We start from the raw sequence: 56,148 nt of genomic DNA, 5'->3' as shown, positions 1-56,148 counted from the left end.
GGCACATAGGCGTGGCCGTCCCACACCGCCACCTCGGCCCGCGCGGGCAGCGTGTGCCCGGCGTCCACCGTGAAGGAGGCCGCCACCCGGTCGAAGGTCCGGGTGCGCCCGGCGTCGACGGACACCCAGTCCGTCGCACGGGCTCCGCTGAAGGCGGGCAGCAGCGCGGTGGCCGATTTCGTGAAGGCGTTGGACCAGCCGGTGGCCGGATCCCCGTCCAGCATCGCGGCGGGCGGGGTGTCCTCGCGGCCGGAGTAACTGGCGTCCGCACAAGGGTAGTTCGGCGGCTCGGGATAGTCGGGCCGGAAGTCGGCCGCCGGGGTGCGGGCCGCCTCGCGCGCCGCCGTCGCATGCACGCTCACCGTGCCCGTGCGCAGGCCGCCCACGCGCGCGGTGACCTTCAGCTCCCCGGGCTTCGTGCCGGAGCGGACGATGGCGAGGGCCTTGCCGTGGAACGCGGTGCGGGTGCTCGCCTGGTAGCGCTCGGCGCTCTCCTCGCGGCCGTTGTCGACCCCGGCCAGCGAGCCGCCGCCGACGTCGAAGGTGATGAGGTGCTCGGCGTCCGGCACCACCACCCCGTGCGCGTCGACGATGTCGGCGGTGACGAAGACCAGTGAACGGCCGTCGGCGGCCAGGGAGTTGCGGTCGGCGGTGAGGCGTACGGCGTGCGGGTCCCCGGCGGTGTGCAGCACGTCGGTGGCGACCACCTTGCCGTCCCGCCGGGCCACCGCCTTCAACTCACCGGGCTGATACGGCACTTTCCACGTCAGGTGCAGCTTGCCCGCGCTGCCGTTGGGGCTGGTGTAACTGCCCGGGTAGGGGCCGTCGGTGAAGGTCCTGTCGTCGCCGGTGGCCTCGGTGGTCTCCAGGTAGGTGCGCCCGTCGGTGGTCTTCTTGACGTCGAACTCCCTTGTGCCGAGGGACCTTCCGTTGAGGAACAGCTCGACGGAGGGCACGTTGGCGTACGCCCAGACCTCGACCGTGTCGCCCTCCTCGTGGTTCCAGGTCATCGGGAGCAGATGGACCATCGGCTCGGTCGTCCACTGGCTCTTGAAGAGGTGGTACATGTCCTTGGGGAAGCCGGCCGTGTCCACCGCGCCGAAGAAGGACGCCTTGACCGGGAAGGCGTCGTACGGCGTCGGCTCGCCGATGTAGTCGATGCCGGACCACAGGAACTGTCCCGCGAACCACGTGCGGTCCCGGTCCTTCTTGTGGCCGTACTCGCCGCTCATCGTCCAGGAGGCGAGGTTGTTGTCGTAGGAGGACGTCTCGCGCCGGCCCGGGGTGTGGTTCTCGCCGGTGTTGAGGTGCTCGGGCTCCTGGTAGGCGCCCCGGGTCGAGGTCTCCGAGGAGGACTCGGACTCGAAGAGGAACAGGTGCGGGTACTTCGCGTGCAGGGCGTCGACCGACTTCGCGGTGTTGTAGTTGAGGCCGAGGCCGTCGAGCCTGGCGAGCATCAGGTCGGCCGGGGAACCGGTGGCGGGCACGCCGTGGTACTTGTCGGAGCCGATCACCACCGGGCGGGTGCCGTCGGCGGCCTTGATCGCGCCGATGATCCGGTCGGCCATGGCGAGCCCGGCCGTGGAGGTGGAGTCGGGGATCTCGTTGCCGATGGACCACAGCACCACGGCGGGCGAGTTGCGGGCGGCGAGCACCATCTCGGTGGCGTCCTTCTCGCACCACTCGTCGAAGAACCGGCCGTAGTCGTACGTCGTCTTGCCGGTGCGCCAGCAGTCGAAGGCCTCGACCATCATCACGATGCCCAGCTCCTCGCAGGCCTGGATCATCTGCGGCGAGGGCGGGTTGTGGGAGGTGCGGAAGGCGTTGACGCCCATCGACTTCATGATCCGCATCTGTCTGCGGACCGCGTCGAGGCTGATCGCCGCGCCGAGGGCGCCCTGGTCGTGGTGGAGGTCGACGCCCTTGATCTTGGTGGGGGTGCCGTTGAGGGAGAAGCCCTCGTCGGGGTCGAAGCGGTAGCTGCGGATACCGAAGGGCGTGCGGTAGGTGTCGGTGGTACGGCCGCCGACACGCAGCTCGGTGTGCAGGGTGTAGCGGTGGCCGGGGGTGTCGGCGTCCCACAACCGCGGTTCGGGGACGGTCAGTTCATGGGTCTCAGTGGCCTGCTCGGAGACGGCGACGGTGGTGGCGGCACGGGCGACCGTACGGCCGTCGGGTCCGGTGATCCGGGACAGGACCTGGACGTCCGTGCCAGTGCCGGACTCGTTCACGACGGTCGTCGCCACCCGGACCAGGGCGCTGCCGGCCGAGACCTCGGGCGTCGTCACATACGTGCCCCAACGGGCCACGTGCACCGGCTCGGTGATCACGAGACGGGCCTCGCGGTAGATGCCGCTGCCGGAGTACCAGCGGCTGCTCGGCAGCCGGTTCTGCACCTTGACCGCGAGGACGTTGGGTGTGCTGCCGTCGGTGTGCACGAGACCGGTGAGGTCGAGGGCGAAGCCGGTGTAGCCGTAGGGATGGCGGCCGGCCTCGGTGCCGTTGCAGTAGACGTGGGAGTCCATGTAGACGCCGTCGAACTCCACCGAGATCCGCTTGCCGGCGTACGCGGGCGGAAGGGTGAAGGCGAGCCGGTACCAGCCGAGGCCGCCCGGCAGGAAGCCGGTGCCGCTGGTGGTGCCGTGGTCGGTGGTGGGGGTCTGCTCGATGCTCCAGTCGTGCGGGACGGCGAGGTCGCGCCAGTCCGAGTCGTCGTAACCGGGGTCGGCGGCCCGTTCGTAGGCCCCGGTCGGGTCGGTGATGCCGCCCGGGTTGACCAGCGCGAAGCGCCAGCCGTCCCGCAGCGGCACGGTGTGGCGGCCGCCGACGCCCGGCGACGCCTCGGCGGCGAGGGCGGCCGGAGCCGCCGTGGTGCCCAGCAGTACTCCGGCCGCGGGTGTTGCCGTGGCTGCGACCAGTATCGATCGGCGAGTGACCGTCAAGGCGGCTCTCCCTCATCAGGGCCCAAAAGTACTCACAACTGATCGTGAACAAACAGATTCTGACGGTCGGCCGCACACGATCGTCAAGGGTCCGGAACCCGATGTCCGTCCCCGGTCACACATCGGCCGGATCTTCCCCTTGACCGTGTTCGACGGACCGGCCGACCGGCCGGGGGCCCTGGCCCACAGACGTGCGCGAAGCACTACGCTGGAAACAGAAGTGGTGCCACCTGTTCACTGTGAGTGCGCGCTGGGAGCGGCGACGATGAGCCGGGTCTATCCGTTCGACGATGCGATGACGGCCCGGGCCGTCATCGACGACGACGGAACGCTGGTGGAGTGGAACGAGGGCGCCCGGCGCCTGCTCGGTCACCCGGCCGAGGCCGTCCTGGGCCTGCCCGCCGCCCGGCTGCTCGGCGGGGACGGCGCCCCGGCCGTCCCCCGGGGCCCGCGCTGGGACGGAACGGTCGGACTGCGTCACCGGAACGGCCGTACGGTCCCGGTCTGGCTGCTCGCCCACCGCCGGCCGCCCCGCGACGGACACCGCGGCGACTGGCTCGTGGTCACCCCGCTGACCGGCGCGGAGCCGCCCGCCGATGACGACCCGCTCGCCGCGGCGGGCCTGATCCAGTCGCCGTGCGCGGTCGCCGTGTACGACGACACGCTCCGGCTGCGCCGCATGAACGACGTCATGGCCGAGCTTGTCGGCCTGCCGGAGAAGCGGGTCCGGGGCCTCAGGCTCGCCGAGATCGGCGGCAAGCAGCAGAGCGAGGACCTGGAGCAGGGCATGCTCCAGGTGCTGACCAGCGGCGAGTCGCTGGACGTGCAGACCTACATGCGCACCGGCGGCGAGCAGCGCGCGCACGCCTGGCTCGCCCGGATGGCCCCGGTCAAGGATCGCGAGGGCCGGGTGCGGGGGGTGTGCCTGGCCGCGCACGACATCACGGAGAACTACCTGGCCCGGCAGCGGCTGCAACTGGTGAACGAGGCGAGCGTGCGCATCGGCAGCACCCTCGACGTCGTCCGCACGGCCCAGGAGCTGGCGGACGTGTGCGTGCCCGCCCTCGCCGACTTCGTCACCATCGACCTGCTGGACCCCGACGAGCACGGCGGCGAGCCCCCGGCCCGCATCACGGCGCCGGTGCGGCTGCGCCGGATCGCCCACAGCTCGGTGCACCCCGAGGTGCCGGAAGCGGTGATCAGCCCCGGTCAGGCCGAGGAGTACCCGGCCGGCTCGCCGCAGGCCGACTCGCTGACCGCGGGCCACACGATCGTCGCCTCGGTGGCCGAGGGCGACATCTACGAGTGGATGACCTGGCACACCGGGCGCGCTCGGAAGGTGCGGGAGTTCGGCATGCACTCCTCGATGTCGGTGCCGATCCAGGCGCGCGGGCTGACCCTCGGGGTCGCGGTCCTCACCCGGTGCCGGCGCCCGGAGGGGTTCACCGCGGACGACGTGCTGCTGGCCGAGGAGATCACCGCCCGCGCCGCCGTCTGCGTCGACAACGCACGCCGCTACTCCCGCGAGCGGGAGACCGCCCTCGCGCTCCAGCGCAGCCTGCTCCCCCGCATCCTGCCGGCCACGGCCGCGCTGGAGGCCCGCTCCCGCTATCTGCCGGCCGCGCGGGCCGGGGTCGGCGGTGACTGGTTCGACGTCATCCCGCTGTCCGGGACGCGGGTCGCGATGGTCGTCGGAGATGTCGTCGGGCACGGCGTCGAGGCCTCGGCCACCATGGGCCGGCTGCGGACGGCCGTACGCACCCTCGCCGACATCGACCTGGCCCCGGACGAACTGCTCACCCACCTGGACGACCTGGTGGTGCGGCTGTCGGAGGAGTCCGGTGTCGACAGCCCCGGCGAGGTCGGCGCGACCTGTTTGTACGCCGTCTACGACCCGGTGTCGCGGCGGTGCACCGTGGCCCGCGCCGGGCATCCGCCGCCCGTGCTCCTGCTGCCGGGCGGAGTGCCGCGGGCCCTGGAGCTGCCCGCCGGTCCCCCGCTGGGTCTGGGCGGGCTGCCCTTCGAGTCCACCGAGGTGGAACTGCCCGAGGGCACCGTCCTCGCGCTGTACACGGACGGGCTGGTGTGGTCCCGGGAGCGGGACCCGGAGACGAGTCGGGAGATGCTGTACGAGGCGCTCGGGGCGTACGCGGACTCCCTGGACGACACCTGCGACCACGTCCTGGACACCCTGCTGCCGCCGGGTGGCTCCGCCGACGACGTGGCGCTGCTGCTCGCCCGCACCCGGGGCCTGCCCCCCTCGCAGGTGGCGACCTGGGACGTCCCGGCCGATCCGGCACTCGTCGCGCCGATCCGCAAGCAGGTCGTGGAGCAGTTGGACACCTGGGGGCTCAGCGAGGCGTCGTTCACGACGGAGCTGGTGGTCAGCGAGCTGGTCACCAACGCCATCCGGTACGGCGCCCGCCCCATCCGCCTGCGCCTGATCCACGACGCCGCCACCCTGATCTGCGAGGTCTCCGACACCAGCCACACCGCCCCGCACCTGCGCCGGGCCAAGACCTTCGACGAGGGCGGCCGCGGCCTGCTGCTGGTCGCCCAGCTCACCCAGCGCTGGGGCAGCCGCCACACCCCGGAGGGCAAGACGATCTGGGCGGTACTGCCACTGTTCGAGGAGGACCACTAGGCCCTGGTCCGGCCGGTGCCGTCCGGCAGACCTGCAGGCCGTGCCCCGCTGGGGGGTACAGCGGCGCCGGGGGTGTGCCGGTGCCGTGGAACGACGGGCCGTACGCAACCGGTCCTGGCGGCGACCGGCGGTGGGTATGCGAGCGGCCGGGCCGAGCCAGGGGGCGTGTCGGCCGCCGCGCCCCGCCGGGAATACAGCCGCGCCAGAGCTGTGCGGTGCCATGGCACGACGGGCCCGTAACGCCTGCGAGCCACGCCCCCGCCAGGGCGGTACGGCCCGCCGAACGTCTGCCGGTGTGCCATGGGACGACGGGTCCGGGAGACCTGCGAGCCACGCCCCCGCCAGGGCGGTACGGCCGCGCCAGGTGCTTGCCGGTGCCATGCGACGGCGGGCCGTACGCAACCGGTCCTGGCAGCGGCGGGGGCGTGCCGGCGACGCGGGGCAGCACGTGCACGGCGGAGTCGGCAGGACACCTGGGGCCCTCGGGATCATCCGCCCGGACACCGGCGGCGGTGTGCGAACCCGGCTCCCGTTCCGCGGACCCTCCAGGCGGGCGAGCCCTTTCCCGGTCACGCATCGGGGATGGCACCCGCCCCTGCCTCACCACTCGGGATCACCGCCGAGGCCCCCCTCAGCCCGGACACAGAACGCCTCAGCCGCCGGCCAGCCACGGTCGTACCTGTTTGCGGGCCTCGTGCAGGCGGGACTTGAGGGTGCCGAGGGGGATGCCGACGCGTTCGGCGACCTCGGCGTAGTCCAGCTGGCAGATGTCGCGGTAGACCAGCGGCGCGACCAGATGGGGGTGGGTGCGCTCCAGGCGGTCCAGGGCCTCCAGCAGGTCCACCCGGGAGCCGGCGATGACGCTGGTGGTGCGCGGGTCGACAGCGTACGCGGGCTCGATCGTGGCGGGCTGCTCGGCGGCGCGCCGCTTCAGCTCGCGGTACTTCTGCCGGCAGCAGTTGGCGACCACGGTGTACAGCCAGGTGCCGAAGCGGCTGCGGCCCTCGAAGGCGGTGATGTACCGGGCGACCTGGAGCAGCACGTCCTGCGCGGCCTCCTCGGCGTCCTCCCGGCAGGGCAGGAAACGCCCGCAGCGCCGCACGACCTCCGGCCGGATCTCCGCCAGCAACCGGTCCAACGCGGCACTGTCGCCCGTGGCGGCCCGCCGGGCGAGGTCTTCCATCGGCGCCTGGTCCTGCACGGACGGGCCCCCCTTCGAGTCGATCTCAGGCCAGGCATGATAGTCGTATGCAATCCCCAGGGCGGATCGGCCGCCACCGCCTCGAACGCCCGCTGGGCAGCGGCGCCTTCGCCACGGTGTGGCTCGCCCACGACGAAGAGCTGCAGGCCCCGGTCGCGGTGAAGGTCCTCGCCGACAACTGGACCCACCGGCTCGACATCAGGGAGCGCTTCCTGTCCGAGGCGCGGCTGCTGCGCCGGGCCGGCTCCAGCCGGATCGTTCAGGTCTACGACATCGGCCAACTCCCCGACGGCAGGCCGTACTTCGTGATGGAGTACGCCGACGGCGGCACCCTCGCCGACCTGCTGGCCGGCGGCCCGCTGCCGGTGCGCGACGCGCTGGCGCTGACCGCGGAGGCCGCGCGCGGTGCCGCCGCGCTGCACGAGGCGGGCATCGTGCACCGGGACATCAAGCCGACCAACGTGCTGCTGCACACCGCCCCGGACGGCACCCGGCGGGTGCTGCTGGCCGATCTGGGCCTGGCCAAGAGCCTCGCGCAGGCCTCGGTGCTGACGCTGGCCGCGGGCTCGGCGGGCTATCAGCCGCCGGAGCAGGCCGAGCCCGGCGAGGGCATCGACGAGCGGGCCGACGTCTACAGCCTGGGCGCGGTCGGCTACGAGCTGCTCACCGGGACCGTGCCCGGCGCCCCGGGCAGGGTCGTACCGCCGCGGCGGCTGCGGCCGGACCTCGGCGAGGACGTGGAGCGGGCGCTGCTGCGGGCGCTGGAGCCGGACCGGGCGCGCCGCTGGCCCGGTGCGCAGGCGTTCGCGCGGGAGCTGGACCGGCTGGCGACGGGTCAGGCGGTCCAGGCGGCACCGCCCGCCGCCCGGCGGCTGGACGGGGTGCGCGGGCGACTGAACATCGTGACGATGTCGCTGGCCGCGGTCCTCGCCGCCGCGGCGGCCGCCGTCGCCGTCACCGTCGTCCTGCACCGCGGCGGTTCCCCGGACGGGACCCGGGTGACGGACGCGACCGGACGAGTGGTCGTACAGGTACCCCCGGGCTGGAGCCATGAGCTGCGCGACTCCGGCTGGGACCCGAGTGCCCTGGGGCTGGCCAAGGGACACGAGCCGGGGCTGGTGGTGGCCGACGACCTGACCCGGTGGCCCGATCTGGGCAAGCCGGTGAACGGCGTCTTCGCCGGGGTGAGCGAGCACGGCGACGTCACGGCGAAGGTGAGGGCACTCGCCCACTCCGGCTGCCACTACTCCGGCAGCCGTACCTTCACCGACGCCGAGTGGCACGGCCTGGTGCGGGCGTGGAGCGGCTGCCCGGACGGCGGCTCGGTCACGGAGTCCGCACTGGTTCCGGCGAACGACGGCACCGGTCAACCGCAGGTGTACGTACAGGTGCGCGAGCAGGGAACCGGTGACGCCACGGACGGGATACTCCGTTCGCTGCGGGTGGGCTGAGCGACGCCTGCCGGAGGTCACGGCGGGGAAGGAACCCTGCGTGTGCCGAACTTTTCGGGCGCTGCGCGCATCGGAGTGTGATGACGGCGCACTCGGCGCCGCAGGCACGCGTTCCCTCGTGTGCCGTGATCATCCAGGAGTGGTGAGCGACATGGTGTACGCACCCCGGTCCACGCGGCACGGGGCCCTGCTCGTCGGTACGTTCGCCGTGCTGGGCCTCCTGACCGCCTGTGGCAGCAGCCACGACGTCCACAGCAACCCGCCCCTCACATCGTCCGGTACGGCCGCGCCCGCGACCGGCGACACCCAGAACCCGGCGTCCGTCGCGTCCACCCCGACCTCCGCCGGCACCGGCGCCGCCACGGCGTCCGCGCCACAGGGCACGGCGTCACGGGGCGGCGCCACGACCCCCACGGCGGCCGCGGGCTCCCGCTGCCACACCTCGCAACTGAGCGCCTCCGTGGGCCGCAACGACCCGGGCGCCGGCCAGGAGAACTTCCCGGTCGTGCTCACCAACAGCTCCGGGCGGGCCTGCACCCTGCGCGGCTATCCGGGCGCGGCGTTCGTCGGCGCCTCCGGCGGCCAGCTCGGCCCGGACCCCAAGCGCGAGCCGGGCTCCTCGGTGACCGTCACGCTCAGGCCGGGGCAGAGCGCCTGGGCGGGGCTGACCTTCTCCAACCCGGGGGTCAGCGGCGCCAGGACGGCCACCCCGGCCGCGCTGCTCGTCACGCCGCCGGACGAGCGCGACTCCCTGAAGGTCGCGTGGACGGGCGGAGCGGTGCCCGTGAGCGGGAACTCCTCGTCCGTCTTCCTGTCGGTGTTCGCCCCCGGCACGGCCCCCTGACCTGCGCACAAGCCCCCCAGAACCCCGCTGCTCCCCACCAGGACAGCGGGGTTCGTCATGGGCGCGCCACAACTGTCACAGAACGGCAACAGGCGCCGCCGGCCCCGATCTTTCTGCCCGTTCCCGCGATCGAACCCGTCGACCGCACGGTGAGCAGGCCCCGCAGAGGGCCCAGAGAAGGAAATCGGGGACACGATGAGCGGGATCTCACGCAGGCGGGTACTGACGGCGGGCGCGGCCGCGGGCGCCCTGGGCACGCTGGCCGCATGCTCCTCCGGCACCGGCCTCTCGGTCGGCCCGGCCTCCTCCGGCGGCAAGGGCACCGCACAGGCCCGGCCGGTGAAGCCGATCGGCGACGGCTCCACCGCCGACACCGGCGCCCAGCCGCACCAGCCGACGCCCGAACGGCTGAAGCCGGGCCAGAAGCCGCCGCAGTTCGTGGTGTTCTCCTGGGACGGCGCAGGCGAGCTGAGCAACCAGCTGTTCTCCCGGTTCCGTAAGGTGGCCGCCGACCACGGCGCCAAGATGACGTTCTTCCTCAGCGGCATCTACACCCTGCCCGAGTCCAAGAAGCACCTGTACCGTCCGCCGCAGCACAAGGTCGGCGCCTCCGACATCGGCTATCTCGCCGACCGGCACATCCACGCCACCATCCAGGAGGTCCGCTCGGCCTGGCTGGAGGGCCATGAGATAGGCACCCACTTCAACGGGCACTTCTGCGGGACCAACGGGGTGCGCAACTGGTCCCCGGCCGAGTGGCGCAGCGAGATCGACCAGGCCATGAGCTTCGTGACGCAGTGGAAGACCAACACCGGCTTCACGGACCTGGATCCGCTGCCCTTCGACTACCACAAGGAGCTGATCGGCGGCCGTACCCCGTGCCTGGAGGGCCAGTCCAACCTGCTGCCCACCGCGGCCGCGCTCGGCTGGAAGTACGACGCCAGCTCCCCCGGCGGTCTGCAGATCTGGCCGGGCAAGGTGCAGGGCGGCAAGATCTGGGACTTCCCGCTGCAGTCCATACCCTTCCCCGGGCACAACTTCCAGGTGCTGTCGATGGACTACAACATGATGTTCAACCAGTCCGGCGGCAACCCGCTCGGTGACCGCACCCAGTTCGACGCCTGGCGCACCCAGGCCCGGGACGCCTATGTCGCCGGTTTCCAGCGGGCGTACACGACCAACCGCGCCCCCTTCTTCATCGGCAACCACTTCGAGCGCTGGAACGGCGGCATCTACATGGACGCCGTCGAGGAGGCGATCGGGAAGATGGCCGCCTACGGCGACGATGTGCGCTTCGTGTCGTTCAAGCAGCTCGTGCACTGGCTGGAGGCGCAGGACCCGGCGGTGCTGCGCAAGCTGCGCACCCTGGTGCCGGGTCAGTCCCCGGTGGGCGGCTGGGCCGAGTTCCTCGGCGCGGCGGGCAGCCGGTCGTCCTGAGGCGTTCACGATCGTCTGTTTTCATGGGCGGGCACCAAGTGATCCGTTCCGGAAGGACCCGCCCTGCACACCCCTCTCGCCGAAGCGCTTTCGGCCGTGCTGCTCGTCGCCGTGCTCGCCTGGGCCGTCGTACGGCCCTTCGGCTGGCCGGAGGCGGTCATGGCCGTGCCGGCCGCCGGGATCGTGGTCGCCACCGGCGCGATCTCGCTCGACCACGCCCGGGCCGAGGCGGAACGGCTCGGGCCGGTGGTCGGGTTCCTGGCGGCGGTGCTGGTGCTCGCCCACTTCTGCGATGTGGAGGGGCTGTTCCAGGCCTGCGGGGCGTGGATGGCCCGGTGGGCGGCGGGCCGGCCGGTGCGGCTGCTGACAGCGGTCTTCGCGCTGGCGTCCGCCATCACCGCGGTCCTCAGCCTGGACGCCACGATCGTGCTGCTCACCCCGGTGGTCTTCGCCACGGCCGCGCGCACCGGCGTACGGCCCAAACCGCATGTCTACGCCTGTACGCATCTGTCGAACACCGCGTCGCTGCTGCTGCCGGTGTCCAACCTGACGAACCTGCTGGCGTTCGCGGCGAGCGGGCTGAGCTTCACCCGGTTCGCGGCGCTGATGGCCCTGCCGTGGCTGGTGGCGATCGGCGCCGAGTACGGGGTGTTCCGCAGGTTCTTCGCCCGTGATCTCGCGGCGGCAGCCCCGGTGGGCGAGGACACCGGCGAGCCGCCGCGGCTGCCCCTGTTCGCCCTGGTCACCGTCGGCTGCACGCTGGCGGGGTTCGTGGTGGCGTCGGCGTTCGGGGTCGAGCCCGCCTGGGTCGCGGCGGCGGGCGCACTGGTGCTGGCGAGCCGGTCGCTGGTACGCCGCAAGGCGACCGCGCTGACCGTCGTACGGGCCGCCGCCCCCTCCTTCCTCGCGTTCGTGCTGGCGCTGGGCATCGTGGTGCGGGCAGTCGTCGACAACGGGCTCGCGGACGTCCTCGGGCATGTGGTGCCCGGCGGCACGGGGCTGCCCGCACTGCTCGGGATGGCCGCGCTGGCCGCCCTGCTGGCGAACCTGATCAACAACCTGCCCGCGGTGCTGGTCCTGCTGCCGCTGGCCGTGCCGGCCGGGCCGGGGGCGGTGCTGGCGGTGCTGCTCGGCGTGAACATCGGCCCGAACCTGACCTACGCCGGGTCACTGGCGACGCTGCTGTGGCGGCGGATCGTGCACCAGCACGAGCACGCGGTGGATCTCGGGGAGTTCACCCGGCTGGGCCTGATCGCCGTGCCGTCCTCGCTCGCGCTCGCGGTGGTGGCACTGTGGGGCTCGTTGCAGATTCTCTGAAGGGTTGTCCGAGACCTGGGGAGGCCGACCGGATGCGTGTGATCGCCTGGCTCGTCGAGGGCACATGGCCCGCCTGCGTGGACGCGGTGCGCACCCACGCACCGGCGGACTCCGAGGTGGTGCTGTTGCACGTCACCGGGGCCGAGGTGCCGGGGCTCGCGCACGGCGCGTTCGCGGGGCTGCTCGGGCGCGGGCATCCGGAGAGGGATCCGGGCGACCGGCTCGAGGCGCTCGGCGGGCGGTCGGCGGCCGCGCTGCTCGACGCCGCGGCCGAGCGGCTGGGCCGGCCCTGCGTGCGCGAGGAACGGTCGGGCCGGGTCGAGCGGGAGGTGGTGGCCGCCTGCGCGGACGCCGACCTGCTGGTGCTGGCCCGCGACGGGGACCGCTCCCGGCTCGGCCCGCACAGCCTCGGCCCGGCGGTCCGCTTCGCCGTCGACCACGCGCCCTGCCCGGTCCTGCTGGTGTGGCCGGAACCGGCCCCGGGCCTGGGCACGATCCCGCCACCGCCCCCGCACCACCCCTGAGTCAGCGGCCGGGCCACCCACCGCCGTAACCCCCGCCTCCGTAACCCCCGCCCCCGTAGCCGCCGCCACCCCAGCCGCAGTAGTACGGGTACACGGTGCAGGGATCGGGCGTGGCGGAGGGAGTGGGTGTCGGGGCGGTCGGGGTCGGCGTCGCGGGGGGCCTGGACGCCTTGGGGGTGGGCGCCGGAGCCGGGGGGGCCGGGCGCGGGGTGCTGCTCGGCGAAGGGGCGCTCTCGCTGTCCCAGTTGACGTTCTGCATCTGCAGCTCGGGCTTGGCGGTGTCCACGGACCAGCGCTGCTGCGTGCCGGGAGCGCGGGTCTTGGTGACCAGGGCGCCGGAGCCGTCGGTGGCGGCGGGGGTGAGCGCCAGCTCCTGGTTCCAGCGCGGCACGAGGACGCCCTGGAGGGTGAAGTCGTAGCGGATGTCGCGGGCGGCCGCGCCGGTGGCCGAGCAGGGGGCGAGGCGGACCGAGTAGCCGAGGCTGGAGTCCAGACACAGGTCGGGCGCGGCGGAGTTGCGCAGCAGTCCGTCGGTCTCGTACGTCCACTGCTGGCCGGGCGTCGCGCCGCAGGTGACGAGTTCGGTCTCGGCGCCCTGGACGGCCTTGCCGCCGACGACGCCGACGCACAGCCCGGAGGCGAGGTTGCGCAGCCGCCCGTGCAGCGCGCCCTGCCCGGCACCCGCACCCGCCCAGGACGCGCCGGGGCTCGAGGCGCCCTTGCCCGGCGTCCGCGAGGCGGCGCCGTCACCGGCCGGGCTCGGGCCGTCACCGGAGCCCAGTACCGACCACAGCACCAGGGGCAGCACGACCAGCCCGCTGACGGTGCCCACGGCCACGGCGAGGTTACGGCGCCGGGCGCGACGGGCGGCACGGTGGGCCGAACGGCGGGACGGGGAGGGCTCGTTGGAGCGGGCGGGCACCTCGGCGGCGGAGGCTGCGGCGGGGGTGGCGGAGCGGCGCCGGCGTGGAGGCTCGGTGGCGCTCCGGGGGCTCGTGGACTCGGCGGAGCCGCGGCGGCGGTCGGACGGTGCGGGACGCCGGCGGCGCGTGGGCGGGACGGCGCTCTCGTGGCCCACGGACTCGGCGGCATGGTCGTGTCCCGCCGGTTCGGCGGCACGGTCGTAACCGACCGGCTCCTCGGCACGGGCATGTCCGGCCTGCTCGGTGGAACGGGCGTGCTCCGCGGGCTCGGTGGAGGTGAAGGACTCACCGGACCGGGGCGCCACGGACGCGGGGTCCGGGGCCGGTGCGGGCGGCTGCTCGGGGCGGCTCGCGCGAGCCTCCACATAGGCGCGGGCGCCCCAGCCGAGGACCGCCTCGGCGAGCGCGAGACCCAGGCCCGTGTTGAACGCGGCGAGCTGGTCGGAGGTCCTGCGGCAGTGGGTGCAGCCGGACAGGTGCCGGCCCAGGTCCGGGTCCAGGTCGACGCCGCCGCGCCGGAACGTCACGTCGAGCATGCGCAGATAGCGCTGGCACTCGTCCTCGGGCGCGAGTTCGCGGTGGACCTGGAGGCACTCCTCGCGCAGCCGTTCGCGGGCCCGGCGCAGCTCGACGGCGGCGTCCTCCTCGTCCAGGCCGAGCAGGGCCGCGGGTACGGCGAGCGGCTCGGCCTCGACCTCGGTGTGCCACAGCACGGCGCGTGAGGTCTGGGGCACCCGCTGGAAGGCGCGGGACAGCAGCCGCCGGCCGGGCGGGGGCAGCAGCCGGGCGGAGGCGCGCTCACCGGTCTCGGCGGACCGCAGCGCCGGGTGGAGGAGTTCCTGGCGGCCGTCGGTGTCCCACTCGGCCGCGATCCGGCGGACGGTGACCAGCAGGTGGGGCCGCCAGGCGGCGGTCGGGCCGTTCTGCCGGAGCGAGGCGCCGAAGAGCCGGGTGAAGGCGGCGGTGGTGAGCATGCCGGCGGCGCGCGGGCCGGCCGTGCACAAGCGGGCGTAGGCGAAGGCCGCTTCCCAGTGCCGGTCGAGCAGTTCACCAACGGGATGGAGCGCGGGAGTCGCGCCCGTCCACTTCTTCAGTTCGGCGCTCAGTTGCTCGTCCGACAGGCCTGCCTCATTCACGGCCGCATTCCTCCAGACGATTCGGGAATTAGTCCATACCAACGGGTATGGGGAGGTGATGGGGCAGCTCGAACGTCCACCTGAGGCGGCTCTTTTGAAGCGTGGGGGGTGTACGGGGAGCGGCCTGACGCATGCAGCGGGAATGTAATTGTCTGCACGCCGACAGCGCACACTTTTGCACAGTACGGCACAGTGGAACAAGGGATCTCGCGCTTCTCGGCATTCCGAACGGAAGGCCTTCTGTTGACTATTTGTCAAAGACGCTCGGTCACGGCAAACCGATTCCCTCCTTATCCCCTTGTCGCTTACCGCCGTTCACCCGCCCGGTAGGCGCCGGGCGGCACCCCGTAGCGTTCCCGGAAGACCCGGCTGAAGTGATAGGGGCTCGGGAATCCGGAGGCCGCCGCCACTCGCTCCACCGTCAGATCGGTGGCCTCGAGGAGTCTGGCCGCGTGCCGCAGCCGGGCCTCGCGCAACGCCCGCATCGGGGACCGGCCGGTGCGCAGGGTGAAGAGGTGCGCGAAACGGGACGGCGACAGCGCGACGCTCCCGGCGAGCGAGCGGACGGTGTGCGGGGCGCCGGGATCGGCGGCGATCAGCTCCTCGGCGCGGCGCACCCGGGCGTCGTCCTCCGGTACGCCGGCCGGCTCCCGGGCGGCGGAGACGGCGAGCAGGACGACCTCCTCCAGCGCGCAGAGCGCCAACTCCCTCTCCAGACGGCCCTCGGCCACGACGACCGGCTCCGGCCCCCGGGCGTCGGCGAGCATCCGGGCGAAGGCCGCGCCGATCCGGTCGTGCAGGGCGGCGGGGACGGACGGTACGGCGTACAGGCCGTCGGCCACGGCGTACGGGGCGAGCCACGGGGTCCAGGACGGGCGGGCCCGGCAGTGGGTCCACCAGAACCGCCAGCGCCCGGCGTCGGGCGCGACGGTGTAGCGGTGGCCGGTGCCGGGCGCGAGCACCACCAGGTCCCCGGCGCCGGCCTCGCTGCGGGCAGTGCCCTGGCGGAGCAGGCCGCGCCCGCCCGTGGTGAAGGTGAACAGCCAACTGGCCGAACCCCGGGGCCGGTTGACGCCGTAGCCCGGACCCTGGTCGTAGCGGCCGGTCACCACCAGTCCGGGCGGCGGGGACGGATCGCCGACGGCAGCAGTCACGGGCAGTCCCTCAGCACGCACGGGCATCCTCCCAGCGGGTACGTCCGCCTAGCGTGACGGACACAGGCGAACCAGACTCAGGAGGGACCCATGACAGCCACGGACAACAGCGCCATCCTGCCCGGGACACTGCGGCAGCGGTTCGAGGAGGACGGATTCACCGTCGTGCGCGGCCTGTTCGACCGGACCGAGACCGAGCGGCTCTGTGCCGTCTTCGCCGCGCTGCACGCGGCGGGTCCGGTGCCGGGGCACTTCGCGCCGCTTCCGGCGGACCCCGATCCGCTGCGCCGGTATCCCCGGGTGATGCAGCCGCACGAATTCAGCGACCCGGCACGGGAGTTCCTGCTGGACGCCCGGCTGCGGACCGTCCTGGAGGTGCTGTTCGGCGAGGAGGTGCTGGCCGCGCAGAGCATGTTCTACTTCAAACCGCCGGGCGCGCGCGGGCAGGCCCTGCACCAGGACAACTTCTATCTGCGGGTCGAGCCGGGCACGTGCATCGCGGCCTGGGTGGCCTGCGAGCCGATCGACCGGGACAACGGCGGCCTCGAAGTCGTCCCGGGCACGCACCGGATGGACCTGTTCTGTCCCGAACTCGCCGACGAGGGACAGTCGTTCGCCCGCGAGTACGTCCCGCCGCCGCCCGGACTCGTGCCGGTGCCCGTGGATCTGGCACCGGGCGACGTGCTGTTCTTCAACGGCAGCCTGGTGCACGGCTCCGGACCCAACCGCTCCGCCGACCGGTTCCGGCGCTCGTTCATCGGGCATTACGTGGGGCGGTCGGCCGAGCGGATCGGGGAGTACTACCGGACGCTGGCGATGAGCGGGGAGCGGGTGCCGCTGGCGGTGAGCGAGGGAGCGGGGCCGTGCGGCACGGAGTTCGTACCGCACGGGCCGCACTGACACGTTCAGTGACCGCTGATCGCCCGCGGCGTGTACGGCTGCTCCAGCTCCTCGAGTTCCTTCTCCGTCAGCTCCAGCTCCACCGCGGCCACCGCGTCCTCGATGTGCTGGGACTTGGCGGCACCCACGATCGGGGCGGCCACCGTGTCCTGGTGGAGCAGCCAGGCGAGGGCCACCTGGGCGCGGGGTACGCCGCGGGCCTCCGCGACCCGGGTGACGGCCTCGACGATCGAGCGGTCGCTCTCCAGGTACAGCCGGCCGCCGAAGTTGTCGTTGGCGCTGCGCTCGGTGACCTTGCCCCAGTCGCGGGTGAGCCGGCCGCGCGCGAGCGGGCTCCACGGCAGCGCGCTGACGCCCTGGTCCGCGCAGAGCGGCAGCATCTCCCGCTCCTCCTCGCGGTAGAGCAGGTTGTAGTGGTTCTGCATGGACACGAACGTCGTCCAGCCGTGCCTCTCGGCCGTGTACTGCGCCTTGGAGAACTCCCACGCGTACATCGAACTCGCCCCGATGTAGCGGACCTTGCCCGCCTTGACCAGGTCGTGCAGCGCCTCCATCGTCTCCTCGACCGGGGTGGCGTGGTCGTAGCGGTGGATCTGGTAGAGGTCGACGTAGTCGGTGCCGAGGCGGCGCAGGCTGTGGTCGATCTCGGTCATGACGGCCTTGCGGGACAGCCCGGCCGCGTTGGGGCCCGGCCGCATCCGGCCGTTGACCTTCGTGGCCAGCACGATCTCGTCGCGGTTGGCGAAGTCGCGCAGGGCCTTGCCGACGATCTCCTCGCTGGTGCCGTCGGAGTAGACGTTGGCGGTGTCGAAGAAGTTGACGCCCGCCTCCAGCGCCTGCCGGATCAGCGGGCGGGACGCCTCCTCGTCGAGGGTCCACTCGTGGACGCCGCGGTCGGGCAGGCCGTAGGTCATGCAGCCCAGACAGATCCGCGACACGTCCAGGCCCGTGGAACCGAGCTTCACGTACTGCATCGTTGCTGCTCCCGCCGTCGGAAACGATGGTCGTCACCGAGCGTACGACGGGACCGGGCGCCGACTTGACTATGAGAACGTGCGGGCGATGTGATCCTGACATGTGCCTCGCCGCCCGGCGTGGGCGGGATGGAGCGGACTTGCCCCCCAAGGGTGTTCTCCGCGCCGCGGGTTCCCGGAGGACCGCAGGCGCCCTGGCAGTGGCCCTCGCCGTCGCCGTGTCGGCCCTGGCCGGCTGTAGCGCCGGCGGCTCCGGCGACACCCCCGACAAGGACGTGAGCAGCCCGCCGAAGCCGGCCGGCGCGGTACGACTGCCGCCACCTCACGCCGGGTTCGACTACCAGATCGGCGGCGCCTATCCCCCGCCCAAGGGGGTACGGATCGTCAGCCGCGACCGCTCCGCCTCCCCCGCGCCCGGCCTGTACAACATCTGCTACGTCAACGCCTTCCAGGCCCAGCCCGAGGAGCGCTCCTCCTGGCCTGCCGACCTGCTGCTGCGCGACACGCACGGCCAGGTCGTCATCGACGAGGACTGGAACGAACCACTGCTCGACATCGGCACCCCGGCCAAGCGCACCCGGGTGGCCGAGCGGGTGAACCAGTGGATCGACGGGTGCGCGAAGAAGGGTTACGACGCCGTCGAGCCGGACAACTACGACAGCTACACCCGCTCCCACCACCTGCTCACCGCGTCCGACGCCACCGCCTTCATGTCCCTGCTGTCCCGGCACGCGCACGCCCGGCGTCTGGCCGTCGGGCAGAAGAACACCGCCGAACTGGCCGGTCAGCGGGGGCAGGCCGGGCTGGACTTCGCGGTGACGGAGGAGTGCGGGCAGTACGACGAGTGCGAGGTGTACGCGAAGGCGTTCGACGACCGGGTCGTGGACATCGAGTACACCGACAGCGGCCTGCACAAGGCGCTCGACCGCTGGGGTGAGCGGATCAGCATCGTGCGGCGGGACCGGGATGTGTCCACGCCGGGCAGCTCTGAATACGTCCGAAAGACGAGGTAGCGCTGCTCCGTCCGGGGTGCCACGAAATGCCGTCGCGCGTCTGCTGCGGCATCGTGGTTTCTCGGGCCCACGCGGCGGAGCCGCACATCGATACGGCCCCGCGCCCCTGACGGGGCGCTGTCGTTGCTGCCGTCAGGTGACGATCCGGCGCGGGACCCGCAGATGGTCGTACGGTCGGCTCATCCTCGGCGGCAGACGACCGGCGTTCGGTCGGTCATGGCCGTCTTGGAGGAAACTCTGTGCCGACACGTTCCAGCACGCTCAGAACCCTGGCCGGGGCAGCGCTGCTGCCGCTGGCCCTCGTCACCCCCGCCTGGGGACAGTCCGCGGCCGCGGCGGCGCCCGAGGCGCCGGGCACGTTGTGTGCCGCCGCGGGCACCCTGCACGGCTCGCACGGTGAGCAGGCCCAGGTCAGCCTGTGCGCGGACACCGGCTCCCCGAGGCTGAACATCACGGCGCCGGCCCTCTGTCAGGGCGCCGACACCAAGGTCACGTACGCCTGCCGCACCGAGGGCACCTGGGAGGTGCGTCGCGCCGGCAAGTCGCTGGGCACCGGGTCGCTGCCCGGCTCGCGGCTGTACGCGGGCCCGGGTGCGTACGACATCTCCGCCACCGTGCGGGTGAAGTCGGCGCCGGCAGGGGTGGATCTGAAGGGCACGGTGCGGGCCACCCTGTCGCTGACCGCGCCGGTGGCGAAGGCCACGCACATCGTCTCCGTGGACAAGTCGGTGCTGCGCCGCAACGCCACGACGACGGTGACGTACACGATCCGCCGGGACAGTGACCAGGGCGACGGCAACGCGCGGCTGGGGATGATCGGCGAGGAGGGCACCGGTATGCGGATCCGCAGCGCGGACCGCCGGTGCGTGAACCCGCTGGTGGGCCGTTACCCGTCGAAGACCCGGCTGGCGCACTCGCTGGACTGCACCGTGACCGAGCTGCAGCCCGGCCACCCGGAGAAGATCAAGGTCCAGGTCACCGTCGGGGCGAAGTGCTCCACGGTGGTCTCGAAGCTCGGCTACTGGGTGCCGCAGGGGCAGAGCATGTACACCGGGGCCATGCTGGAGGGTCCGAAGCTGACCTGCCGTTAGAGCGGCCCCAGCAGGTCCAGGGCCCGCTCCCACGCGAAGTCCGGCCCGCTGCCGTCCGGCCGGACTTCGCCGTTGTACGGCTCACCGAAGCGGACGCCCATCCCGCGCAGCCGGGCCAGGCTTTCCCGGTAGGCCGGGTGGGCGGCCAGAGCGTCGGCCACACAGGGCAGGACGGCGACGGGTATGCCCAGGCCGGCCGCCTCGCTCACGGTGCCCAGGGCGAGCGTGTCGGCGATCCCGGCCGCCCACTTGTTGACGGTGTTGAAGGTGGCGGGTGCCACCGCGACGGCGTCCGGCGGCGGGAACGGACGCGGGTCGGCGGGGGTGCGCCAGGCCGACCGCACGGGACGGCCCGTCTGCGCCGCCACCGCCTCTGTGTCGACGAAGCCGCTCGCGGCGACCGGTGTCGCGATGACCCCGACCTCCCAGTTCCGCGCTTGCGCGGCGGTGATCAGCCGGCCGACGCCGGAGGCGATGCCGGCCTACTGAAGCGGGCTACTCGAGCGGGAAGGACGCCCCCCGCTCGGTCTCGGGGCGGGGGCCGAAGATCCGGCGCTGCTTCTCCTCGATGGGCACGTCGTTGATGCTGGCCTCCCGCCGGGTCATCAGGCCGTGCTCGTCGAACTCCCACAGCTCGTTGCCGTACGAGCGCCACCACTGGCCGTCGGCGTCGTGGGACTCGTACTGGAAGCGGACCGCGATGCGGTTGCCGTCGAAGGCCCACAGGTCCTTGCGCAGGGCGTACTCCAGCTCGCGCTGCCACTTGGCGGTGAGGAGCGCGACGATCTCGGTGCGTCCGGTGACGAAGGTGTCGCGGTTGCGCCAGACGGAGTCCTCGGAGTAGGCGAGCGCCACCTTGTGCGGGTCACGGGTGTTCCAGGCGTCCTCCGCCGCCTGGACCTTCTGCAAGGCGGTCTCACGGGTGAACGGCGGCAGGGGCGGGCGGTCGGTCATGGTCTCCTCCTGGGCTCGGACGACACGGGAGAACGAGCGTTCTCCGGATGACTGCTACCATAGGAGAACGCTCGTTCTCTCGTCAACACACGCGCCAAGGAGTCAAGGAGTGCCGATGCCGCCGATGGACATCGCGGTCGCCCGGGACAAGGCGCTCGACGCCGCCGAGGAGCTGTTCTACGCCCGTGGCATCCAGTCCGTGGGCATGGACGAACTCCGCGGCGCCTCGGGACTCTCGCTCAAGCGGCTCTACCAGCTGTTCCCCGCCAAGGAGCAGCTCGTCGCGGACTATCTGGCCCGGCGGGACGAGCGCTGGCGCCGGCGCCTCGCCGAGCACGTCGCACGGGAGCGGGACCCGCGCGAGCGGATCCCGGCCGTGTTCGACTGGCTGGAGGAGTGGTTCGCCGAGGACGGCTTCCGCGGGTGCGCCTGGATCAACGCGTACGGCGAACTGGGCGCCACCTCCGCCCTGGTGAGGGAGCGGGTGCGCGCCCACAAGGAGGCGTTCCGGAACTGTCTCGGATCGCTCGTGGACGGCGCCGGACTGCCCGCCGCGCTGACCGGCCCCCTGTTCCTGCTGGCCGAGGGAGCCATGGTCACGGCGGGGATCACCGGCGGCACACGGCCGGCGGCCGAGGCCCGCGAGGCGGCGCGGGCACTGGTGGCGGCCGCCGGACCCGCGGGCGGGGTCAGCCGGCCGTCTCCTTCACCGTGATCGCGCCGACCGGGCAGGCACGGGCCGCCTCCTTGACCATCGGGTCGTCCGTGCCGTCCTCGTGGCCGGGGAGCAGGCTGCTGAAGCCGTCGTCGTCCTGGGTGAAGACCTTCGGGGCGGAGAGCGCGCACTGCCCCGCGCCGATGCAGAGGTCCGTGTCGATGTCGATCCTGATGTGCATGAGCTGAGCCTCTTACCAGGTCACGGGGAGTTCCAGCATCCCCTGGATCGTGTCGCCGCGTTTGAAGGGGATCTCCTCGGCCGGAACGGCGAGGCGCAGGCCGGGAAGCCGGGACAGCAGGCTGCCGAGGGCGATCTCCAGCTCCGCGCGGGCCAGGTTCTGGCCCAGGCACTGGTGGATGCCGAAGCCGAACGCCACGTGGTGGCGAGCGGAGCGGTGGAAGTCCAGCGTGTCGGCGTCCACATACTGCCCCGGGTCGCGGTTGATGACCGAGGTCGAGAAGACCACGCCCTCTCCCGCCCGGATCGTGGCACCGGCGATCTCGATGTCCTCCAGCGCCACCCGCAGCAGCCCCTCCGCGATGGAGAGCATCCGCATCAGCTCCTCCACGGCGGCGGGCAGCAGGGCCGGGTCGGCACGCAGCTCGGCCAGCCGGTCGGGGTGCTGGAGCAGGGTGAAGGTGCCCAGGGAGATCATGTTGGCGGTGGTCTCGTGGCCCGCGACCAGTAGGATCAGTGCCAGCGACACGACTTCGGCACGGTCCAGGGCGCCGTCGCGCAGCTGATGGCGGACGAGGTCGTCGAGGATGCCGTCGCCGGGCTCGGCCGCCTTGGCCTTCTCGTCGATCAGCCCGCCGAGGTACTCCTCCAGGCGCTCACGGGCGGCCACGCTGTCGGCCGCCGTCGGGCCGCGCAGCAGGGTGCGGGACTGTTCCTCGAAGAACTCGTGGTCGGCGTACGGCACGCCGAGCAGACCGCAGATCACCGTCGACGGCACGGGCAGCGCGAACGCGGAGACCAGTTCGGCCGGCGGTCCCTGGGCGGTCATCCGGTCCAGCAGCTCGTCCACGACCCGCTGGATCCAGGGCCGCAGCTCGGTGGCGCGCCGGACGGTGAACTCCGGGATCATCATCCGCCGCTGCTGGTTGTGTTCGGGGTCGTCCAGCCCGAGCAGGGCCACCCGGCGGTCCCGCACGCCCTGGAAGCGCTCGGTGGGCACGGGGAAGTCGGGGTGGCGGCGGTCGGAGGACAGCCGGGGGTCGGAGAGCAGGGCCCGGGCGGCGGCGTGTCCGGTGACCGCCCAGACCTCGCGGCCGTCGTAGAGGGTGACGCGGGACAGGGCTCGCCCGTCGCGCAGTGGCTCGTATCCGGTGGGCGGGTGGTAGGGACAGGTGCGGTCCTGCGGGAAGGCGACGGGCTCGGCCGTGGTCGTTGGGACGGCCGGGTCCGTCAGGTCCGTCAGTTCCGTCATGGAAAGACCTCGCAGACGAAGAGATGCGTGGTACCGATCTTCATTAGATGCCCGAGGCACCTATGGGTCCACGTCATGTTCGGCCACTTCGGTGATCCGCCCGATCTGGCCGAAGAAGGGGGTGCGAGGGAAGGGATACCGGCCTGATCCCGCGGCCCGGGGCCGTGCGCCGACCGCCGGAAGTCCGCCCGGTCGGCCGGTCATGACTCCAGCGTACGGCTTTCCTCCGGCGCGAACGCGCGGGACACGGCGAGGCTGTCCTCGTACACGTGGTGCCGTACGACCAGCCGTACCGGACGGTGAGGCGCAGGGCGAACCGGGCCTCGTACGCGCGGCCGGTGGATGCCGCCGTCTGCCGGATGACACCCAGGACCACGGCGTCCTCGGCGTCGACGAGGATCCGCTCGACGCTGGTGCCCGCCTTCTCCGGGACGTGGTGGGCGGCCAGTTCCCGGAAGTGCTCGGCGGCGTCGGCACGGGTGGAGCGGTGCCGGATCCACGGGGTGTCGGCGCGGCCGTGCTCCTCCTCGGGCCAGTCCAGCCGCCAGTCGCAGCCGTCCGCGTACAGTTCGGCGATCTTCTGCGGGTCGCCGGCGCCGATCCGGTGGAGCAGTTCCCGGACGACGGTGCGGGTCGTGGGGGTGGCGGACATGGGTGTTCTCCTCCCTGGGTGGTACGACTGTGCCGCCGGTTGGTGGTGGCGCGCGATTACCTGTGAGGTAAGGGCCGTTCGGGGTAGGGATCCGCGGTGCGGATGATCCGTGCGGCCACCGGTGTTGGAGTCGGTGGCAGACAGCCGTTGGACCGATGAAGGGGATGGATCCGATGCCTCTCGAGGGTGAGTACGAGCCCAGCCCGACGCAGTGGGTGCGTGAGCAGGTGGAGCTGTACGAGAGCTCCGGCGGGAAGGAGGGGACGACGCTGCTGGACACCGGGCTGCCGGTGATCGTCCTGACGACCCGGGGCGCCAGGAGCGGGAAGATCCGCAAGACGCCGCTGATGCGGGTGGAGCACGACGGGACGTACGCGGTGGTCGCCTCGCAGGGCGGTGCGCCCAAGCACCCGGTCTGGTACTTCAACCTCACCTCCGATCCGCGTGCGGAACTGCAGGACGGGCCGGTCAAGCAGGACATGCGGGCCCGTGAGGTCACCGGCGAGGAGAAGGCCGTGTGGTGGGAGCGGGCCGTGGCCGCGTACCCGCCGTACGCCGACTACCAGAAGAAGACCTCGCGGGAGATCCCGGTCTTCGTGCTGGAGCCCTTCGACGAGAGCTGACGCGCACCGGGAACCGGCCTGTTTTCAGATAAATCTAGGCCGGGGAGGTGTGAACCCGCTCCCGGGCGGGCAGTCGTCGAACAGGCCCCGCCGCGTTCCCCCGTCGCGGCGGGGCCCCTTTGTGCCCGAACGGGTGGCCCCCGAAGGGCGGCCCGCTAGGAGGGGGGGTCGGGCGAGGAAGGAGTCATCCATGGCCAAGAAAAGGAAGAAGCTCCCCTTCGTCTACCAGCCGATCGGTTTCGCACTCAGCTGGGTGAGCGGCGCGCTGGCCGGTCTCGCCTTCCAGCAGGCCTGGAAGGCGCTCCGGCACGAGGACGACGCGCCCGACGCCCTGGACCCGGACCGCGACTGGGGTGAGATCCTGGTGGCCGCGGCGGTCCAGGGGGCGATCTTCGCCGTGGTGCGCAGTGCGGTGGATCGTGCGGGGGCGAAGGCGATTGCTCGGTCCACGGGGGTTTGGCCTGTGGCCGACAAGGAGGGGAGCCGGGGCTGAGCCGGCGACCCCGCGCCCTCTTACGAGGCGCTTGCCAGCCACTCCCCCTCTCTCATCAGCTCCCGTCCCCTCAGCTCGTTCTCCTCGCGCCAGGCCTGGACGCGCTGCGGAAGTACCTTGAAGTACAGGTAGCGCGTGGTGAGTTGGCGGGGGTCGAAGCCCGTCTTGCCCGCGAAGACCTCGGCGTCCTCCTCGGGAAGGTCCTCCGGGGTGACCGCCTGGACGGTGCCCTCGATGAGGACGACGTCCCGGGTCGGGCCGAGGCCGAGGCGGGCCCGGCGCGTCGCCACGAGGTTGCGGCCGGTGGGGCTGTCGGCCGGGGTGGCGATCAGCAGGGTGGCGCCGTCCCACACGTAGGACAGCGGCACGAGATAGGGAGCGGCGCCGTCCGGGCCGGCGGTGGCGACCCAGACGTCGACGTCGTTCTCCAGCCGGTGGAGGGTGTCCTTCTTGCGCTCCGCAGTCGTACGGGCGGGCGGTGGGGTCATGGGGTACGGCCTCCTCGGGATATGCGTCCCGTCAAGTGTGACCGTCAGTCCGCCCCTTCCGCACGGAATCGATCAAGGCGTGTCCGCGCCGCTGTCAGGAGCAGGTCGAGGGCGGCCGGGTAGGAGCTGGCGCGCATCGTGGCCACCAGGTGGCGGGACGTGGCCGCGATGTGCGGGTGCGTGGCGCCGGGAAGGCGGCCGTAGGTGTCGCGCCACACCTCCGCCTCGGCCTCGCGGGCCGCCCGGGGCAGGGCGGTGCCCGCGGAGTCCAGGGCGCCGAAGGCGAGGGCCTGGTCGACGAAGGCGTGGTAGAGCCACGCCGCCTCCGGGTCCGGGAACCCGGCCCCCCGCAGCACGCCGAGGATGCTCTCCACGGCCTGGATCTCGTGCGCCCGGCCGGTGACGCGGTGAGCGCTGAGCACCGCCGCGCGGGGGTGCGCGAGGGCGCCGGCGTGCATGCGCAGGCCCAGGTCGCGCAGGTCGGCCTGCCAGTCGCCGGTGGGCCGCCAGGTGCGCATGGTGTGGCCGATCAGCTCGTCGGCGATGGCCAGCATCAGATCGTCGGTGTGCCGGAAGTACCGGTACAGGGAGCTGGGATCGGCGCCGAGGGCCCGGCCGAGGCGGCGCACGGACAGGGCGTCGGCGCCGTGTTCCTCGATCAGCCGCAGGGCGGTGGCGACGATCAGCTCCTCGGACAGGACGACGCCCTGTTTGGTGGGGCGCCGGCGCTGCCGGCCGGCGGCCGGTACGACGCGTTCGCTCATGGGGCCTCCCTCGGATGTGCCCGGCACCTTATGACAACACTGTTGACCTGTGAAGTGCACGGGCGGTTTCATCTCCGGTCACCGGGGCCGACCAGGCCCCCCGGTGGGAGCGGAGAGCCGGCGATGAACCAGACCCCCTTCGGTATGGATCCCCCCGCGCAGCCCGAGCTGCGCAAGTCCCTGAGCGTGCTGGACGGTGTCGCCGTCGCCGCGTCCAGTACGGCCGCGACCACGAGCATCGGCATCGGCCTCGGCGTGACGGCCGGGGTCGTCGGGCTGCATCTGCCGGCGATCATGCTGCTGGCGTTCCTGCCCGTCCTCGGTATCGCCGGGGCCTACTCCCGGCTCAACCGGGTGGAGCCGAACGCGGGCAACGGCTATGTGTGGGTGGGCCGTTCGCTCAGCCCCTGGCTCGGCTTCATGGTCGGCTGGGTCAACTGCGTGGCGAGCGTGGCCTTCCTCGCCTACACCACCGCGGTCACCGGATCAGCGCTGCTCCAGCTGGCCGGAGAGGCGGGAGTGCACCGGATCGGCTCGCTCGCGCTCGACCCGGGCTCCACGGCGCAGACAACGACCATCGGCATCGTGGTGCTGGTCGCGGTCACCCTGACCGCCGTGACCGGGGTCCGTACGGCGGCCCGGCTGCAGACCGGGCTGCTGCTCTTCGAGTACGCCGTGCTGCTGGGCTTCTGCGGATACGGCATCGTCAGGGGCCCGCACCCGTTCCGGCTCTCCTGGTTCGACCCCTTCGCCATCCCCTCGGCGTCCGCCCTGGCGCAGGGAATGCTGCTGTCGGTGTTCTGCTACTGGGGCTTCGAGGCCGCGTTCACCGTCAACGAGGAGGTACGCGACCCGCGCGACGCCTCGCGGGCCGGGACCATCACCCTGGTGACCATGCTCGGGCTGTTCCTGCTGGGTTCGATCGCCTTCCAACGGGTGCTGTCCGAGAGGGAGTTGGCCGGACACGGCGCCGAGGGACTGGCATTCTTCGGAGACCGGCTGGCCCAGCAGCCGCTGGCCGCACTGCCGCTGGTGGCGCTGATGTTCTCCGCCGTCGCCTCGCTTCAGGCGGGGGTCATCCCGACGGCCCGCGGGATGTTCGCGATGAGCCGGGACCGTACGCTCGGGCCGGTGTGGTCCAAGGTCAGCTCCCGGTACGGGACTCCGGCGGCCGGGACGCTGCTGATCGGGGCGCTGTCCGTCGCGGTGGCGCTGCTCGCGCTGGTGATCCCGCGGGTCGCCGACATGATCAACGCGACGGTGAACGCGGTCGGGATCGTCGTCTCGCTGTCGTACGCGCTGACCGCGCTCGCCGCCACCGTGCGCTTCCGTGCCGCGCTGCGGGAGGGCTGGCGTCAGGGTGTGCGGGCGGTGGTGCTGCCCGCGCTGAGCGCGGCCGCGCTGCTGGGGCTCGGCGGGTATCTCGGCTGGTCCTTCTACCACTCCGCCGACCATCTCGAACTCCGCGCGGACAACGGCTGGTTCCTGCTTCTCATGCCGGTGACGATGATCGTGTCCGGGTTCGTCGTGGCCGCGTGGGCGAAGTGGGTGCGCAGGTCGCCGTACTTCCGCACCGGCCAGGGCACCGACGCCGACTCCCGGCAGCTGCTCTCCTCCGCCAACTGACCTGTCAGGAAAGCTCGTTTCAGGAAAGGCATCATGCACGCTGATCTCCTCTTCACCGGCGGTCCCGTCCTCACCCCCGAGGGCCGTACGGCAACCGCCGTGGCCGTCACCGGTGACCGGATCACCGCAGTCGGGCACGCCGAGGTACGTGAACTCGCCGGGCCCCGCACCGAGGTGGTGGACCTCGCCGGGCGGCTGCTGCTGCCCGGCTTCCAGGACGCGCACGTCCATCCGGTGCCGGCCGGGCTGGAGTTGTCCCAGTGCGATCTGACCGGCGCGAGGACGGCCGAGGAGTCCGTGGCCGCCGTACGCGCCTATGCGGACGCCCATCCCGAGCGGCCGTGGATCCTCGGCGGCGGCTGGTCGATGGAGGCGTTCGCGGGCGGTACGCCGACCAGGCAGCTACTGGACGCGGTCGTACCGGACCGGCCGGTGTACCTGCCCAACCGGGACCATCACGGCGCCTGGGTGAACAGCCGGGCGCTCCAGCTGGCGGGCATCGGCCGGGACACGCCCGACCCGGCCGACGGGCGGATCGAGCGGGACGCCTCCGGCGAGCCGAGCGGCACCCTGCAGGAGGGCGCGATGCAGCTGGTCGGGAGGCTGACCCCGCCCGCGACGGCGGCCGACCGGCTGGCCGCGCTGCTGCACGCCCAGCGGCATCTTCACGCGCTCGGCATCACCGCCTGGCAGGACGCGCTGGTCGGGGACTTCCTCGGCATGGACGACCCGGCGGAGGCGTATCGTACGGCCGCCCGGGAGGGGACGCTCACCGCGCGGGTGGTGGGCGCGCTGTGGTGGGACCGGGAGCGCGGTGCCGAGCAGATACCCGAACTCGCCGAAAAGCGGCGGGAGTTCAGTCAGGGCCGGTTCCGGGCGGGCACGGTGAAGCTGATGCTGGACGGGGTCGCCGAAAACGGTACGGCCGCGCTGCTCGACCCCTATCTGGACAACTGCGGCTGCGCCACCGCCAACCGGGGCAAGAGCTTCATCGATCCGGGCCAACTACCGAAGTACGTCACCGAGTTGGACGCGCTCGGCTTCCAGTGCCACTTCCACGCCCTCGGCGACCGGGCCGTACGCGCCGCGCTGGACGCGATCGAGGCGGCGCGCGCCGCGAACGGGCCGGGCGACACCCGGCCGCATCTCGCGCACCTCCAGGTCGTGCACCCGGACGATGTACCGCGCTTCGCGCGGCTCGGCGCGACCGCCAACATCCAGCCGCTGTGGGCCGCGCACGAACCGCAGATGGACGAGCTGACGATCCCCTTCCTCGGGGCCGAACGGGCCGCCTGGCAGTACCCGTTCGGGGCGCTGCTGCGGTCCGGGGCGCGGCTCGCGGCGGGCAGTGACTGGCCGGTGAGCAGCCCCGATCCGCTCCAGGGCATCCATGTCGCGGTCAACCGGGTCGAACCGGGCGGCGCCGCACCGGTGTTCCTGCCCGGGGAGCGGCTCGGCCTCGCCGACGCGCTGACGGCGTACACGGCCGGTTCGGCGTACGTGAACCATCTGGACGACACCGGCCGGGTGGCCGTCGGGGCGCTGGCCGACCTGGTGGTGCTGGACCGGGATCCGTTCGCCGGGCCGCCGGAGACGATCGCGGAGACGGCCGTGGCGCTCACCTATGTGGGCGGGGAGCGGGTGTACTCGGCCGGGTGAACCCGAGGCGGCGGCTCAGCGGGCCTGCTGGAACGTCCTGCGGTAGGCCTGCGGGGACACCCCGATCGCCGCGTGCAGGTGCTGGCGCAGCGAGGCACCGGTGGCGAAGCCGACCTCGGCGGCGATCCGGTCCACCGGCATGTCGCTGGACTCCAGCAGATGCCGGGCGCGGGCGACGCGCTGCTGGATCAGCCAGCGACCGGGGCTGAGGCCGACCTCGTCGTTGAAGCGGCGGGCGAAGGTGCGCAGGCTCATCCGGGCGTGCCCGGCGAGGTCGGTCAGGGTGAGCGGCTCGCCGAGGCGCTGCATGGCCCACAGGCGGGTCCCGGCCGTGCTCGCCGCGCCGCTCTCCGGGACCGGCTGCTCGATGTACTGGGCCTGGCCGCCGTCCCGGAACGGCGGCACGACACAGCGGCGGGCGACGGAGTTGGCCAGCTCGCTGCCATGGTCGGTGCGGACGATGTGCAGACAGACGTCGACTCCGGAGGCGGCGCCGGCCGAGGTGAGCACTCGGCCGTCGGCGACGAAGAGGACGTCCGGGTCGAGGTCGACCCGCGGGAAGCGGCGGCGGAACGTCTCGGCGACCTGCCAGTGCGTGGTCGCCCGGCGGCCGTCGAGCAGACCGGCCTCGGCGAGGACGAAGGCGGCCGTGCAGATCGACACGATCCGGGCGTCCGGGCGGATGCGGGCGAGGGCCGCGGCGACCTCGTCGGGCAGCTCGGCGGGGATGTACGCGGGCGCCATCGAGACGATCACCACCGTGTCCGCCGTGTCCAGGATCTCCGGGCCGTGCTCGACACCGATCGTGAAGTCGGCGTTGCTGCGCACCGGCCTGCCGTCGACCGTGCAGGTCAGCACCTCGTAGTGGCCGTCGGCGGCGCCGAAGATCCGGCTGGGAATGCCCAGTTCGAAGGGGTAGACGCCGTCCAGGGCGAGGACGACCACCCGTTCCTGCCCGTGCTTGCCGCTCATGGCACGATCCTATCGGAGTATGACCATCCTGCCATTTCCTCGGGGCGCGGACCCGGGCAGGCTGAGTGACCATGAACGATGTGAACACCATGCGAGCCATCAGCCAGGACGTCCTCGGCGGTCCCGAGGTCCTGAAGGAAGTGCGGGTGGAGCGGCCCGAGCCGGGCCCGAACCAGGTGCTGGTCCGGGTGCGGGCCGCCGGGGTCAACCCCACCGACTGGAAGCACCGGGCCACCGGCGGCTTCCTGGGCGAGCCGCCGTTCGTCCTCGGCTGGGACGTCTCCGGCGAGGTCGCCGCGACCGGGACCGGTGTGGCCGCCTTCGAGCCCGGCGACGAGGTCTTCGGCATGCTGCCCTACCCGTACGGCCACGGCTCGCACGCCGAGTACGTGATCGCCCCGGTGCGCGCCCTGGTGCGCAAGCCGGTCTCCCTCGACCACACCCAGGCGGGCGCGCTGCCGCTGGTGTCCCTGACCGCCTGGCAGGCGCTGACCGAGCACGCGGATGTGCGGCCGGGACAGCGGGTGCTGATCCATGCGGCGGCCGGCGGGGTCGGGCACGTGGCCGTGCAGATCGCCAAGGCGCGCGGCGCGTATGTGATCGGCACGGCGAGCGCGGGCAAGCACGACTTCCTGCGGGAGATCGGCGTGGACGAACCGGTCGACCGACGTCACCGAGGCGGTGCGGGACGTCGACGTCGTCCTGGACACGCTCGGCGGGGACACCTCCGTGCAGTCGCTGAAGGTGCTGCGGCCGGGCGGTGTCGTGGTGTCGATCCTGCCGATCGGCTCCGCGGAGTTCCACGACGAGGCCGAGCGGCTCGGGGTACGGGCCGTGCGCATGCTGGTGGACGCCGACCGGGCCGGGATGGAGGCGATCGCGGGGCTGACCGAGTCGGGGAAGCTGAGGGCGACGATCGCCGGGACGTTCCCGCTGGCCGAGGCGGCGAAGGCGCACGCGTTGGGCGACACCGGCCGGACGACGGGGAAGCTGGTGCTGCTGGTCGACTGAGGGACCGTCACCGAGCAGTTTGTCGACACGTGCGAAACTCGGCGACATATGTCAATCGAACATGCTCAAATTCCTTCCATCAAGGGTAACTTGGCGATCGGGGAATGACCCCATGGCCGGGCGTGGGTGGGAGGTGAAGCGGCCGTGCCGGACGAGCGTGCACCCTTCCACCGCCACCTGCGCGTCTACGAGCACCGGGCGCACACGGTGCTGGAGCTGCGGGGCGAGATCGACCTGGTCTCGGCCACGGAGATCGGCCCGTTGCTGGACCGGTTCACCGGCCGCCCCGGCGCCCGGGTCGTGATCGACCTGCGGCCGGTGGAGTTCTTCGACTGCTCGGGGCTACGGCTGCTGCAGCGGGCCCGTGTGCGGGTGCAGGGCGGCGGCGGGCAGCTGTTCCTGGTGTGCGCGCATCCGCTGACCCTGCGCGTCCTCAGGGTCACCGGGCTGTCCCGGCTGCTGCCCGCACACCCGAGCCTGGACGCGGCCCTGGCCCGCTCCGAGGCCGCGTCCGGCTCGCTGTAGGTCCGCTACGACTGCTCGAACAGGGCACTGACGGACTCACCGTTGTGAATGCGCCGTACCGCCTCGGCCAGGGCGGGGGCGATGGACAACACCCGGAGCTTGTCCGTGTGTTCGGCCATCGGTACCGGCACGGTGTTGGTGCAGACGATCTCCAGCACGTCCGGCTGCTCGCTCAGCCGTTTGACGGCGCCGCCCGCGAACACGCCGTGCGTGCACGCCACCCGGATCGAGCGAGGAGCCGACTCCCTCAGCCTGTCGAGGAGTTCGACGACCGTGCTGCCCTTGGCGATCTCGTCGTCCAGCACGATGACGTCCCGGCTGGCGACATCGCCGATGACCGAGCTGATGCTCACCCGGTCGTCCGCGTACCGCTGTTTGGCGCCGGCCGCCACCTGTGCCCCGATCAGCCGGGCGAAGGCGGCGGCCTGCTTGGCGTTGCCGAGGTCCGGCGAGACGACCGTCGTACGCGTGAGGTCGTACCGGCGGAAGTGCGCGGCCAGTTCGCGCAGTGCGTGCAGGTGGTCCACCGGCACCGAGAAGAAGCCGTGCACCTGCGGGGCGTGCAGGGTCATGGCGAGGACCCGGCGGGCGCCGGCCGCCACCAGCAGGTCGGCGACCAGGCGCCCGCCGAGGGAGATGCGCGGCGCGTCCTTCTTGTCGGAGCGGGCGTAGGAGTAGTGCGGCATGACGACGGTGATCCGGGCCGCCGAGGCACCCCGGGCGGCGTCGCACATCAGCAGCAGCTCCACCAGGTGCTCCTGCACCGGCCGGACCAGCGGCTGGATCAGGAAGACGTCCCGTTCCCGGCAGTTGGCCTGAAGCTGCACCTCCAGGCAGTCGTTGGCGAACCTGCTGACCCGGGTCGGGCTGAGGGCCACCCCGAGGTGGGCGCAGACCTCCTGGGCCAGTTCGGGGTGGGCACTGCCGCTGAAGACGGCGATGTCTCGCACGATCCGCTCCTCGCATGACCGGTACGGGCTGCCGGGCTCATGCTACTGGCCGGGTCCGCAGCGGTAGAGCGTCTGCGCGTTCGCCATGATCCCGGCGAGCCCCGGCAGGGACGGGACCGCGGGGGCCGTGTCCGTGCCGCCGTAGGCCGAGGCAGGGACCCGGGCGCAGGTGGCCCGCACCCAGGCGGTGATCTGCGCGACGGCCGTGCTGCCCGGGGCCGCGTTCGCGGTGATCGCCTCTCCGGCGACCGTGCCGCCGGTGCCGTCCTCCGTCCTCCTGCCGTGGAAGCCCGCCGGCTTCTCGCCGTACCCCGGCAGGGAGCCCGTGCCCCGGCCGCCGCTCAGCAGCACGTACCGCACCTGGCCGGTGGCGACCAGCTGCTGGAACCGGGCCTCGGTCGGGAAGGGCACGCGGCCGCTGAAGCCGCCGAGCGGCAGGACGTGGGCGCCGGCCGCCAGGATGTACGGCGCCGCCGAGCTCCAGCCGCTGGTGGCGAACACATAGGCGGCGGAGCCCTGGTGGGCGCGGGTGTAGGCGAGCAGCCGGTGCTGGGTCGCGTTCAGTCCGCCGCCGGTGGCGGTGTTGCCGAAACCGCCCCAGGCACCGGAGCCGGCCCGGCTCATGCCACGCGTGCTGCCGCGGCTCGCCCGGCCGAGCGCCCCGCCGCCGGCCCATGCCGGCTGCCCGGACCGTCCGGCCCCGGCGGCCGCCGTGACATGGCTGCGGGCCACACCGTTCGGGCCGACCGAGCCCATGACGTTGGAGCGGTACGACGGAGTGAAAACCTGTACCGCCCACGCGCTCGGCGCGATGAGCAGGGCGGCCAGGCAGGCGGCGAGACCGGCGAACGCGAGCCGGCCGCCGGCGCGCGGCCGACCGGGCCGGGCCACGAGGAGCAGCGCCAGGCCGGCGAGACCGAGCACGGCCACGGTGGGCGGCAGCCAGGGCACGAACGACGGGAACTGCCCGGAGAGGTACGCGGCCCAGGCCGCCGTCGCCGCGACCGCGCCGGGCAGGACCCAGGCGCGGGGCCCGCCGGCCCGGTAGGCGCGCCACATCAGCACGGTCCCGGCGCCGGTGAGCGCGGCGAGCGGCACCGCGATCACGCCCATGTAGTACGTGTGCCCGGCGACGCTGCCTGCGCTGAAGACCAGGAAGTACAGGGCGAGCCAGGTACTCCACAGGACGTACCCGGCGCGCCCCCGGTCGGTGCGCGGCCGGCCCCGGGACCACAGCAGTCCGCACACCGCGGCGATCGCGGCGATCGGGTAGAACCAGCCGGTCTGGGAGGCGAGCGCCTTGTCGAACATCTTCGACCAGCCGTCCTGGTCGCCGCCGGGCCCGCCGGCCGCCTGGTACCGGCCCGCCGCCCCGGCGGCGGTCGAGCCGCGCAGGTCCCGGCCCGCTCCGGCGCCCTGCGCACCGCCCGCGCCGACGGCACGGTGACCGGACCCCTGGCCCGCCCGCTGCTCGGCGGCGCCGTGACCGCCTCCGCCGAACTGGCTGCTGACGCTGCCCGTGGAGGCCGCGTCGATGCCGAGCGAGGAGAAACGGGTCAGGAAGTTGTAGCCGACCACCATGCTGAACGCCGAGTTGTTGGTGGTGCCGTCCACATAGGGCCGGTCCTTGGCCGGAGTGAGGGTGACGGCGACCATCCACGAGGCCGACACGGCGGTCATCACCAGGGCGGAGAGGCCGAGGTGGGCCAGCCGCCTGCGCATCGGGAGCGGTGCCGAGATCAGGTGGACCAGCGCGAGCGCGGGCAGGATGACCCATGCCTCCAGCATCTTGGCCTGGAAGGCGACGCCGATCCACACACCGGCCATGACCAGCGGGCGCAGCCGGCCGGACCGGGCGGCCCGCTGGGTGGCCTCGGCGGCCAGCAGCAGGCACAGCGTGAACATGGGGTCCTCGACCGAGGTGCGGAACAGCCCGATCGCGACGGGCGTCACCACGAACACCGCGCCGGCGATCAGCGCCGCGTGCACCCCGGCCCAGCGGCGCACCAGGCGGTACAGCACCAGCAGGCTTGCCACGCCCTCCAGGACCTGGGGAAGGGTCACCGACCACGGATGGAATCCGAAGATGCGGGCGGACAGCGCCTGCGGCCACAGGAATCCGGGCAGTTTGTCGAGCGTGATGGAATTCCCGGGGTCGAAGGAGCCGTAGAAGAAGGCCTTCCAGCTCTCCGTCATGCTGTGGACCGCGCTCGCGTAGAACGTGTGGTACTCGCTGCGCTGGATGCCCCAGGTGAAGAGCACGGCGGCGAGCACGATGAGGACCAGCAGCGCGGGGCGGGCGTACGCGGGCTCACCCTGGGGTGATCTCCATGGTGGGCGACGGACGGCACCGGTGGGGACGGCTGCGTCGAGGACGTTCGTGGCCATGCGCAGCAGTCTTCGTCACCGAAGACGTCCGCAACGCCGATGAGGCTCCCTTTCAAGGAAACTCTCACCGCTCCCAGGCTCATTCTTTAACCGCATGAGATCGCAATTACGCCGGTCAGGTGAATTCCTTACCCAGGGCGTGACCGATCCATGACTGGCAGGGCGTCAGAAACAGGTCCCGTACCAGGGTGTTGCCGCCGGACGTGGCTCAGTGGCGCAGCGTCCAGGTGTACTTGTCTCCGCCGACCCAGCGGACCACGTCCGGGTCGTCCATGTCGTGAATGGCGACGCCGTAGGAGGCGGCGGTCTCCAGTACGTCGGTGACGTTCCTGGCCTCCCCGATCACCTGACCGTCGATCTCCATGATCCGGAAGGGCGGCTCGCCCGGTTTGCCCTTGCACACTCCGAGCACGAGGACCCGTGGATGGGAGATGTGGGGCACTCCTTGTTCGGTCATGCAATAGAGCCTAGAACCGTGCCGTTCCCCGCGCCCCTCGCGGGCGCCTGGTCCAACCTGGGTGCATGGATCCCCTCGCCGCCCTGGACCGGATCGCCTTCCTGCTGGAGCGGTCGCTCGCGCCCACCTACCGGGTGAAGGCCTTCCGTACCGCCTCCCGCACGCTGGCCGCACTGCCCGAGGGCGAGGTCGCCGAGCGGGCGGCGGCGGGGACGCTGGAGGCGCTGAAGGGGGTCGGGCCAAAGACCGCGCAGGTGGTGCGGGAGGCGCTGGCCGGTCAGGTGCCCGGTTATCTGCGCACGCTGGAGGCGGAGAGCGGGATCGCGCCACCCGAGGGCGCCGGTGCGCGGTTGCGGGCGCTGATCCGCGGGGACTGTCACACCCACTCGGACTGGTCCGACGGGGGCAGCCCGATCGAGGAGATGGGCCGGGCGGCGGCCGCGCTCGGGCACGAGTGGACGGCCCTGACCGATCACTCCCCGCGGCTGACCGTGGCCCGTGGTCTGTCTCCGGAGCGGTTGCGGGAGCAACTGGAGGAGGTGGCGGAGCTGAACGCGCGCTGGGCGCCGTTCCGGCTGCTCACCGGCATCGAGTGCGACATCCTCGAGGACGGCTCGCTGGACCAGGAGCCCGAGCTGCTCGAGCGGCTGGACGTGGTCGTGGTGTCGGTGCACTCCAAGCTGCGGATGGACGCCCGCTCGATGACCCGGCGGATGGTGGCCGCCGTACGGAATCCGCACGCGGACGTGCTCGGGCACTGCACCGGGCGCCTGGTCACGGGGCGGGGGCGGCCGGAGTCGGAGTTCGACGCGGACGCGGTGTTCGCCGCGTGCGCCGAGTCCGGTACGGCCGTGGAGATCAACAGCCGTCCCGAGCGGCTGGACCCGCCCCGGCGGCTGCTGCGCGGGGCCGTTGCCGCGGGGGTGCTGTTCTCGGTCGACACCGACGCGCACGCCCCGGGCCAGCTGGACTGGCAGATCCTCGGCTGCGCGCGGGCCGAGGAGTGCGGGGTGCCCGCCGAGCGGGTGGTGACCACCTGGTCGGCCGACGAGCTGCTGGCCTGGACCCGGGAGGGCCGGTGACACAGGTCACGGACCGGCTCGGAACAGCGGAGGATGGTTGTCCGTTAAACCAAGCGTGGGTGAGCCCACCGCCAGACCGCCCCGGTCGTGATTCCCCCGTCACGGCCGGGGCTTTCTCTTGGCTCACCGCCCGCCCGCGCCCTCACCGGCAAGCTCGACGGTCCGTACGGCGCCGGCCTCGATGTAGTCCCGCAGGTCGGCCGTGAGCCGGGCCGCGTGGGTCACGAACAGGCCGTGGCCGCCGTTCTCGTACACCTTCAGGGTGCCGTCCGGCACCAGCCGGGCCACCCGCTCGCCGGTGAGGGCCAGCGGCGCGGAGGTGTCGTGGGTGCCGTGCACGACCAGTACCGGCAGGTCCAGTCCGGGCAGTTCGGCGGCGATGTCCAGGCCGGCGACGACGGACCGGACGCCGGTCGAGGCGCGGGGCGAGGCGACCATGCAGCGGTCGATCAGATGGCGGACGTAGGCCGGGGAGACGTCGTTGCCGGGCTGCTGGACGGCGAAGAAGTCGTCCGCGAAGCGGGTGAACCAGGCGGCCCGGTCGCGCCGGAAGGACTCCTCGTCGGCGCGGACGAGGGCGGGGTCGAGGCCCTCCGGGAGGTTCGGCGAGCGGACGATCCCGGGGCTGACCCCGGCGACGAGGACGGCGCGGTCCACGCGTGCGGTGCCGTGTCGGGTCAGGCAGCGGATCACCTCGGCGGTGCCGACGGAGTGCCCGACGAGGGTGACCCCGCCGAGGTCGAGGTGGTCGAGCAGGCCGTACAGGTCGTCGGCGAGGGTGTCGAGGTCGTAACCGGACCAGGTGTCCTCGGAACGGCCGTGGCCCCGCCGGTCCAGCGCCACGCAGCGGAAGCCGGCCTCCGCGAGCGGCAGGGTCTGGTACTCCCACATCTCGTGACCGAGGTAGGCGCTGGCGACGAAGACGGCGACGGGGCCGGTCGCGGGGCCGTGGTCGATGTAGTGCAGGCGGGTACCGTCGACGGGGCTCTCGAAGTACGGCATGGGGTGCCTCCTCGGCTGTCGGGACCAGGTGCGACGCTGCTCGGTCGCGCTGACGTCACCGATACTCCCCGGATCCCGCGCACGGGTCGATTACCTGCCATGTCATGGCCGTACCCCTGGCCCGTGCCGGGGTCCGCTCAGCGCGGGGAGCGCTCCCGCAGGGCGGCGCGCCAGGCCGGCAGGCGGTCCTCGGCGACCGGTTCGGGACGGCGGCCGCCGCTGGCGAAGAAGTCGGCCAGCGGCAGGATCGCGGCGCCGACGGTGACCGCGTCGGGGCCGAGCCGACCGAGGTCGATGGTGACCTTGTCGGCCGGGTGGCGCAGCGCGTACGTCGCCGCGTGGCGGCGTACGGCGGGCAGGAAGCGGGTGCCGAGCTGGAGCCCGGCCCAGCCGCCGACGATGATCCGCTCGGGCTGGAAGAGATTGATCAGGTCGGACAGGCCCGCGCCGAGGTACTCGGCGGTCTCCTCCAGGACGGCGAGGGCCACCGGGTCGGTCTCGGTGCCCTCGGGCGGGTAGGCGGCGGCCAGCATCGCGGTGAGCGCGGTCTCCTCGTCCGTGTCCCCTGGCGGCCGGCCGCCCGCCTCGCGCCAGCGGGCGAGCAGCGACTCGGCGCCCGCGTAGGCCTCCAGGCAGCCGGGTGCCCCGCACCGGCAGCGCCGCCCGCGCACCCGTACCGTCAGATGCCCCCACTCCACGGCCCGCCCGTGCTCCACCTCCGGGGTGACCAGGCAGGCGCCGACGCCGGAGCCGAAGAGCACGACCACGGCGTTGCGGGCGCCGCGTCCCGCCCCGAACCACATCTCGGCCTGGCCCAGGGTCTTGGCGCCGTTGTCGATGAAGTACGGGATCTCGTCGGGGAGCCGGGAGGCCGAGCGGAGCAGTTGTTCCAGCGGTACGGCGTCCCAGCCGATGGTCTGGCCGTGGACGACGGCGCCCCGGTCCGGGGTGTGCTCGACGATGCCGGGAACGCCGACGCCGACACCGAGCAGCCGCTCGGGCGCGGCCTGTTCGGCGCCGAGGACCTCGGCGATGCCGTCCCGGATGTGGCCGGCGATCACCTCGGCATCGTAGCCCTGGGGTGCCAACGGGCGTTCGGTGCGGGCGAGTTCGGTCAGAGCCAGGTCGAACAGCTCGACCCGGACGCGGGTTTCGCCGACGTCGACGCCGATCATCTGTCCGCTGTGCGGGGCGACGCGCAGCAGGGTGCGCGGCCGGCCGCCGTCGGAGTCGACGCTGCCGGCCTCCTCCACCAGACCGTCGGCGATCAGGTCGGCGACCACGTTGCTGACCGAGCCGGAGCTCAGGCCGGTCGCCGGGCCCAGCTCGAACCGGCTGAGCGGGCCGTCGAAGTACAGCTTCTGCAGCACGGCCGTGCGGTTGCCCCGCCTGAGGTCGCGTACCGTGCGTCCGTTCCGCCCCGCCATGCGGCTCCCTTCACGAACCCTGCCCGACCTGCAACATACCCCTTCGGGCAGCCGGAACGCGACTTTCCCGCCGTCTTATTTCATGCTCTGATCTAAGGAATGGATCCCGTTATGCGTCACGCGTGAGCCGTGCGACGTCGTCCAGCGCGGCGACGAGGTGGGGCGCGACCGTCTCCCGGACCCACCGGACATGGGCCTCCCCGGCCTGCCGCGGAACCGTCTCGACCAGCATGATCAGGTACAGATAGGCACGGTACAGGGCGAGCCGGATCCGCTCCGGGCGATCGAAGACGACCCGGCCGCCGCCCTCCCGGTACCCGGTGAGGAAGTCCTCGTCCTGCTCGATGTCGCCGAGCAGGGCCAGGGAGACGAAGTCGGCGACCGGGTCGCCCCAGAACATGCGCTCGCCGTCGATGAGCCCGCCGATGCGGGGTCCGTCGGAGGTGCGGTGGACCAGGATGTTGCCCTGCCACAGGTCGAAGTGGACCGGGCGCGGGACGGTGACCTCGTCCAGGGCGCCGTGTCCGGCCGCGAGCACCCGGGCCGCCTTGTCGGCGGGGAGCGGCAGTTCGGCGGCGTAGCGGCGTGCGTCGTCCAGGATGGCGCCGAGCATCGCGGTGAACGCCGTACGCCAGTCGGGGACGAGCGGGCCGAGCGCGCCGGAGGGATAGCCGAAGGCGGGTCCGGTGATCCGGTGCAGCCGGGCCACCTGGGCGCCCAACTCCCGGCGCAGGACTGCCCGTTCGGCCTCCGACAGGGAGTCGTCCCAGGGAGTGCCGGGGCAGCGGGTCTGGAGGGTGTGCCGTACGGCGGGACCGTCGTCGGTGTGGACGGTGCGCGGTGCGGGGACGCCGGCCTCGGCGGCGGCGCGGCAGAACTCCGTCTCGGCGGCGAGGAGCCGGGACTCGTAGCGGAGCCCCGGCCCGGTCGGCGCGGTCTTCAGGACGTAGCGGCCGCCGTCGGTGAGCCGCAGTTCCTCGACGGTGTTGTAGGTGCCGCCGCTGAGCGGGCGCACCCCGGCCAGCCGGGCGGGTGCGAGGCCCGCCGCGGCCAGGACCCGCAGGGCCCGCTCCTCGGATTCCCCGGCCTTCGCGTCCTCCACCGCGCCCCTCCCCCGCGGCTCAGCCGGCCGCGTACACGTCCTCGACGTAACGCCCGTCCGCCACCAGCGAGTTCAGCCAGTGTTCGGCCGCCGTCTCGTCGGCGTGGGAGCGTTCCCGGTACAGGGTACGGAACGCCTCGCGCACACCGGGTGCCATACGGGAGCCGTCGCCGCAGACGTGGATCCGGGCACCGGAGTTCAGCAGGCCCCAGATCTCGTCGGCCTCGGCGGCGATGCGGTGCTGGACGAACAGGGCGCCGTTCTCCGGCGCGGCGCTGAAGGCCGGGCGCAGCGAGACGGCACCGGCGTTCTCGGCGGCCCGCAGTTCGTCCGCGTGCAGGAAGTCGGCGTCGGGGGCGTCGCAGCCGAAGTACAGCAGCGCGGGCGGGAGTTCGGCACCCGTGGCGCGGGCCGCGACGCGGTCGGCGACGGCGCCGCGGAACGGGGCGAGTCCGGTGCCGGCGGCGATCATCACGACCGGCGCCGAGCTGTCGATCCGGAAGACCTCGCGGCAGGGCTGGAGGCGGGCGTACACGGTGTCGCCGGGCTTCAGGGCGGCGAGGTGGCCCGACCCGGTGCCCCGGTAGCGGCCGCGACCCGAACGGGCGGGGGCGTCCAGCACGGAGACCATCAGGTCGACCTGGCCCGTGTCGACGGCCGGTGAGGAGGAGACCGAGTAGTGGCGGGGCCGCAGCGGGGTCAGCAGGTCGAGCAGGAGCGGCCAGCCTAGGGCGCCGCGCAGGGCGGGGTGGTCCTCGACGATTTCCAGCAGGGTACGCGGCTCCTCTGCGGTGACGGCGGCGAGGGCGGCGCGCTCGGGCGGGCAGGGATTGGCCTCGGCGAGCAGGGCCAGCTGCCGGGCGGTCGGCCGCTCCTGCAACTCGACGTGCCGCGTGAACAGTTGACGCACAGTCAGTGGCCGGTCCACGGCGAGGCCGTCGCGGCGCGGGCGGGTGGCCCGGATGTCCAGCACGGCGTCGGGGTCGAGGCCGAACGCGGCGACGGCGCGGTCCACCGGCTCCGGGGCGTTGGCGGGGAGCACGGTCAGGTGGTCGGCGGTGCGGTAGGTGACACCTTCGGGCAGGGCGACGCGCAGGAACCGCTTGGTGCGCGGGTACGCGAGCGCGGTGAGGTCGTACGCCTCGGTGACGGTCATCGGGACCAGGTCGTGGCGCTCGGCGAGGGCGTCCAGCGGGCCACCGGTGAGGGTGCGGACCTCGTAGGCGTGGGCGGGTTCGTCCGCGCTCCGCGGTGTGGCGTCGGGGTCGCCGTACTCGGTCAGCAGGGCGGTGCGCAGGCGGGCGGTGAACTCCCGTACGGTGCCGGTGAGATCGCCGGAGGCGTCGGCGGCGGCCCGCTCGGTCAGCCGGGTGGCGCCGAGTTCGGCGAGGCGGGCGTCGACGCGAGTGGGGACCTGCTGGTAGGTGGCGGCCCAGTTGCGGTCGCCGACGCCGAGGACGGCGTAGATCACACCGGTCAGGTCGGAAGTGCCCTGCAGCCAGGCGGTGAAGGCACCGGCGTCGTCGGTGGGGCGGCCGTTGTAGGAAGCGGCGGTGATGACGACGGGCCGGTCGGTGGGCAGCCCGTCCGCGTACGCGTCCAGGGCGGCGACCTCGGTGGCGCAGCCCACGGCGGCGGCCTCGTCGGCGAGCTGGGCAGCGAAGGCGCGGCAGGTGCCGTAGTTGCTGCCGTGCAGGAACAGGGCGCTGGTGCCGGGGCGGACGCGGGCCGGCAGGGTGCCCGAGGCCACGGTCTGGTCGGCCTGCGCGGGGGCGGTGCCGGGCAGCGGGGCGTGGACGCGGTCCGCGGGGGTGCGCGGGGTGAGCGTGAGGGTGAAGCCCTCGGGCTTGAGGGTGAGGGTCTCCTTGACGTGGAGCCGGTAGTCGGCGTGGTCGTGCAGCCGGTAGCGGTGGACCAGCATCGCGAGCAGCATGATGGCCTCGTGCAGCGCGAACTGCCGCCCGATGCAGGCGCGTTCCCCGGTGCCGAAGGGCTTGAAGGCGTGCACCGGGCGGGCCGCCTCCGCCTCGGCGGTGAACCGCTCGGGGTCGAAGTGCTCCGGGTTGTCGCCCCACACGGGCTGGCGGTGCAGCATCGGCGCAAGCACGGTGACGGCCTGCCCGGCGCGCAGCGGAATGCGGCCGCCGAGCAGGGTGTCCTCGCGGGCCCTGCGGCTGAAGGCGGCGGCCGTCGGCCACAGCCGGAGCGCCTCGTTGAGGACCTGGCGGGTGTAGGTGAGCCGGCCGATGTCGTCGTACGACGGCTCCGGGTCAGGGTTGTCGCCCCACAGCGCGTCGGCCTCGCGCTGCACCAGCCGCAGCACGGCGGGGTGCTTGGCGAGGTAGTACAGGGCGAAGGACATCGCGCCGGAGGTCGTCTCGTGGCCGGCGATCAGGAAGGTGATGACCTGGTTGCGGATGTTGGCCGCGTCCAGGGTGGTGCCGTCGGCGGGGTGCGGCGCGCTGAGCATGAGTCCGAGCAGGTCCTCGGCGCCGCTCTGGTCGGTGCCGGCGCGGGAGGCGATGACGTCGTCCACGACCCGGGCCAGGTAGTCGGCATCGCGGCGGAAGGCGGCGTCGGCGGCGGAGTGGTCCTCGCCGGGGGTGCGGGCCAGGCGGGTCATGCTCCACTCCAGGCAGCGGACCATGGACTCCACGAAGGGGTGCGGATCGTCACGCTCGAAGGAGCCGAAGTCGTAGTCGAATCCGGCCAGTCCGATGGTGTCGAGGGTCATGCGGGTCATGTCGTCGGGCACGTTCACGGCCCGCCCGTCGCGGGCCGCGCGGTCCCAGGAGTCGATGAGCCGGCGGGCCACCCTGAGCATGACCGGGTGGTAGGTGCGCATCGAGCCGAGCGCGAAGGCGGGCATCAGGATGTCGTGCGCCTTGGCCCAGTTGGGCTCGTCGTTGTACGCCGTGAACAGGCCGTCGGCCGCGAATGCGCGCACGTTCTCCAGGGCGGGCCCGATGTGCTTGGCGAACCGCTCCTCGTCGGCGAGGTCCGCGACCAGGTCGGCGTCGGCGACGAACATCACGTCCCGGCCGTGCAGCCGGCGCACCAGCACCGGGCCGTGGCCGCGCATCAGCTCCATGACCTGCTGAATGGGGGTGCGGCCGGGACCGGTGGCGGTGATGTCGACGACGGGGACGCCGGGCAGGGGTCCGGCCGGATCGGGGTGCGGTGCGGTGGGGGGCATGGCGCGACAACTGCCTTTCGCGGTAACGGAGTACTCGGGGTAACGGAGTACCGCGTTCCAGGGTGGGCGAGCGGCGGCGCGTGCCCGTGCCCCGGCACTACACGTTTCCGCAGTCAAAACTTGGTTGCGGGGCTTGCGCCGGGCACGGGTCCGGGGCTCGGAGGCGCGGGCGGCGGTTTGCCGCTGACCTGGATGTTCGTCTTGGATGAGTTCGGGTGAGCCTGGACGAGGTGGTGGCTCGACACGTCGGGAGGTGGGCATGGACCTGGGGCGGGCCGACGCGGTCGTCTGGCGCAACCGGGCCCTGATGGTCTTCGACCGGGTGTCGGTGCCGGTCGCGGTGTGCGATGTGTACGGCCTGGTGGTGCTGGCGAATCCCGCGATGGCCGCGGAGTGCGGTACGACACCGGGGCGGCTGCGCGGCCGGGACGTACTGGGGCTGTTCCGCCCGCAGGAGGCCGGCCAGGTGGAGCGGATCGCCGAGGCACTGCGGCTGCGGCACCGCTCGCGCTACCAGGTGTCGGTACGCTGGCGCGCGCCCGGCGGGGCGGAGCGGTTCGGAGAGCTGACGGCGGACCCGGTGAGCGACACCGTGGACGAGACACCGGCCCTCCTGGTGATGCTGCGGGTGCGGGGCGAGTGCGCGCCGCCCGCACCGGAGCCGGCGGCCCGGGTCACCCCGGTGGAGGGCCGGGTGCTGGCCCTGCTGGCGGGCGGCGCGAGTACGGCCACCGCCGCCCGCGAACTGGGCCTCAGCAGGGACGGCGTCACCTATCACCTACGCCGGCTGTCCGCCCGCTGGAACGCGGCCAACCGCACCGAACTGGTCGCCCGGGCCTATGCGTTGGGGGTTCTCGCGCCGGGGGTGTGGCCGCCGGAGGCGGGGGTGCGGGAGGCACCGGAGTAGGGCGCGTCGTCGGCTGCGGGTGCGTGGGGGTTGCTCGTGCCCGCGGTCGAGCCGGGCGTCGCCCGTCCTGGGGGTGGCTGCAGCCCGTACCGGAAATCCATTGGCCCACCCTCCCCATGGCTACATACGCTAGCCGTAAACCTAGACATCCTAGGTACGGCAGGACGCCGGACCGCATCCCGAACCGATCCCGAAGGACTTCCCCCATGAAATCGCTCACCGAGCAGGACATCCGCGACTCCTTCGTCAACTGCTCGAAGGGGGAGGCCAAGCGGCTGGCGGTCCCACGCGACCTCGGTGAACGCCCCTGGGACGACCTGGACTTCCTCGGCTGGCGGGATCCGGGCGCGCCTGACCGCAGCTATCTCGTCACCGAACGGGACGAACGACTCATGGGCGTCGCCCTGCGTTTCCAGGCCTCGCAGCGCGGGTTCCTGCACCGCAGCATGTGCTCGGTGTGCCTGACCACGCATCCGCGCGGCGGGGTGTCGCTGATGACCGCACGGAAGGCGGGACCGGCGGGACGCGAGGGCAACTCGGTCGGTCTGTACATGTGCACCGACCTGGCGTGTTCGCTGTACGTGCGGGGCAGGAAGATCCCGGAGTCGGGCATCCGGATCGAGGAGAGCCTGACGCTCGAGGAGCAGATCGCCCGCGCCACGGGCAATCTGCACGCGTTCCTCGACAAGCTGTACGTCTGAAGCCCCAGGGCCCGACGGCCGGTTCACTCCACCCTGAGCACGATCTTGCCCCGGTTGTCCCGGCTCTCCAGCCGTTCGTGCGCGTCGCGGGCCCGCTCGAGCGGCAGCACGGTCTCGACCGGCACCCGGTAGGCGCCGGCGGCCGCGCGCTCGGCGAGTTCACGCAGGTCGGGGCGGGGATCGTAGCCGCCGTGGAGTTGCAGGTTGGTGAGCTGAAAGCCGAGGATCGCGATGTTCTTCGGGTAAAAGTCGCGGGTGTCCAGGGTGCTCGGGGCCAGGGCCACGTTGGCGAGGGAAACGACCCGGCCGCCGTGCGCGGTCTCGCGCAGGCTCCGCCCGAGGGAGTCGCCGCCCACGGTGTCGAGGACGACGTCGGCACCGCGTCCGCCGGTGAGCCGCAGCACCTCCTCGACCTCCCCGTCACCGGCGTACCGGGAGGTGTCGACGACGTCGGACGCCCCGAACTTCCCCGCCCATGTCGCCCGTTCGGCCGACCTGGCGAGGGCGACGACCCGGGCGCCGGCCTCGGCGGCGATCTGCACGGCCGCCGTGCCGACCCCGCTCGCGGCGGCCTTGACCACGACCGTCTCCCCCGCGGTGATCCGGGCGAGGCTGCGCAGGCAGTACCAGGCGGAGAGCCAGGCGATGGGCAGGGTCGCCGCCTCGACCGGGTCCAGGCCGTCGGGCAGCGCGACCACCTGGCGGGCGGACACCGCGGCCAACTCGGCGTAGTAGCCGGGTGACTCGGCGCCGTTGAACGCGATCACCGGCTGCCCGACGCGGAATCCGGTGACTCCTTCGCCCAGCGCGGCCACGGTGCCGGCCGCCTCCGCGCCCGGGATCAGCGGGGGCCGCCCGGCCCGGTGGTAGGAACCGGCACGCAGCAGCGCGTCCGCGCGGTTCACGCCCGCCGCCGCGATCCGCACCAGCACCTGCCCCGGGCCGGGCACCGGGTCCGGCACCTCCGTCGGCACCAGCACCTCGGGCCCGCCGAACTCCTCGATCCGCACCGCTCGCATGACACACCCACCCCTGCTCGGAAGACTCCGGCGCCGCCCCATGCCGACACCGGTTGAAGTGGTGTCACTTTGCGACACTGCTTCAACCGGTGTCAAGAAACCTCATGAAATGGTGTCGCGCGGTAGGCTGCCGCCATGAGCCAGCCAGCGGAGTCCGCACTCGCCTTCCCCTTCTTCGGCGGCCGCCCGTGCCTCGACTTCGTCGCGACGCTCGGCAAGCGGCACGCCACCCCCGTCGAACGGATCCCCGACCCCGCTGCCTTGGCGCGCTGGATCACCGAGGCGGGCCTGGCGGTGGGGGACGAGCCGATCACGGTCGGCCCACGCGACCTCACCGGGGCGCGCGCACTGCGCGAGGCGGTGTACGGCGTGCTGCGGGCGGCGATGGCCGGGCGCGAGCCGGAGGTCGCGGACGTGGCGCTGGTCAATGAGGTCGCGGCCCGGCCCGACCTCGCGCCCCAGCTGGGCCCCCGGCGCTGGGCGGCCCGCCAACCGGCCCGCGCCGCCCTCGCCACCGTGGCCCGCGACGCCGTCCTGCTGGTCGGCGGCCCACTGCTGGACCGCGTCAAGGAGTGCGGCAACCCCGACTGCTCCCTGCTCTTCCTCGACGACTCCCAGGCCCGCCGCCGCCGCTGGTGCTCCATGGACCGCTGCGGCAACCTGGCGAAAGTCGCCGGCTACCGCTCACGCAACCGCGCGGCATCGGGGTCGTAGCCCTGGGGCTCCCGGTGGGTCGGCGAGCGCGTCGTAGACCCCGGCCCTCCGACCATCGCGGCGCGCCCTACACCCCAGGTCCCCCGCACACCCCGGACACCCGACCGTGCGACGACCGCACCACCGACCTCAGCCCCCCGACCAGGCAGCATGCGCCTCGTGGACCCAGGCCCCCGACCGGGTGCGTTCGGCGGGTGCCGGGAACGGGAACACGGCAAGGGATGCACGTCGTACGGAAGTGGTCCGCGGGACTGCCGCGCCTGCTGGAGCGCCGGCGGGAGCCGGTGGTCGTCCAGACGCTGCGGTCGGCGACGGCGGCGACGATCGCCTACGTCGTAGCCCTCCGGCTGAGCCCCGAGCCGGCGCCCCTCACCGCGCCCCTGACCGCGCTGCTGGTCGTCCAGGTGACCTTCTACGCCACCCTCACCAACGGCATCCGGCGGGTGAACTCGGTGGTGGCCGGGGTGCTGGTCGCCATCGCCTTCAGCGTGCTGGTGGGCCTGACCTGGTGGAGCCTGGCGCTGCTGATCGTGGCCGCGCTGGCCGTCGGGCACCTGGTGCGGGTCGACGAGTACGTGGCCGAGGTGGCGATCAGCGCCATGCTGGTGCTCGGGGTGACCACCGTCGGGTTCACCGCCTGGGCGCGGATCGTGGAGACGCTGATCGGCGCGGTCGTCGGCACGGCCTGCAATCTGCTGCTGCCGCCCCCGGTGTGGGTGGAGGAGGCGGGCCGCTCGATCGAGGACCTGGCACGCCGGTTGCGGCAGCTGATGCTGCGGATGGGTGAGGAGGCCGCGGGCGGAACCCCGTGGCAACGAGCGGCCGAGCGGCTGCACGAGGCACGGCTGCTGGACCAGCACATCGCCCAGGTGGACGCGTCGCTGCGGCAGGCCGAGGACAGCCTGCGGCTCAACCCGCGGGTCAAGGAGGGGCTGCTGCACCGGGTGGTGCTGCGCACCGGCCTCGACACGCTGGAGATCTGCACGGTGGTCCTGCGGGTGCTGGCCCGTTCCTTCACGGATCTGGCGAAGGCCCGCGGGTCCGAGGAGCTGTTCCCGTCCGGGGTCGGGGCGACCGTGGCGCAGCTGCTGTCCGAGATCGGCGACGCGGTGGTCAGCTTCGCGGTGCTGGTCACCACCCATCTCAGCGAGAACGCCGAGTCGGCCGAGGCCCGTCTGACGGCCGAGCTGCACACCGCGGCCGGCACCCGCGACCGGCTGGCCGAGCTGCTCCGGGAGGAGGTCGGCAGGGACTGGTCGAACTGGCAGCTGCTCGGCGCCGTGCTCACCGAGGCGAACCGGATCATCGACGAGCTGAACACCGAGCACCGCACCCGCCGCCTGCTGGAGGAACTGGACAAGGTCTCCCGGGAGCACCGGGCCAAGCTGCCGCGCATGACCCGGCTGCGGGAGCGCCTCGGCGTCCAGGACGAGCTGTGGCGGAACCGTACGGGGTTCGGCGAACGTGAGGGGGAACGATCTCACTGACGGTGAGCGTTCTCACCGTACGAGCGAGGCGAGGGGGACGACCGGATGGCCGGGGCACAGGTGCGGATCGACGGAAACAGGCTGCTCCTGCCGGGCGGGGCGGTGGTGCGGTTCATCCGCACGCTGCGGCTGCCCGAGACGGGCACGCATCCGCTGCCGCCGGGGCTGGGCGAGTTCCCGGTCCGGCGGATCGCCGACCACGCCGACCGGGTGCCCGAGGAGTGGCGGGCGCGCGGCGGAGTGATGCTGCCGATGTATCTGCGCGAGGCGATGTGGTTGAGCTTCTCCGGGACGACGGAACCGGCCGCGCTCCAGGTCGGCGTCGGGAAGGTGTGCGCGGTCTCCGGCAAGCCCTGGAGCGACCGCCTCACCCGCGATCCGCAGAACTACGTCGCGCTCCCCCGCCAGCCCTGGCTGGACGGCATCAACTCCGGCAAGGGGACGGTCCGGCAGTTCGTCGCGGTGCCGCTGGGGCTCGGCGCGACGGTGGAGGGGCAGGTCACCGGCGAGGAGGCGTGGGGCGGGGTGCAGCTCCAGTCGTTCGCGCTGCGGGACGACCTGCTCGCCGAGTGGCGGCGCCGTGAGGAGGAGCAGGCGGCGTCCCGGCGCAGGGCCCTGGCGGCCGGGCCGTCGGGCGGGTACGGCGCGCCGATGATGATGTCCGCGCCGAGTCCGGCCGCGCCCGGTGCCGCGGGGCCCCTGCCCGCCGCCCTGGGTCTCGGGGTCGGCGGCTCGATGCGCCAGGAGGTGTACCGGGACGACCGGCCGCTCACCGACTGGTCCGAGCAGCCCGCCGGGCGCGTGTTCGTGCACCTGGTCACGCCGCCCGACTGGCGGCGCATCACGGGCGAGGCGCCCCCGCCGTCACCGGTGGACCGGGCGGCGTACACGAGCGCGGGACTGCCCTGGTACGACTACTACGACGCCGACGCCGGGGATCTGGCGCCCACGGACACGCTGGAAGCGGTCAAGCCGGTCGGTGACTGGCTCGGGGACGACCTGGACCCCTGGCAGGCGCCGTCCGCCGGCCAGGTGCAGCCGCTGAAGGACGCCCCGGGCAAGCCGGTGGAGGACGGCGAGTGGTGAATCGGGTTGCGTTCCGTGCAATCGCCGTTGCCTTGCTTGCCGTTGACGGCCGGCCGGGGCCAAGGTGGCTGTCACGACCGGGGCGAGTGACGACCTGAGGTGCGGCATGGGCACGGAGGAAGCGGCGGGGAGCGGGCGCTGGAGCAGGCGCCGGTTCGTCGGGGCCGTGGCGGGCACGGCGGCCGTGGTGGCGGTGCCGTCCCCGGCGGCCCCGCCGGCCGGCCCGGCACCGGCCGGCGGACATCCGCCTGCTGACGACCCACCGACTCGGCCCCGCCCTCTGTACGTCGGCACCTACACCTCCGTCGACGGCGGCGGCACCGGCATCGGGCTGGTCGCGTACGACCCGGTGACCGGCCTGATCACCGGGTCCGGCACGCTCACCGGGGTCCCCGACCCGTCGTATCTCGCGGTGCATCCGGACGGGCGCACGCTGTACGCGGTGGACGAGCGGACCGACGGCGCGGTGACGGCCGTACGCCTCGCGGACCGGCGGATCCTCGGCACCCGGAGGACGGGCGGCGCGGGCCCCTGCCATCTGTCGGTGCATCCCTCCGGGCGCTGGCTGCTGAGCGCCGACTACGGGTCGGGCAGCGTGGCCGTGCACCCGATCGACGCCTCGGGTGCCCTCGGCGAGCGCACCGACCTGGTCACGCACACGTCGCCGGCTCCGGGACCGGGTCAACAGGGGCCGCACGCACACCAGTTCATCACCAGCCCGGACGGCGGCCATGTCCTCGCGGTCGACCTCGGCACCGACACCGTCTACACCTACCGCCTGGACGAGGCCCAGGGCACGCTCACAGAGGTGGCGCAGGCGCACACCCGGCCCGGGGCGGGACCGCGTCATCTGACCTTCCATCCCGGCGGGCGGTACGCGTACCTGGCCAACGAGGTGGACGACACGGCCGCCGTCTGCGCCTACGACCCCGCCTCCGGGCGTCTGGCGATCGGCGCGCCACAGTCCACGGGGGCGGAGGGCGGCGCCACCAACTACCCGGCGCAGTTCGCGGTGACGGCGAACGGCCGGTTCGCGTTCCTGGCCAACCGGGGCCACAACAGCCTCGCGCGGTACGCGGTCGAGGCCGGTGGCGCCCGGCTGCGACTGCTCGGCACGGTGCCGGTGGGCGGGGACTTCCCCCGGCAGATCGCCCTCTCGCCGGACGGGGCTCTGCTGTTCGCGGCGAACCAGCGCTCGGGGACGGTCACCGTCTTCCACGTCGACTCCTCGGCCGGCGAACTCACCCCGGCCGGCGAGCCGTTCGCCTCACCGGTCGCCGTCTGCGCGCTGCCGCTGTAGCGCCCGGGGGCAGCCGGCGGCGCTCGCCTGGGCAAGGAGGGCGTGCATGCGCTCGGTGAGCTGGGTGACGTCGTCGGCGGGGGTGTGGAAGGGCAGGCGTACGTCGCCGTGGGCGCGGGTGCGCTCGATGCGCAGGGTCAGCCCGTGCCGGTCGACGGCGAGGGGCAGCACGCGGGTCGCGGCGTGCAGGCTCTCGGGTCGTACCAGGCGGGTGAGCCGCTCGACGGCGTCCGGGTGGGCGTCGGCGAGGTGGGTCAGCAGCCGGGCCTCGGCGCCGGCGAGGGGGTCGGGCCGGGCGGCGGCGAACTCGTCGAGGTCGACGACCACGGCCCCGGACGACTGTCGCAGCACCACCCGGGTGGGCCGGAACAGCAGCTCGCCGGCGTCCGCGGCGAACCAGCCCGCCAGATAGAGCCGGGCCCGGATCCGGCCCCGCAGCGGTACGGGGGCGACGTCGGCGAACTCCAGCACGGCGGACGGCTCCTGGCGCGGGGCGCAGACGGCGGCGGTGAGCAGGGCGCTGTCGTCGGGCACCGCGAGCCGTACGGCGCCGTCGTCGGTCACGGCGTGCGCGCCGACGTACTCCTCGCGGGCGCCGTCCGCGGTCACCGCGCACGACCAGGCGACGGCGAGCACCGATCGCGCCCGTTCCGCCGCGCCGGGTGCGGCCGTCCAGTCCTGCGTGTCACCCATCCCGTCACCCATCCCGAAACCTCCTTAGGTAAGCCTTGCCTAACCTATCGGAGATCGGGACGTGCGCCAACCACTCCCCTACTCAAGGGGGACTAGGCGATGACCCCCAGGAGCGCCCGCGCGCACAGATCGCGCACCTGCTCCTGGCTCAACTCCCCTTCGCGCAGCCACTCCAGACACACGGCGGTGGTGAAGGCGAGCCAGCCGCGCACGGCGAGCCGCACATGGGGAGCGGTCTCGAGGGCGGGCCCGAACTCGGGGTCGGCGGCGAGCGCGGCCAGGATCTGCTTCTCCTGGGCGGCCAGGGCCCGCTGATACACCCGGCGCACGGCCTGGTCGCCGGCCGCGTCGGCGCGATGGAAGGCCCGGAAGCCATGGGCGTGGGCGCGGACGTAGCCGAGGTAGGTGTCGAGGCCGGCGGCGAGCTGCTCGCGCACCGGCACGCCCGGCTCGGCCGCCGTCATGCGCAGCATGCGCTCACTCTCGCGCTCCACGACCGCCGCGAAGAAGTCCCGCTTGGTCGGGAAGTAGTGGTACAGCAGGCCCCGGGAGACCCCGGCGATCTCGGCGACCTGCTCGATCCACACCTCGTCGTAGGGGCTCTCCGAGAACAGCTTCGCGCCGACCGACAGCAGCTGCTCACGGCGTTCCGCCGTACTGAGTCTGCGCCGGGCTCGCTCCCCCTGGTTCGCGGGCATGGCGCCACTTTACTTGACGTCGGTTCAACAAGCGGACCAGACTGGCACCGGTTATTGAACTCACGTACAACACGTGGGCGGCACGGCTCAACAGTTCGCTGGATCAAGGGAGATCGGCGTCATGGCGGAGACGACGCACACCGGAGAAACCGAACTGCCCAGGGGTTTCCGCAGCGCCGGGCTGGGCTGGCCGGAGCTGGACCGCATCCCGCATCCGCCACGCCGGGTGCCGCTGCTCGGCGACGTCCTCGGTGTGAACCGGCGCACCCCGGTGCAGGACTCGATGCGCCTCGCCCACGACCTGGGCCCCATCTTCCGGCGGCGGGCCTTCGGCAAGGAGTTCGTGTTCGTCTGGGGAGCGCGGCTCGCCGCCGACATCGCCGACGAGTCCCGGTTCGCCAAGCACGTCGGGCTCGGGGTGGCCAATCTGCGGCCGGTCGCCGGGGACGGACTGTTCACCGCCTACAACCACGAGCCGAACTGGCAACTGGCGCACGACGTCCTGGCGCCCGGCTTCAGCCGGGAGGCCATGGAGGGCTACCACGGCATGATGCTGGCGGTCGCCGACCGGCTGACCGCCCACTGGGACCGGGAGGCGGCCGCCGGGCGCACGGTGGACGTGCCCGGGGACATGACCAAGCTGACCCTGGAGACGATCGCACGCACCGGTTTCGGGCACGACTTCGGCTCCCTCGAGCGGGACCGCCCGCACCCCTTCGTCACCGCGATGATCGGCACCCTCACCTACGCCCAGCGCCTGAACAGCGTGCCCGCACCGGTCGCCCCGCTGCTGCTGCGCGCCGCCGCCCGGCGCAACGCGGCCGACATGGCCCACCTCAACCGCACGGTCGACGACCTGGTCACCGCCCGGCGCCGGTCCGGGCGGGGCGACGGCGACCTGCTGGACCGGATGCTGGACACGGCCCATCCGGAGACCGGCGAGAAGCTGTCGCCGCAGAACGTCCGCAGGCAGGTGATCACCTTCCTGGTGGCGGGCCACGAGACCACCTCGGGCGCGCTCTCCTTCGCCCTGTACTACCTCGCCCGCCACCCGGAGATCGCCGCCCGCGCCCGTGCCGAGGTCGACCGCGTCTGGGGCGACACCGACCAGCCCGGCTACGACCAGGTCGCCAAGCTGCGCTACGTCCGCCGGGTGCTGGACGAATCGCTGCGCCTCTGGCCGACCGCCCCCGCCTTCGCCCGCGAGGCCCGCCAGGACACGATGCTCGCCGGCGACCATCCGATGCGCCGGGGCGCCTGGGCCCTCGTCCTGACCCCGATGCTGCACCGCGACCCCGAGGTGTGGGGCGAGGACGCCGAGCGCTTCGACCCGGACCGCTTCGACGCGAGCGCCGTACGAGCCCGTCCCCCGCACACGTTCAAGCCCTTCGGCACCGGTGCCCGCGCCTGCATCGGCCGCCAGTTCGCCCTGCACGAGGCAACCCTCGTCCTCGGCCTGCTGCTCCGCCGCTACGACCTGAAGGCCGACCCTGCTTACCAGCTGAGGGTCACTGAGCGCCTGACGGTGATGCCGGAGGGGTTGCGACTGGGGTTGCACAAGCGCCCCGAAGGGGCGCGGGGCTGTGCTCAATCTGCGGCTACCGCCGCGTGGGCGCGAGAAACCACAACGGAGCCACAGCCGAACATCTCACCCGCTGGTTGCCCAATGCGCCGGCCGGCTGACTGACCCCGGCAACCGAGTACCGGCACTGCCCCGCGCAGCATTCACCTGCGGCTGGGTGAGAAAGAACGCGCCGGTGAGGTCCGCATCACTCAAGTCGGCGTCCCGCAGATCCGCACCGATCATGTCCGCATCGCGCAGATCCGCACCGGTGAGGTCCGCTGCGATGAGATACGCGCCCCGCAGACTCGCCCCGCGCAGGTCGGCGCCGCGGAGCCGGGCCCCGATGAGGTCCGCGCCCCGCCGGTCCTTCCCGCCGCCCTTCCCCTTGCCCTTCTTGCTTCCCGCGCGGGCCAGTTCGCTGGTGCGCAGCAGGAGCACATTGACCTGCTGCCGGTGCGCCGCGACGTCCAGCGCGGCCAGTTCCTCGGGGGTCTGCCGGGTCAGCCGCTCGGTCTCCGCCAGCGCCCTGCGCAGATCGGCGTGGACGGGCCGGGCCGCGGGCAGGCCGAGCGCCTCGGTCAGATACCAGAGCAGCTCGTGCAGCTGCCGTACGACCGGGAAGGCGTCGAACATCCGGCGGGTGTGTTCCTTGGACCCGGTACGCCAGTCCTGCCCGCCGAAGGTGACCTGCGAGACCTTCTGTCCGGCGCCGAAGCAGTCGTAGACGGTGCAGCCGGTGAAGCCCTTCTTCCGCAGATCGGCGTGGATGCCGCAGCGGTGGTCGCCCTGGAGGTTCGGGCACGGCGTGCCGGCCGGCTTGTCGCGTGCGAAGTCGGCGGACCTGGCGAAGGGCAGGGCGACACAGCACAGCCCGAAGCACTGGGCGCAGTCACCGCGCAGGTCGGAGAGGTCGGCTATCAGTTCCGGCATGACGACAAGCCTACTGACCTGCGGAAGCGCTCGGTCATCGGCTGAAGACCTCGAAGGTCACCGCCGGCATGTCGCCGAAGCGTGCGGCGTTGGCGGTGGTCTGCGTGGTCGGGACGTCGCGGACGTGCGTCTCGGGGTCCTGGTCGGTCAACGCCTCGATGTAGGTGCGGTGTTCGAGCAGCGAACGCCGTTCCAGGGCTCCGGGTGGCCCGGCCCACGGCAACGTGGTCCGGGGTGTTCCAGGCGAAGTCGCCCCAGGTGTCGCCGTCCCGGTGGTCGAGGAACTCCACGGTGCCGACGCCGACCACCGCCGCACTGGCCCGCTGCTCGCGCTCGTGCGACGGACCGCAGGTGGCGGGGTCGAGGCTGTCGATGCCGGCCTCGCCGCGGGGCGCCGGTACGTAGGTGACGTCGCGGCCGGATTCGGTCCAGGCGGCGACGGCAGCGGAGCAGCCGTACTCCAGGTCGTCGGGGTGGGCCACCACGGCGAGGGCGCGCTGCCAGTCGGCGGGCATGGGCTGGAGTTGGCTGATCTTCGGCTCGGTCATGGGCGGCACACTGATCCGGCGCCCGGCGCTTTACGCCTCGTCCCGCGTCAACGCCAACAACCGGTCCAGCACCCTCGGCGCCCCCGTCCGCAGCCCATCGTGCTCGAACTCGTCGGTCACCCACGTCCGCAAACCACGGATGGCCCGCGCGGTCTCCAGGGAGTGGGCCGTGTCGACGTACATGTCGTCGTGGTAGATCGCGGCGGCGACCGGCACCTCGTTGGCGGCGAGCCGGGCCGGGTCGTACAGCGGGTGCCAGTCGGGGCGGGCGGCGAGCAGGTCGGCCGTCTCGCGCAGCGGGCGCAGGGCGGGGTCGGTGTCGAACATCCAGGGGTGGATCGTCTCGCCGGTGAAGAGGACCGGGGCGTCGCCCGCGAGGGCCTTCGCCGCGTCGAACTGGGGGAACTCGGCGCGGATCCGCTCGGCGGCCCAGGCGGTGGGGCGGGCGCCCTGGCCGTAGATCGACTCGTGGACGAGGGCGTAGAGGGGGTGGCCGGCGTACGACAGCAGAGTCTGGGCCTGCTCCTGGAAGGCGTCGGACAGCTCCGGGCCGCCCGGGGTGCGCACGAAGGCGTCCTCCAGGAGGTGGTGCAGCCGGTGGCTGCCGTCGCTCGCGCCGAGCATCAGGCCCAGGGACTGGAAGGCCTCGGCCGTGAACCGGTAGCCGTTCGGCAGGACCACCTCGTGCGTGAGGAGGTGGTCCGCGATACGGCGGGCCCGCTCGACGTCCTGCGGATAGCGGGCGTAGTGCGCGGTGACCTTGCGCTCGATGCGCGGGTAGGCGGCGCGGTAGACGTCGTCGGCGTGGGCGCGCAGGGAGGGCAGGCCGCCGGTGATGACGGCGGCGGTGAGACCCTCGGGGGCGAGGGAGAGGTACGACACCGTGCAGAAGCCGCCGAAGCTCTGGCCGAGCACGGTCCAGGGGGTGCCGCCGGTGACCTCGAGGCGAACGGCCTCGCAGTCCCGGACGATGGAGTCGGCGCGGAAGTGGGCGAGGTAGGCGGCCTGCTCGGCCGGGCCGCCGCGCAGCGGGAGCGTCTGTCGGGTGGCGGGCGTGGAGCTGCCGGTGCCGCGCTGGTCGAGGAGGAGGACGCGGTAGTCCTTCAGGGCGCGGTCGAGCCAGGCCTGACGTCCGACGAAACGATTCGCCCCGAAGCCGGGTCCGCCCTGGAGGTAGAGCAGCCAGGGCAGGTCCTGCCCGGCCTTGTCGCTCGCGACCACCTCACGGGCGTACAGCTCGATGGTCTCGCCGCCCGGGTCGGCATGGTCGAGGGGCACGGTGAAGCGACGGTCGGTGAGGACGACACCAGGCTGGCGGTAGCTGAGGCTCAACGGGGCTCCGTAAGTTGTTGGGTGGCCCGGGAGGGTCGGATGTGGCTGAACAGGGCTTGCCTTCAGTGGTTCCCCAGGAGTGGCCGTCCGGCTCTCCTGG

The 56,148-nt window shown here is 72.8% G+C and carries 47 protein-coding genes and 3 pseudogenes (1 of these 50 only partly in view); 24 read left to right on the top strand and 26 right to left on the bottom strand.

What is annotated here, in order from left to right:
- Positions 1-2,942: the 5' portion of a glycoside hydrolase family 2 TIM barrel-domain containing protein gene (locus tag ACH47Z_RS36615; protein ID WP_399081594.1), read on the bottom strand. The gene continues 157 nt to the left of window position 1, outside the view; the window shows 2,942 of its 3,099 coding nt (coding positions 1-2,942); it begins with the start codon at positions 2,940-2,942; the stop codon falls past the left edge of the window.
- A gap of 265 nt (positions 2,943-3,207) precedes the next feature.
- On the opposite strand from ACH47Z_RS36615, the gene ACH47Z_RS36610 reads away from it, so the two are divergent.
- The gene (locus ACH47Z_RS36610) at positions 3,208-5,586 is read left to right on the top strand and encodes a SpoIIE family protein phosphatase (protein WP_399081592.1); all 2,379 of its coding nucleotides are present in this window, start codon (positions 3,208-3,210) and stop codon (positions 5,584-5,586) included.
- 652 nt (positions 5,587-6,238) lie between these two features.
- On the opposite strand, the gene ACH47Z_RS36605 is transcribed toward ACH47Z_RS36610, so the two are convergent.
- Positions 6,239-6,787 carry an RNA polymerase sigma factor gene (locus tag ACH47Z_RS36605; RefSeq protein ID WP_399081588.1) on the bottom strand — a complete coding sequence of 183 codons (549 nt, stop codon included), beginning with the start codon at positions 6,785-6,787 and terminating at the stop codon, positions 6,239-6,241.
- A gap of 47 nt (positions 6,788-6,834) precedes the next feature.
- Between ACH47Z_RS36605 and ACH47Z_RS36600 the strand changes: the two genes are divergently transcribed.
- The 5 genes from ACH47Z_RS36600 (at position 6,835) to ACH47Z_RS36580 (ending at position 12,360) form a co-directional block, all read left to right on the top strand.
- The gene (locus tag ACH47Z_RS36600; RefSeq protein ID WP_399081586.1) at positions 6,835-8,238 is read left to right on the top strand and encodes a serine/threonine-protein kinase; all 1,404 of its coding nucleotides are present in this window, start codon (positions 6,835-6,837) and stop codon (positions 8,236-8,238) included.
- A gap of 151 nt (positions 8,239-8,389) precedes the next feature.
- Positions 8,390-9,082 (top strand): DUF4232 domain-containing protein, encoded by a 693-nt coding sequence (locus ACH47Z_RS36595; protein ID WP_399081584.1) that lies wholly within the window; start codon positions 8,390-8,392, stop codon positions 9,080-9,082.
- A 195-nt stretch (positions 9,083-9,277) separates the two neighbouring features.
- Positions 9,278-10,519: a hypothetical protein gene (locus ACH47Z_RS36590; protein WP_399081582.1), complete on the top strand. Its 1,242-nt coding sequence runs from the start codon at positions 9,278-9,280 to the stop codon at positions 10,517-10,519.
- Between the two features lie 63 nt (positions 10,520-10,582).
- Positions 10,583-11,836, top strand: coding sequence for an arsenic transporter (locus ACH47Z_RS36585; protein ID WP_399081686.1), 1,254 nt, complete (start codon positions 10,583-10,585; stop codon positions 11,834-11,836).
- Between the two features lie 32 nt (positions 11,837-11,868).
- Positions 11,869-12,360 (top strand): universal stress protein, encoded by a 492-nt coding sequence (locus ACH47Z_RS36580; protein ID WP_399081580.1) that lies wholly within the window; start codon positions 11,869-11,871, stop codon positions 12,358-12,360.
- Position 12,361: 1 nt separating this feature from the next.
- On the opposite strand, the gene ACH47Z_RS36575 is transcribed toward ACH47Z_RS36580, so the two are convergent.
- Together ACH47Z_RS36575 and ACH47Z_RS36570 are read right to left on the bottom strand one after the other, a co-directional pair.
- Positions 12,362-14,419 (bottom strand): ricin-type beta-trefoil lectin domain protein, encoded by a 2,058-nt coding sequence (locus ACH47Z_RS36575; RefSeq protein ID WP_399081578.1) that lies wholly within the window; start codon positions 14,417-14,419, stop codon positions 12,362-12,364.
- Between the two features lie 305 nt (positions 14,420-14,724).
- Positions 14,725-15,600 (bottom strand): helix-turn-helix domain-containing protein, encoded by an 876-nt coding sequence (locus ACH47Z_RS36570; protein WP_399081576.1) that lies wholly within the window; start codon positions 15,598-15,600, stop codon positions 14,725-14,727.
- Positions 15,601-15,663: 63 nt separating this feature from the next.
- Between ACH47Z_RS36570 and ACH47Z_RS36565 the strand changes: the two genes are divergently transcribed.
- Positions 15,664-16,473 carry a phytanoyl-CoA dioxygenase family protein gene (locus ACH47Z_RS36565; protein WP_399081574.1) on the top strand — a complete coding sequence of 270 codons (810 nt, stop codon included), beginning with the start codon at positions 15,664-15,666 and terminating at the stop codon, positions 16,471-16,473.
- Positions 16,474-16,478: 5 nt separating this feature from the next.
- Here ACH47Z_RS36565 and ACH47Z_RS36560 read toward each other — a convergent pair whose 3' ends face one another.
- Positions 16,479-17,447 carry an aldo/keto reductase gene (locus ACH47Z_RS36560; RefSeq protein ID WP_399081572.1) on the bottom strand — a complete coding sequence of 323 codons (969 nt, stop codon included), beginning with the start codon at positions 17,445-17,447 and terminating at the stop codon, positions 16,479-16,481.
- Between the two features lie 140 nt (positions 17,448-17,587).
- Between ACH47Z_RS36560 and ACH47Z_RS36555 the strand changes: the two genes are divergently transcribed.
- The gene (locus tag ACH47Z_RS36555) at positions 17,588-18,460 is read left to right on the top strand and encodes an endo alpha-1,4 polygalactosaminidase (protein WP_399081570.1); all 873 of its coding nucleotides are present in this window, start codon (positions 17,588-17,590) and stop codon (positions 18,458-18,460) included.
- Between the two features lie 239 nt (positions 18,461-18,699).
- The gene (locus tag ACH47Z_RS36550) at positions 18,700-19,551 is read left to right on the top strand and encodes a hypothetical protein (protein ID WP_399081568.1); all 852 of its coding nucleotides are present in this window, start codon (positions 18,700-18,702) and stop codon (positions 19,549-19,551) included.
- Here the strand turns inward: ACH47Z_RS36550 and ACH47Z_RS36545 are convergent.
- Both ACH47Z_RS36545 and ACH47Z_RS36540 read right to left on the bottom strand, forming a co-directional pair.
- On the bottom strand, positions 19,548-20,027 hold the full coding sequence (locus tag ACH47Z_RS36545) for a flavoprotein (protein WP_399081684.1): 480 nt from the start codon (positions 20,025-20,027) through the stop codon (positions 19,548-19,550). The genes ACH47Z_RS36550 and ACH47Z_RS36545 overlap by 4 nt on opposite strands.
- A 19-nt stretch (positions 20,028-20,046) precedes the next feature.
- Positions 20,047-20,505, bottom strand: coding sequence for a nuclear transport factor 2 family protein (locus ACH47Z_RS36540; protein ID WP_399081566.1), 459 nt, complete (start codon positions 20,503-20,505; stop codon positions 20,047-20,049).
- Positions 20,506-20,629: 124 nt separating this feature from the next.
- Between ACH47Z_RS36540 and ACH47Z_RS36535 the strand changes: the two genes are divergently transcribed.
- A complete protein-coding gene (locus ACH47Z_RS36535; RefSeq protein ID WP_399081682.1) occupies positions 20,630-21,220 on the top strand; it encodes a TetR/AcrR family transcriptional regulator in 591 nt (196 codons plus the stop codon).
- Here the strand turns inward: ACH47Z_RS36535 and ACH47Z_RS36530 are convergent.
- The 3 genes and pseudogenes from ACH47Z_RS36530 to ACH47Z_RS36520 all read right to left on the bottom strand — a co-directional run bounded on the left by ACH47Z_RS36530 (position 21,195) and on the right by ACH47Z_RS36520 (position 23,304).
- On the bottom strand, positions 21,195-21,395 hold the full coding sequence (locus ACH47Z_RS36530) for a ferredoxin (RefSeq protein WP_399081680.1): 201 nt from the start codon (positions 21,393-21,395) through the stop codon (positions 21,195-21,197). The two genes, ACH47Z_RS36535 and ACH47Z_RS36530, sit on opposite strands and share 26 nt — an antisense overlap.
- 18 nt (positions 21,396-21,413) lie before the next feature.
- On the bottom strand, positions 21,414-22,652 hold the full coding sequence (locus ACH47Z_RS36525; protein ID WP_399081564.1) for a cytochrome P450: 1,239 nt from the start codon (positions 22,650-22,652) through the stop codon (positions 21,414-21,416).
- Positions 22,653-22,852: 200 nt separating this feature from the next.
- Positions 22,853-23,304, bottom strand: a pseudogene (locus ACH47Z_RS36520) (nuclear transport factor 2 family protein).
- A 173-nt stretch (positions 23,305-23,477) separates the two neighbouring features.
- Between ACH47Z_RS36520 and ACH47Z_RS36515 the strand changes: the two are divergent.
- Entirely contained in the window at positions 23,478-23,927 is a 450-nt protein-coding gene (locus tag ACH47Z_RS36515) for a nitroreductase family deazaflavin-dependent oxidoreductase (protein WP_399081562.1), read from the top strand.
- 190 nt (positions 23,928-24,117) lie between these two features.
- Positions 24,118-24,420, top strand: coding sequence for a DUF4235 domain-containing protein (locus ACH47Z_RS36510; RefSeq protein ID WP_399081560.1), 303 nt, complete (start codon positions 24,118-24,120; stop codon positions 24,418-24,420).
- 20 nt (positions 24,421-24,440) lie between these two features.
- On the opposite strand, the gene ACH47Z_RS36505 is transcribed toward ACH47Z_RS36510, so the two are convergent.
- A complete protein-coding gene (locus ACH47Z_RS36505) occupies positions 24,441-24,908 on the bottom strand; it encodes a pyridoxamine 5'-phosphate oxidase family protein (protein ID WP_399081558.1) in 468 nt (155 codons plus the stop codon).
- A gap of 44 nt (positions 24,909-24,952) precedes the next feature.
- Positions 24,953-25,672, bottom strand: a complete 720-nt coding sequence (locus ACH47Z_RS36500; RefSeq protein WP_399081556.1) for a TetR/AcrR family transcriptional regulator — start codon at positions 25,670-25,672, stop codon at positions 24,953-24,955.
- A gap of 123 nt (positions 25,673-25,795) precedes the next feature.
- On the opposite strand from ACH47Z_RS36500, the gene ACH47Z_RS36495 reads away from it, so the two are divergent.
- Both ACH47Z_RS36495 and ACH47Z_RS36490 read left to right on the top strand, forming a co-directional pair.
- Positions 25,796-27,298: an APC family permease gene (locus tag ACH47Z_RS36495; protein WP_399081554.1), complete on the top strand. Its 1,503-nt coding sequence runs from the start codon at positions 25,796-25,798 to the stop codon at positions 27,296-27,298.
- A 33-nt stretch (positions 27,299-27,331) separates the two neighbouring features.
- On the top strand, positions 27,332-28,957 hold the full coding sequence (locus ACH47Z_RS36490) for an amidohydrolase (protein WP_399081552.1): 1,626 nt from the start codon (positions 27,332-27,334) through the stop codon (positions 28,955-28,957).
- 15 nt (positions 28,958-28,972) lie between these two features.
- Here the strand turns inward: ACH47Z_RS36490 and ACH47Z_RS36485 are convergent, their stop codons facing one another.
- A complete protein-coding gene (locus tag ACH47Z_RS36485) occupies positions 28,973-29,929 on the bottom strand; it encodes a GlxA family transcriptional regulator (RefSeq protein ID WP_399081550.1) in 957 nt (318 codons plus the stop codon).
- 71 nt (positions 29,930-30,000) lie between these two features.
- On the opposite strand from ACH47Z_RS36485, the pseudogene ACH47Z_RS36480 reads away from it, so the two are divergent.
- Together ACH47Z_RS36480 and ACH47Z_RS36475 are read left to right on the top strand one after the other, a co-directional pair.
- Positions 30,001-30,940: pseudogene (locus ACH47Z_RS36480) on the top strand (NADP-dependent oxidoreductase).
- 144 nt (positions 30,941-31,084) lie between these two features.
- Positions 31,085-31,465 carry an anti-sigma factor antagonist gene (locus ACH47Z_RS36475; protein ID WP_399081548.1) on the top strand — a complete coding sequence of 127 codons (381 nt, stop codon included), beginning with the start codon at positions 31,085-31,087 and terminating at the stop codon, positions 31,463-31,465.
- Positions 31,466-31,470: 5 nt separating this feature from the next.
- On the opposite strand, the gene ACH47Z_RS36470 is transcribed toward ACH47Z_RS36475, so the two are convergent.
- From ACH47Z_RS36470 to ACH47Z_RS36460, 3 genes are all read right to left on the bottom strand, one after another.
- Positions 31,471-32,415, bottom strand: a complete 945-nt coding sequence (locus ACH47Z_RS36470) for a ribose-phosphate diphosphokinase (RefSeq protein WP_399081546.1) — start codon at positions 32,413-32,415, stop codon at positions 31,471-31,473.
- A gap of 42 nt (positions 32,416-32,457) precedes the next feature.
- Positions 32,458-34,803 carry an ArnT family glycosyltransferase gene (locus ACH47Z_RS36465; RefSeq protein WP_399081544.1) on the bottom strand — a complete coding sequence of 782 codons (2,346 nt, stop codon included), beginning with the start codon at positions 34,801-34,803 and terminating at the stop codon, positions 32,458-32,460.
- A 208-nt stretch (positions 34,804-35,011) separates the two neighbouring features.
- The gene (locus ACH47Z_RS36460) at positions 35,012-35,260 is read right to left on the bottom strand and encodes a hypothetical protein (protein WP_399081542.1); all 249 of its coding nucleotides are present in this window, start codon (positions 35,258-35,260) and stop codon (positions 35,012-35,014) included.
- A gap of 65 nt (positions 35,261-35,325) precedes the next feature.
- Here ACH47Z_RS36460 and ACH47Z_RS36455 point away from each other — a divergent pair, with 65 nt between their 5' ends.
- Positions 35,326-36,342, top strand: coding sequence for a PHP domain-containing protein (locus ACH47Z_RS36455; RefSeq protein ID WP_399081540.1), 1,017 nt, complete (start codon positions 35,326-35,328; stop codon positions 36,340-36,342).
- A gap of 123 nt (positions 36,343-36,465) precedes the next feature.
- On the opposite strand, the gene ACH47Z_RS36450 is transcribed toward ACH47Z_RS36455, so the two are convergent.
- The 4 genes from ACH47Z_RS36450 to ACH47Z_RS36435 form a co-directional block, all read right to left on the bottom strand.
- Entirely contained in the window at positions 36,466-37,344 is an 879-nt protein-coding gene (locus tag ACH47Z_RS36450; RefSeq protein WP_399081538.1) for an alpha/beta fold hydrolase, read from the bottom strand.
- A 137-nt stretch (positions 37,345-37,481) separates the two neighbouring features.
- A complete protein-coding gene (locus ACH47Z_RS36445; RefSeq protein ID WP_399081536.1) occupies positions 37,482-38,771 on the bottom strand; it encodes an ROK family protein in 1,290 nt (429 codons plus the stop codon).
- Between the two features lie 109 nt (positions 38,772-38,880).
- Entirely contained in the window at positions 38,881-39,873 is a 993-nt protein-coding gene (locus ACH47Z_RS36440) for a phosphotransferase family protein (RefSeq protein ID WP_399081534.1), read from the bottom strand.
- 19 nt (positions 39,874-39,892) lie between these two features.
- Entirely contained in the window at positions 39,893-43,069 is a 3,177-nt protein-coding gene (locus ACH47Z_RS36435) for a cytochrome P450 (RefSeq protein WP_399081532.1), read from the bottom strand.
- Between the two features lie 259 nt (positions 43,070-43,328).
- Between ACH47Z_RS36435 and ACH47Z_RS36430 the strand changes: the two genes are divergently transcribed.
- Together ACH47Z_RS36430 and ACH47Z_RS36425 are read left to right on the top strand one after the other, a co-directional pair.
- A complete protein-coding gene (locus ACH47Z_RS36430) occupies positions 43,329-43,976 on the top strand; it encodes a LuxR C-terminal-related transcriptional regulator (protein WP_399081530.1) in 648 nt (215 codons plus the stop codon).
- Positions 43,977-44,182: 206 nt separating this feature from the next.
- Positions 44,183-44,677, top strand: a complete 495-nt coding sequence (locus ACH47Z_RS36425; protein WP_399081528.1) for an FBP domain-containing protein — start codon at positions 44,183-44,185, stop codon at positions 44,675-44,677.
- A 23-nt stretch (positions 44,678-44,700) separates the two neighbouring features.
- Here the strand turns inward: ACH47Z_RS36425 and ACH47Z_RS36420 are convergent, their stop codons facing one another.
- On the bottom strand, positions 44,701-45,696 hold the full coding sequence (locus ACH47Z_RS36420) for a zinc-binding alcohol dehydrogenase family protein (protein WP_399081526.1): 996 nt from the start codon (positions 45,694-45,696) through the stop codon (positions 44,701-44,703).
- A 135-nt stretch (positions 45,697-45,831) separates the two neighbouring features.
- Here ACH47Z_RS36420 and ACH47Z_RS36415 point away from each other — a divergent pair, with 135 nt between their 5' ends.
- The 4 genes from ACH47Z_RS36415 (at position 45,832) to ACH47Z_RS36400 (ending at position 50,283) form a co-directional block, all read left to right on the top strand.
- Entirely contained in the window at positions 45,832-46,410 is a 579-nt protein-coding gene (locus ACH47Z_RS36415; RefSeq protein ID WP_399081524.1) for a CGNR zinc finger domain-containing protein, read from the top strand.
- Positions 46,411-46,631: 221 nt separating this feature from the next.
- Entirely contained in the window at positions 46,632-47,897 is a 1,266-nt protein-coding gene (locus ACH47Z_RS36410; protein ID WP_399081522.1) for an aromatic acid exporter family protein, read from the top strand.
- Positions 47,898-47,942: 45 nt separating this feature from the next.
- On the top strand, positions 47,943-48,983 hold the full coding sequence (locus ACH47Z_RS36405) for a hypothetical protein (protein ID WP_399081520.1): 1,041 nt from the start codon (positions 47,943-47,945) through the stop codon (positions 48,981-48,983).
- Positions 48,984-49,089: 106 nt separating this feature from the next.
- A complete protein-coding gene (locus ACH47Z_RS36400; protein ID WP_399081518.1) occupies positions 49,090-50,283 on the top strand; it encodes a lactonase family protein in 1,194 nt (397 codons plus the stop codon).
- Here ACH47Z_RS36400 and ACH47Z_RS36395 read toward each other — a convergent pair.
- Both ACH47Z_RS36395 and ACH47Z_RS36390 read right to left on the bottom strand, forming a co-directional pair.
- Positions 50,251-50,976, bottom strand: a complete 726-nt coding sequence (locus ACH47Z_RS36395; RefSeq protein ID WP_399081678.1) for a DUF2470 domain-containing protein — start codon at positions 50,974-50,976, stop codon at positions 50,251-50,253. The two genes, ACH47Z_RS36400 and ACH47Z_RS36395, sit on opposite strands and share 33 nt — an antisense overlap.
- 92 nt (positions 50,977-51,068) lie before the next feature.
- The gene (locus tag ACH47Z_RS36390) at positions 51,069-51,674 is read right to left on the bottom strand and encodes a TetR/AcrR family transcriptional regulator (RefSeq protein WP_399081517.1); all 606 of its coding nucleotides are present in this window, start codon (positions 51,672-51,674) and stop codon (positions 51,069-51,071) included.
- Between the two features lie 121 nt (positions 51,675-51,795).
- On the opposite strand from ACH47Z_RS36390, the gene ACH47Z_RS36385 reads away from it, so the two are divergent.
- Positions 51,796-53,361 (top strand): cytochrome P450, encoded by a 1,566-nt coding sequence (locus ACH47Z_RS36385; RefSeq protein ID WP_399081515.1) that lies wholly within the window; start codon positions 51,796-51,798, stop codon positions 53,359-53,361.
- Here the strand turns inward: ACH47Z_RS36385 and ACH47Z_RS36380 are convergent.
- The 3 genes and pseudogenes from ACH47Z_RS36380 to ACH47Z_RS36370 form a co-directional block, all read right to left on the bottom strand.
- Positions 53,323-54,168: a pentapeptide repeat-containing protein gene (locus tag ACH47Z_RS36380; protein WP_399081513.1), complete on the bottom strand. Its 846-nt coding sequence runs from the start codon at positions 54,166-54,168 to the stop codon at positions 53,323-53,325. The two genes, ACH47Z_RS36385 and ACH47Z_RS36380, sit on opposite strands and share 39 nt — an antisense overlap.
- Positions 54,169-54,202: 34 nt before the next feature.
- A pseudogene (locus ACH47Z_RS36375) lies at positions 54,203-54,716 on the bottom strand (PIG-L deacetylase family protein).
- 30 nt (positions 54,717-54,746) lie between these two features.
- Positions 54,747-56,048: an alpha/beta fold hydrolase gene (locus ACH47Z_RS36370; RefSeq protein WP_399081511.1), complete on the bottom strand. Its 1,302-nt coding sequence runs from the start codon at positions 56,046-56,048 to the stop codon at positions 54,747-54,749.
- Between the last annotated feature and the right edge of the window lie 100 nt (positions 56,049-56,148).

Origin of the sequence: Streptomyces sp. NPDC020192, from assembly GCF_044388685.1 — a bacterium.
In the GTDB taxonomy this organism is placed as follows: domain Bacteria; phylum Actinomycetota; class Actinomycetes; order Streptomycetales; family Streptomycetaceae; genus Streptomyces.
The sequence above is the reverse complement of the archived record's forward strand: the minus strand, read 5'-3'. Positions and strand labels throughout refer to the sequence as shown.

Coding starts and splice junctions, on each gene's coding strand:
- ACH47Z_RS36425 (WP_399081528.1), top strand. CDS start 44,183: ATGAAATCGCTCACCGAGCAGGACATCCGCGACTCCTTCGTCAACTGC.
- ACH47Z_RS36410 (WP_399081522.1), top strand. CDS start 46,632: ATGCACGTCGTACGGAAGTGGTCCGCGGGACTGCCGCGCCTGCTGGAG.
- ACH47Z_RS36600 (WP_399081586.1), top strand. CDS start 6,835: ATGCAATCCCCAGGGCGGATCGGCCGCCACCGCCTCGAACGCCCGCTG.
- ACH47Z_RS36595 (WP_399081584.1), top strand. CDS start 8,390: ATGGTGTACGCACCCCGGTCCACGCGGCACGGGGCCCTGCTCGTCGGT.
- ACH47Z_RS36580 (WP_399081580.1), top strand. CDS start 11,869: ATGCGTGTGATCGCCTGGCTCGTCGAGGGCACATGGCCCGCCTGCGTG.
- ACH47Z_RS36510 (WP_399081560.1), top strand. CDS start 24,118: ATGGCCAAGAAAAGGAAGAAGCTCCCCTTCGTCTACCAGCCGATCGGT.
- ACH47Z_RS36385 (WP_399081515.1), top strand. CDS start 51,796: ATGGCGGAGACGACGCACACCGGAGAAACCGAACTGCCCAGGGGTTTC.
- ACH47Z_RS36490 (WP_399081552.1), top strand. CDS start 27,332: ATGCACGCTGATCTCCTCTTCACCGGCGGTCCCGTCCTCACCCCCGAG.
- ACH47Z_RS36430 (WP_399081530.1), top strand. CDS start 43,329: ATGGACCTGGGGCGGGCCGACGCGGTCGTCTGGCGCAACCGGGCCCTG.
- ACH47Z_RS36535 (WP_399081682.1), top strand. CDS start 20,630: ATGGACATCGCGGTCGCCCGGGACAAGGCGCTCGACGCCGCCGAGGAG.
- ACH47Z_RS36500 (WP_399081556.1), bottom strand. CDS start 25,672: ATGAGCGAACGCGTCGTACCGGCCGCCGGCCGGCAGCGCCGGCGCCCC.
- ACH47Z_RS36420 (WP_399081526.1), bottom strand. CDS start 45,696: ATGCGAGCGGTGCGGATCGAGGAGTTCGGCGGGCCCGAGGTGCTGGTG.
- ACH47Z_RS36415 (WP_399081524.1), top strand. CDS start 45,832: ATGAGCCAGCCAGCGGAGTCCGCACTCGCCTTCCCCTTCTTCGGCGGC.
- ACH47Z_RS36465 (WP_399081544.1), bottom strand. CDS start 34,803: ATGGCCACGAACGTCCTCGACGCAGCCGTCCCCACCGGTGCCGTCCGT.
- ACH47Z_RS36505 (WP_399081558.1), bottom strand. CDS start 24,908: ATGACCCCACCGCCCGCCCGTACGACTGCGGAGCGCAAGAAGGACACC.
- ACH47Z_RS36525 (WP_399081564.1), bottom strand. CDS start 22,652: ATGACGGAACTGACGGACCTGACGGACCCGGCCGTCCCAACGACCACG.
- ACH47Z_RS36405 (WP_399081520.1), top strand. CDS start 47,943: ATGGCCGGGGCACAGGTGCGGATCGACGGAAACAGGCTGCTCCTGCCG.
- ACH47Z_RS36590 (WP_399081582.1), top strand. CDS start 9,278: ATGAGCGGGATCTCACGCAGGCGGGTACTGACGGCGGGCGCGGCCGCG.
- ACH47Z_RS36445 (WP_399081536.1), bottom strand. CDS start 38,771: ATGGCGGGGCGGAACGGACGCACGGTACGCGACCTCAGGCGGGGCAAC.
- ACH47Z_RS36610 (WP_399081592.1), top strand. CDS start 3,208: ATGAGCCGGGTCTATCCGTTCGACGATGCGATGACGGCCCGGGCCGTC.
- ACH47Z_RS36390 (WP_399081517.1), bottom strand. CDS start 51,674: ATGCCCGCGAACCAGGGGGAGCGAGCCCGGCGCAGACTCAGTACGGCG.
- ACH47Z_RS36495 (WP_399081554.1), top strand. CDS start 25,796: ATGAACCAGACCCCCTTCGGTATGGATCCCCCCGCGCAGCCCGAGCTG.
- ACH47Z_RS36450 (WP_399081538.1), bottom strand. CDS start 37,344: ATGCCGTACTTCGAGAGCCCCGTCGACGGTACCCGCCTGCACTACATC.
- ACH47Z_RS36380 (WP_399081513.1), bottom strand. CDS start 54,168: ATGCCGGAACTGATAGCCGACCTCTCCGACCTGCGCGGTGACTGCGCC.
- ACH47Z_RS36570 (WP_399081576.1), bottom strand. CDS start 15,600: ATGCCCGTGCGTGCTGAGGGACTGCCCGTGACTGCTGCCGTCGGCGAT.
- ACH47Z_RS36400 (WP_399081518.1), top strand. CDS start 49,090: ATGGGCACGGAGGAAGCGGCGGGGAGCGGGCGCTGGAGCAGGCGCCGG.
- ACH47Z_RS36455 (WP_399081540.1), top strand. CDS start 35,326: ATGGATCCCCTCGCCGCCCTGGACCGGATCGCCTTCCTGCTGGAGCGG.
- ACH47Z_RS36435 (WP_399081532.1), bottom strand. CDS start 43,069: ATGCCCCCCACCGCACCGCACCCCGATCCGGCCGGACCCCTGCCCGGC.
- ACH47Z_RS36485 (WP_399081550.1), bottom strand. CDS start 29,929: ATGAGCGGCAAGCACGGGCAGGAACGGGTGGTCGTCCTCGCCCTGGAC.
- ACH47Z_RS36560 (WP_399081572.1), bottom strand. CDS start 17,447: ATGCAGTACGTGAAGCTCGGTTCCACGGGCCTGGACGTGTCGCGGATC.
- ACH47Z_RS36460 (WP_399081542.1), bottom strand. CDS start 35,260: ATGACCGAACAAGGAGTGCCCCACATCTCCCATCCACGGGTCCTCGTG.
- ACH47Z_RS36515 (WP_399081562.1), top strand. CDS start 23,478: ATGCCTCTCGAGGGTGAGTACGAGCCCAGCCCGACGCAGTGGGTGCGT.
- ACH47Z_RS36540 (WP_399081566.1), bottom strand. CDS start 20,505: ATGACCGACCGCCCGCCCCTGCCGCCGTTCACCCGTGAGACCGCCTTG.
- ACH47Z_RS36565 (WP_399081574.1), top strand. CDS start 15,664: ATGACAGCCACGGACAACAGCGCCATCCTGCCCGGGACACTGCGGCAG.
- ACH47Z_RS36395 (WP_399081678.1), bottom strand. CDS start 50,976: ATGGGTGACACGCAGGACTGGACGGCCGCACCCGGCGCGGCGGAACGG.